Raw genomic sequence first — 48,536 nt, 5'->3', positions numbered from 1 at the left:
GCCAGCGCCAAATCCATCCTCGCAAAGCACCGCCGAGCCAAAAAAGCGCTCGCCATCGCAAAAGCGGGATGCAAATGAATGAGTCAGAACACTAGCATGATCCGGGACAGATGAATGTGACATCGTTCATACAAAGTTAACGGATGAGGAGCCGGCGCCAAGGGCCCGTGCGCTAAGCTCCTCCCCGAAACGCGACCGCGCTGCGTCCCCAACCCGCGCGACACGCAAACCCGCGCACGTTCGTTTTCACCACTGCGTGACCGCGCTCGTGCAGCAGCGCGCATTCAACTATAGGATTACCAATGTCAAACGATTTAGTCGTCCAGCTCGGCGCTCGGCTCGACCAGTTCGCCAGCGATATGAATCGTTGCCGCGGTCAAGGATGCGAAAGCGCGTCGCGTACTCGCCTAGGTCTTAATCCGGAAGCTTGGCTAAGCCAGCATTGATCACTGCGACTTCCGCACGCACTTCACGGGCCATGCGCCCTGTGACTGTGTGCGGGTTGTGATCGAGCCCGGAAACTAATCTCTGGCGATGTTCGCGAAGTTCACACAAGGCGTTGCGATCACAAAGCTTGACGTAGATATCGACCGTTCGCTCTATTGTGTTCACGCGCCAGTTCTCCGCTTAAGAGACAATCGAAGCAATCCAGGATTCTCTCGCCGCCCTCAACGCGCCTCGGCGTAAAAGGTTTCAAGCGAGGAAAAACTTTCTGGCGGGGCCGTCAACGTAGGTCGTTCGCTAATGTCGACAATCTGGTAGCTTCGCGATCGCGCGACGAAGTATGATTTCGACCGTGGCGGGGCGGCTTACCTCGAAGTCGGCGCCGCATGGCTGCGGGGCGGGAGTGATCTGAGGCTTGGCGAAGCGGGATGCTACCACTCGTTAAGCAGTCGTTCGATCTTGACGAGTAACGCCATTTCAGCCGCACCTGCGTCGAGCTTCTTTTTCGAGCGCCGAAGAAACACACTAAGCTCCTCAGCAAAATCAAACGATCTAGCGGGTGATTTTGTGGGAGCGAACCTCCAATAGGGCGTTTGAGTGGCTGCACCGAGGCGGTGCTGCAGCCGCGATCGATCAAACAGCAATTTTCCATCGTCGGACATTTTGAGGCTGGAAAACTCGACGAACCGGCAACAGGGCGCAGCCGGAACGCGTATTTCGAGCCCGACGGCGTATTTTTTTGGGCTACCCCTATATCGGTTTGTCGGGCCAGTATTTCGATTTGGCCGAAATCCGATGCCGCGCCTCCGCCTCGGTCGCGAAGTCCCCAATATGGGAATCTGGACCATTTCCGGTCTTTACCGAAACGAACCAGCGACCGCCTTTCGCCTGTCGTGGCTCAAATTGAGGAAATGTCTTGTTCATGCCTGCCATATGTGGCGCATACGTCGAGATACCAGACCTCGTATGGCGGCTTACATATTTGTCACGTGGAATCGTAATCGCCAGCGTCCAGTCATTCAACCATCATCAAGAAATCGCTCTCGCGAACGATCCTTATCGCGACGCCATCGGCAATCATCGCTTCCGCCTTGCGATGCTTCGAACTTTTTTCTTGTCCCTTAGCAAGCCGCAGATCCTGATCTCCGACAACCAGGATGGTAATGTTCTTGCTTACGGAATCTGCAACCTTGCACCCTGCGACAGCCGCCATCTGAGCGGCTTGAGCCGCGTTCGATAGATAACGCGCTAGTAAAAACGATGGTCTCACCGAATAGCGGTCCATCGGGATTGCCGTCTTGGGAATGTCTTTTCCAGTCGGTCTTGCGCTTAAATGGTCTCGGAGGCAAACCGGCGACACCCTCATATCCGATGTCATCAATCCACGCCTGGAGGCTGATCTTTGTATCGGTGATTGCGCGCGTAACGATTAAGCCGGAGGCTCTCGCGTCTTCTGCCGCGTCATGATGCTTGAACTCGATGCCGAATGACGTGGCGAGATTCTTTAGACCATAGCCGCCATTTGATCCGTACCCGTCCCAGGCGCGCCGAGCGACCTGAAGGCTACCGAGCCAGATGCAGGGGTGTCCTCTTGTGGCTGCGGCTCGTGCGAGCGCAGTCCGGTCAAATGGGCTATGATGCACGATTGCTGTGTCAGTGAGTGCGCCGCTTATTACAGGAAAAACCTTTGCCATAGCCGGCTTGCCCGCAACGTCTTGTACGTGGCGCTTCTGACGACGCAGGTCTACGTGCGCTTGCGCAAGCCGAAGGCGCTTGCGGTACCCGACGTCGCGGAGGGGGCCGGCGCCGCGGTCGCCCGGGCCGCGGAGTAAGCCCCAGTGCCAACGGGGCGCCCAAACGACGGAGCAGCCTCAACTCGTCTGCACACGCGAGCCTGATCAGCGGTCCAGCACCAGCAACGATCAGCGTTACAGGTTTCTGTCGCCATGTAATCACTCAGCAACTTGCTTCTCGGACTTGCGCCTCTGAAACCTCAGAGCTTCCAGGTGTTCGATAGCCGGTTTGGCACCCGAATCCCCTGTCAAGGAGCGCTGTTTGATAATCTCGACGAGCTTCTGATTACCCCGCCTGCGCTTGGTCCGTGCGAGGTATCTATCAGGGGGGCTAGGTCTGGGGTCGGCGCTACGCTTCGAAGCTGAAATGTTCATCGGTCCACCCAGGGTGGACCAGAGGTGTTGATCCGTCACCGTGACTTTATTATCGGCCTCACGCCGGCCGGCTGAAATTCGACACAGGGCCATCATTCACGACGGCAAGCGCTCACTTGACGAGTGGACAGAGCTCAGCCATCGCATGCTTCTTTAGCTCGGCAAGGTTGTCGGCGGCTTCCTTGGAAAAGCGCCAATGCGAATATCATCGTGTGGCCCTCGATATTCGAGAAGAACCGCCGCGCTATCCTCGCCGCATCCTTGATGGGGTCTGCCGGAAAAGTGCAAAACGCCAACGGCGTTCATTCATCTGGTGGTCGATCAGGTCGCCGATCCTACAGCGGAGATGAAGTGCATTTCCGGTCTCGATGCAGCGTTCCCCGCTGAAAACGGGGCGAGGGGACGAAGCCAAGTATGGTGGCAGCGGCTTTGACAGCCGTGAGGCCAAAGCATCGCGTCATCCAGCCGCGCGACACGTACAGACCGGATTTGCATATCGATACGTTGAAGGTGCGGATTTCCGGTGAGCTGCCGCTAAACTATTGTATATAAGAGATTTTATCCTTCCACACGAGCTCTGTCTCGACGGCTCGCCGCAATTGAGTTACAGCTTCCGGTAGCAAGGAAGCAATGACTAGAACCGAGTGATCCTTTCCCAATCACGTCGTTTGGACCCACATGGCCGTTCCACTTCGCAAGTTGAAAGATGGGGTCTTGTATCAGCGCAGGCTGCTGATTGAGAATGCGATTGATGATCTCGTGAAGGTGTCGCGTTCGGATCAAGTAGATCGCTGTAAGATCACCGACCCATCTGATCCCGGTTATATTCCGACGGAGTGCCTACTTCACTTGATCCGCGGGTGTCGCTCCGACGACTCCGACCATTTCTTCGCAATGATATTCCGCACACTAAGGCAACGGATCCTCGCTCGATTACCGAACCCGGCGATAAAGGGGGGCAGTGAGGGTAAGTCGTTGGTTTCGCAGCGGAACATGGCGATCAATGAGCATGTGGTCGATCGATTTCAGGGGATGCTTGTCCAGGATCGGGCCGGATATGATGAGCGGCTCGATTACTACGAAGTAAATTTTGATGCCGCTTTGGCTACCCTTCGTCTGGACGGTCGAAAAAAGGGCCTAAGAGAAGAAAAGCGCTCGGAATCCATTGGCTATGACGATGAAACCAGTGAACTCAATGCTGAGGTGGAGAAAGCCGCGGCAGCCCAGAATCCAGTATCCGAGTCAAAACTTGACGATCCTGTTTACCGGTCACTGCTTTACGCCGCGATTGAATCATTACCGGACAATCAGCGCCGCGTGATCGAACTATTGCTGCGCGGAATCCAGATAGATTCTCAGGAACCCAACGTTCCTACGATCGTCCGATTCCTCGGTTGCACGGAAAAGACTGCCCGGAACCGCCGCGACCGAGCGTATGCAGCGATTCGGAAGGCTCTCGAAACGGAGGAAGACGCATGAGCACAGCAGATACAGACTCCCTTCTTGAGCATGTGCTGTTGGCGTTTGCCGTCGAGCCTTCTTACGATAAAGCGACTCTTGAGCGCTATCTTTCGCGTTATCCGCAATACGCGACCGATTTGGTTGATCTCTTGAGCGAGCTTAGGCTCTCTTCCGAAGGGATCGTTCATACCACAGATGATGAATCTGCGGTACAAAAGGCATGGGATGCGTTTACTGCCACGCCGCCCCGCGCCGAACGTCCCCGCTTAGTCGAGAATCCCTTTACCCTGTTTCAGGGGCCTTCCTTTGTTGCCTTAGCGACCGAGCTTCGTATTCGCCGTTCTATCCTGATTGCACTAAGGGACCGGATCGTCATTGCGACATCAATTCCCAAACCCTTCCTAAGGCGGCTAGCCATAGCGACCCGTTCAACGACCGAAGTCCTTCTTGAATATCTCGATCAACCCACGACCGTGGCTCCCGGGGCGAGCTATAAGTCGGACGGGAAGCCCGAAGCTCCCGCCAAGATCGAATTCGAGCGACTCCTCATTAACTCAGGTGTCACCTCCGAGGAGAAAGACGATATTTTCATGTCGTCTACCTAGATGGACACGATCGAAATCACACGCCAGACAGCCGAACGGCTGCATCTTGCGGCCGCGCAAAAGGGAGCCAATCCCTGGCAGCCTTACGCCTTCGCCTGTGCCGAAGCTCTTCGCCGGTCGATTGCCGTCGAGAAGCTTCCGACGGGGGATGCGCGCTTGCGCGGCGCGCGTGCTTCATACGACCCAGGCGGACTGACCATTCTGCACGAAGATGCCGGCAATGATTTTATGAATGCGTTTCTTGTCGCGCATGAGATCGGGCACGTTGAATTCGGCGGGGCTGGAGAGAGCACGCTCTCTTATGAGGTGAGCCCGATGCGCCCGGCGGAGGCGGCGCCCATTGGTGTCGATCGGGTTATTGACTATGGCCGCCGCGAACGCCGCGAGGTCCAAATGGACCTGTTCGGGCGAGAGCTGCTCTTGCCCCGATCCGTTGTGCGCAAACTTCATCTCGACGAAAATTTGACGGCAACGGCCATTGCGCAGCGGCTCGGTGCGCCCTTCGATGTTGTGGCACAGCAGTTACTAGATGCTCTTCTACTTCCTCCCGTTCGCTTAGATACGGATGTCCATGCGGAAAAGTCGCTCAACCCCGAGCAACGTTTTGCGGCCGAACATTGGGGTTCACCTTACTTGCTTGAGGCCGGTCCTGGTACGGGAAAGACGCAAACCCTAGTAGGTCGGGTGGAATGGCTACTCAAGCACAAGAAGATTCCTGCAGACCAGATCCTTGTGCTGACCTTCTCCAACAAAGCGGCCGGTGAACTCTCAGATCGTTTGGCGGCCCGAATCCCTGCAGCCGCCGCCGCAATGTGGATCGGTACATTTCACTCATTCGGCCTAGACATTATCCGTCGTTTTCACGAGCGCCTTGAGCTTCCCACGAATCCTAGGCTGATGGATCGTACGGAAGCCATCGACGAGCTGGCCGATCAGTTTCCGCGCTTGGATCTGAAACACTATCGCGATGTATGGGACCCGTCGCTTGCGCTAAGCGACATCCTCGCTGCGATTTCGCGTGCGAAAGATGAGGTAACATCACCGGAGCGTTACGCCGAGCTTGCCGATGCCATGTGGGAAACTGCTGCACCGGGTGAGACGAGAGAGGCGGCTGAAAAATGTCAGGAGGTCGCCAAGGTTTATGCAGCATACGAAGCGTTGAAAATTGAGCGTCAGTGCCTTGATTTCGGCGATCTCGTCGCGCTGCCGGTAGGACTGATTGAAACGGATGAGGAGGTGCGTGCGCAACTCCGCGCTCGCCATCGCTATGTTCTGGTTGATGAATTCCAAGACGTGAATCGGGCCAGTGTGCGCCTTCTTAAAGCTCTGTGCGGGGACGGGACAAACCTCTGGGTCGTCGGCGATGCCAAGCAGTCCATTTATCGCTTCCGGGGCGCGTCGTCTGTCAATATTGCGCGGTTTGCCACTAAGGATTTCCCAGGTGGTCAAACCGGCCGCCTCAAAGTGAACTACCGGTCGACCGAAGAGATCGTGAGCGCGTTTGTCGCGTTTGCGGAGCATGGCATGAAGGCGGCGGCGGGCGCAGACGTGAAATTGAAGGCGGAGCGCGGTCCGTCCGGTGTGAAACCGAAGTACTCCGCCGTCGACATGGCTCCGGACGAAGTCGCGGCCATTGCCGAAGCCATCGAAACTCAGCGGGCTGCAGGGATTTCCTATCGAGACCAAGCCCTGCTCTGTACAGGTAATGAGCGCCTTGGACGAATGGCGGCCGAGCTGGAGAGCATGGGAATCCCGTTGCTGTTCCTTGGCAGTCTCTTTGAGCGAGACGAAATCCAACAGCTGCTCTCTCTACTCTCGTTGCTGATCGACCGACGCGCGATGGGCCTTGCGCGTGTGGGAACAATACCGGAGTTCCGGCTTTCGTTGGCGGCTACCGCAGCGGTTATCGCCCACTTAAGGGAATACGAGGGTGAGCCGCTCGCTTGGCTGAGGGAAGGTGCACCGTTGAGCAGCGTCTCCGCAGATGCGACCCCTGCGTTGACGCGGCTGCGAGATGTTCTGAACGGGTTCGTCCGTGCGTCGCCCCCTTGGCAGGTGGTATCGACGGTTCTCCTCGATCGCACGCGGTTTGCGGCTGCTATTGCGAATTCTGACGATGTCGCGGTCCGTGCGCGGGGTGTAGCGATCTGGCAATTCATGAATTTTGTCCGGGCACAGCCGGCGGCAGCCGGGCTTCCGATTTCGCGTCTTCTCGACAGAATACGCCGACTTGTTTTGCTCGCTGATGAGCGGGATCTCCGGGAGCTGCCGGCGGCTGCACAGAGCATCGATGCTCTCCGCGTCATGACGATTCACGGGAGCAAGGGCCTGGAGTTTCGCGCTGTCCACCTTCCGGGTATGAATGCTGATACAATTCCGCGTTCGCCCAACCAGATGCGCGGGTGCATACCTCCGGATGGCATGATTGAAGGTTTGTCGGGCACCGCCGTCGATATTCTGAGGAAGGGTCACGTCGAAGAACAAGAGTGCTTATTCTTTGTTGCGATGTCCCGGGCGAGAGACCGCCTTCTTCTGTATTCGCCGACCAAGGCTAAGAACGGGCGGCGGCGCGATCCTTCCGAGTTTCTGGCTCGGCTCGGGTCGACAATCGTCAGCGGGCACGTTCACCCGCGCCAGGCAGTTCCCCCAGATGTAGATGCCGCTCCCGTTCACCTCAGTTTCCCAGCGGGGATTGTACTCACGGATCACCAGCTCGCCTTGTTCCAGCGGTGTCCTCGCCGCTTCTTCTATACGCATATTCTTGAGATCGGTGGAAGGCGAACCGAAACCCCGTTCATGCAGATGCACAATGCCGTTCGGTCGCTCGTCGAATGGTTGACTGCGGATCCAACCCTCACGCCGTCCGCCGCTGAGCTTGATGCTCGCCTTACTGAGGCATGGGATTCGCGGCGGCTCACGGACCATGGCTATTCAGAAGATTATCGCCGATTTGCCAAGCAATTGATTGATTTCTTTGTATCTTCCCGCACTGGCTACGCCCGCGCCATACCCACCGAGATGCGCTTTCGCGTTGGCGCCAGTGAGGTCATTGTTCGTCCCGACGAGGTGCTTACGGCACCGAACGGCCGGAAGCATATTCGGGCGATCCGGACCGGCCATGCCGGCTCCAAGGATTTTGAGAACATTTCGGCGGGCGTCTTTACGCTCGCAGCGTACAAGGCCTTTCCGGGATGTACCGTTGAGTTCGTCCATCTCGGTGACGGCACGATTGGCGCCGTAACCATGACGGACCGGGTCTTAAACAATCGGTGTGCGACCGCCGAGGAGTTTATCGCTGAAATCCGCGCCGGGCTGCTTCCACGGAAGGAATCCGCGCGTATCTGTCCCCGTTGCCCGGCTTTTTTCATCTGTGGCCCCGTGCCCGACGGCGTGCTCGAAAAAAAATTTCTTTGTAGCTCCGACGGACTTACCGGTCGGCCTTCTTCGCATCGATTGACCCTTTGAAGGCAGGCGCAGGGCCATGCCTTACGGCGGATCTAGTGGCCGCCGGGCCTGTCAAGGCGTGCCTAGCCGGGATGACCTGCCAACCTATGAGGAAAGTAAGACATGAGTACTGCTACAGCAAAACGTGCCCCGATTGGCACTAAGGCCCGCACCGGAGAAGTATGCCCGGAGAGCGGTGTTTGGAAGGTCGACGGCTCGCCGAGCACGACCGCACCCATCGCGAAGGGCAACCGGATGCCCCCCTACGACGGCAAAGCCGTCACCTGGGTGCTCAACCAATACGCCTAAGCCTGAACGCCCGCTTCGGCGGGCGTTCACCCTTTCACTGCGAAGAACCGGTTCGCAGAAGACAAAAACGAAATGGGCATAACTGGGCTTCCCGCTAGGCCAGGAGCACATTGCTCTCTACTCTAGCGAGAATTAAGGGGAGGGCGTCTACCATGAAATTCATCCATTCATCCGATCTCCAAATCGGCAAGGTTTTTGGCTATTTCGAGCCGGAGGTTGCGAGCGCCCTGCAGGATGCACGTCAGGCCGTCGTTCGGACCCTTGGGGAGGCTGCGGTTAAATCCGGCGCGACGGCGGTCCTCATTTCCGGCGACATCTACGAAAAACAACAGATGTCTCAACAGACCTTGGCACGGGCCATTGAGAACATGCGCGCGTTCAAAAGCGTTCAATGGCATCTCATGCCGGGAAACCACGATCACTTCCGTGAAAACGGACTATGGGATCGGATTGTCCGCATGCAGCTCCCCTCGAATGTGACCGTGCATACGCAGACGGGTGCGGTGCAGATCGCGGACGAGGGTGGCGCTCCTATCTTTGTGTTGCCTGCGCCCCTTCGTTTCACGTCGAGCGCGGACGATCTCACGGCCTATATGGATAAGGAGGCAACGCCGGAAGGTGCGATCCGTATCGGCATGGCGCACGGCTCCATTCAAGGCTTTGGATCAGAGGGTGAAGCCAGCAACTACGTGGCGCCAAGCCGCGCGGACAGCGCGGGCCTCTGCTACCTTGCGATGGGTGACTGGCATCGGCAGATGCGGGTGAACGACCGTTGCTGGTATAGCGGCACGCCCGAGGCCGACCAGTTCAAGCTTCCGCCAAATCCCGTCTCCTCGCACTGCAACGGCGGTTCGGCGCTTCTTGTCGAGGTCAACAGCTCAAATGCATTGCCGGTGGTCTCGCCAATCCCGACAGGCCGTTACCAATGGCACAGGGTCGAGAAGGTCCTGACCGAAGATGCACAAGTGGATTTGCTCGAAAGCGAGCTTCGTGCGCTCGATTCAGACCTCAGCAAAATCGTCGTCGATCTCCGGGTTACGGGCGCGGTGTCTCTCGCCGGCCGTAAGAAATTTGAGGAACAAATCCTCCAGAGCGTCGGAGCTGCGCTTCGCGGCCTGCGCTTTGACGAGGCCGGCCTTGTCCTCAATCCGACCGACCAGGATCTCGATGAGATCGATCACGGCGGCTTTGTGCGCGTGGCAGCAGACCGCCTCAAGGCCATGGCTGCAATCTTATCCGATCAAGGCCAGGCGTCGCTTGCCGCCCTTGCTCTCAAGCGTCTTTACATCGAGCACCTTCGTCAGGGGACACGGCCATGAAGATCCGATCGATTGAGCTTACCAACTTCTGCAAATTTGTCGGAACCATCCGCGTCGACAACATTGGCGACAACGTGAATGTCTTGGTGGGGCGAAACGAGTTGGGCAAATCGACCCTGCTGAAAGCCATCAACGGCGCCATCTTCGAAAAGGCCAAGTCGACGGCTGCGCACGTCAAGGCGTTTCGCCACTTCGTCAACGGCACCGTGCCCGAAGTGAAGCTCGCCTTCGACATCGACGGCAAGGGCTGGACCATTCACAAGCGTTTCGCGGGACAAGCTGGTAAGTCAACCTTGACCTGCTCGGATGGCCGGCTGTTCGAGGACGACGCAGCGGAGGCGGAATTGCAGCGCCTTCTCGGCTTTGCCGGCAGTCGCAGCGGCGGCGAGCCTGGTATCTGGGGAACGCTTTGGGTGCAGCAGGGGCAATCCTTCGGTGATGCGGCGCTTGACGAGCATGGCCAGCGCACCATGCAAGGCTGCCTGGAAGCGCAGGTAGGCCTTGTGACAGGTGGAACGCGAGGCCAGAAAATTCCGAAAGCCATCAGAGACGCCCTTGAAAAGCTACGGAGTTCGAAAGGACCGCGCGGGAAGTTCAAGGACGCAATGGATCGGCTTGCCGAGAGCAAGCAGGAGACCGCCGACCTCGAAGCGAAGCGGCAGTCAGTGTTTCAGTTGATGGAAGATCTTGCGCGAAATAAGCGCGAGCTTAAACAGGAAACGGATAGCTGGGACGACGCGGCGTACCGCCTGGAAGTCGAGGCAGAACGGACCAAGCGCACGGTTGCCGCGACACACGCTGCCGAGCTTCGAAGTGCGATGGACGCGGCCAAGCTCGCGCGCGAACGCGCAACACAAGCCCGGAGATCGGTTGATGATCGCGCCAAAGCCGTTGCAGAACTGGAATCGCTCGAGTTGCAACTCAGCGATCTGAATACGGCAAGCGCCGGCGCTGTTGCTGCGAAGGCCGACGCCCAGGCTTCCGTCGATACCGGCGAAGCCAAGCTCTCTGATCTTCGCAGTGAAACAAGCCGGAACGCCGAACGAGCGCGGAATCTTGAGCGTATCCGTGCCATTGTGTCGCTGAATGCGGAACTCATCCAGCATCAGCTGACCCTCGATAAGGCCGCTTCGCTTGAGTGCGAGGCGGGAAAGCTTTCGGAATTGATCGGTGCTACTGCGACGACCGATGCCGCCGTAACGAGGATCGAGGAGGCCGTTACGGAGCTATCGGCCGCGGATGCAGCCGCGAACGCTGTTGCGACCACTGTTTCATTCTCCCTGGAGGAAAGCGCGCTGCCGAGTGTTGCCTTAGACGGCAAAGCGCTCGATGCATCCGCAACATCGATGCTAATCCTTGGCAAGACAGTAATCACCATTCAAGACGTGGGCGCGATCACGGTAGAGCCTCAAATCAAAGATCGTGCCGCCTTGGTCGCACGCCGGGACGCCGCCCAAGAGGAAGTGAAAGCCGCTTTGGAGACTGCAGGCGTCATGGATCTAGCCGCCGCGCGCACGGCGGCGGCCCAGCGCAAGGAATATCTGCGGCGTTCCGCAGACGTCGGCAAGGAGCTGGCAAATCTCGCTCCCGGAAATCGGACGAAGAAGTTGGCGGCCGGGCTGGAAGCTCTCAAGGGCCATTTGGGCGAGTTGCGCGGCCGGCTCAGAGTTGAGATGGAAAAATGCGGACTTGCGGAAATTCCCGGCGAAGATGATTTGACAAGCGACATTGCCAACAATCATGCAGAAGGCGCGCGGTTTGCTGCCGAAATCGAGACAGCTGAGGCTGAATTGGCAGGGCCTCAGGACGCTCTCGCCCAGGCGGACAAAAAACTCCTGAGCGCGCGCGAACGTCTTGCTGGGTTGAACGGCACGATCGAGACCAAGAAAGCGGACCTAGCAGCTGGACGTGCCGGCGCCAGCGACGAGCAGCTCACCGCAAACGCAGAGAGCCTTGAACGTGACGCCGTTGCGAGGGATGAACAGTTGGCAGAGAAGCTGCGCGGTCAGGGCGAAACAGTGGAGGCTATCGACGCCCGAATTAAGCGGCTCGAAGGCGCCGCCGCCAACCACCAGCGGTCGGTCGCAAATCTCGGGATTGAGGTGACACGCCTTACCGCGCTGATCGAGGCTAACGAAGGCGCTGGCGTCGAAGAAATGCTTCTTGCCGCCGAGGCTGAACGTGATCGCCTCACGAGCGCCGTAGCCGAATTTGAGAACGAGGCGGCTGTCCTAAAACTCCTTTCGCAGACATTAGAAGCAGCCGAAGGTGAGGCAAAGACCCGCTACCTCACGCCGGTTATCAGCCGTGTAGAGCCCTACCTGAAAATGCTCCTGCCAGGAGCCAATATTGTTCTCGACGAGGATTTGCGCATCGCCGCGATTCAACGTGCCGGACAACGCGAGGATTTCGATGTACTGAGCGGCGGCACGAAGGAGCAGCTCGCCGTCCTCACGCGGTTGGCGTTCGCCGAGCTGCTGCTCGGCCAGGGCCGGCCGGCCACGGTCATCCTCGACGACGCGCTCGCTTTTTCAGACGACGACCGCATTGAAAGCATGTTCGATGTCCTGATGCGCGCTGGCGACAAAGTGCAGATTATCGTTTTGACCTGCCGAAAGCGGCTTTTCACCCGGCTTGGTGCCGCCCCGTTGGAAATTCGGGAGGCGGCGTGAGGTTTGGGCTGTGCTCGGTGCCAACTGAATGGCGTCGGCTGTTTGCGGGAGGTATGCGGAAGTGGATAGTTAACAGCAAAATAACCTCGCGAGAGTTGTGGTGCTACGATCATACCAGTTGAAGGGGCGCCTAAAATACGCAACGATTCGCTCTAAAGCTGTCCATAACTTTTAGGGGTCCCGCTCGCCGTGCCCGCCCAAATAACTGTAGAAGACGAACTGGCCGCACGGCGGTTGGCGGGCCTGCTTGATTACGTCGAGGCGCTCGTCAAGCTGGATGAGCGCGTTGCAACGCGACTGTCGCAGCACAAACTCGCCGATGGATCCCATTTCGCTCTTCACCAGCATGAAATCGTAGGACTTCCTGCAATCCAGTGCGATACCAGTGACGCTGACGGCCCGATCTGGTTGCGGGTTCAACGCCTGCAGCGCACGACGCCGCCGGCGATTGACGGCGCCGGCAAGGAGTGGATCGAGGTTTCTAACGATCCGCTTCGCGTTCCGGTTATACACGACGCACTTCATATCCGTGTGCCCGAGGCGGAACAGCAGCGGCTAATAGCGACCTGCGAAGCACGCCCGGAAGATTGCGTCCCATCACTGAAAACGGAGAAATCAGATACCCCCAACCAAAAGTTCTACGATGTTATGTTGCGTCTGGGGGATCGGCCGGCGCTTCAAGGCGCGCTTGAACAATACTGTGCCGGCCCCTGGTCGCTTTGGTCCGAGGTAGAGAAGCCGCGAAGGCGATCCATCGCCGTTTATCAGCGGCTCTTCGAGATCGCACAGCGATTACTCCAGTCTGGCGGCAGTGAATCGATCGAGTTGGTGTGGGGAATCGGTCTAGCGCGATGGAAGCACCTTTCCGAGCTCGTCGACCTTCCAATGATTGAATGCGGAGTTGAAATTGAAATCGCCGAGACGGGCAACGCCGACATTACCGTTCGCCCGCGTAGCGGTGTGACGCGCGTTGAACTTCGGCCGTTTGAGAAGCTCGCCGGCGCGCGATTTGTGCTGGCGGAAGACGCGGCGCGGCGCTGCCTTCGCTCGCTGGAAGGGCCAGATAATGAAGGAATCTCCCCGTTCCGTGCGGAGACCTTTGAGCCCATCCTAAAAATCTGCGGTGGCCAGCTTGACCCCGAAGGCCGGTTTCTTCCCGACCACCGTTCGCTGCCGGCATCTGAGCCGGTTCCTGAGCCCGAGGGAGAATATCTGACGGTGAGCGACCGTTACGTGCTGTATGCGCGCCGACGGTCGAGCAATTCCGTACTGCGTGATATCGAGCGTCTCAAGAAAGAAGTGTCTTCGGAGGACAGCAAGCCGATTAAGATTGAAGGTGCGGCCCGAACGCTGGTCCTGGGTCCCACCGACGGTGTTGACGACATGTTCAAGCCGTTGGGAGACCGCTTGGGTGCAGCCGGCGAGGTCCAACTGGACGCAGAGGAGGGGGCGGTTGACCCGGATCATGGCGACCTGTTCTTTCCCAAGCCGTTCAACGACGAGCAGGTCGAGATCATTCGCCGCCTGGAGAAGTCGGATGGGATCGTGGTTCAGGGGCCGCCAGGCACCGGAAAAACGCACACCATCGCGAACATCATTAGCCACATGCTGGCGACGGGACGGCGCGTCCTTGTCGTTTCGCATGGAGAGACTGCGCTACGGGTCATTCAGGACCAACTGCCCGAGGGTGTACGCGATCTTGCAATCAGCGTGACAACATCCGAACGCGAGGGGATGAAGCAGGTCGAGAAGGCGATCGGCCTCATGCTCGGGGTAGTTAACACGATCGATACGAACCGCGCGCGGCAGGTGAACATTATTCGCGACCTTGAGGCCAACATTCTTGCGGACAGAAATCGCCTTGGCGAAATCGATGTGCGTCTTGCAAAAATTGCGACCCAACATCTCTTGCCGATACCTGGCTCTACCGAACTGCCGTTTGAGGCCGCCAAACGGGTGATTGAGGACAAGGCGCGTTATACATGGTTTTCGGATCGGCCGGTGCGATCGTTTTCGGAAACGGGCGTGACCCTGGCCGAGATCGACGCGCTTTTCACAGCGCGCAGAACGGTCAAAGGTGATCTCAAATACCTGGGAGAACAATTTCCTAGCCCCGCCAACTTGCCAGATCCCGAGACTGTGCGTGCCTGGCATCTCGATTTGATTGCGGCACAAGCCCTTACAGCCGAAAATGCGGCTTCCGAACCTTTAACCCGGCGCGCAATTGCAACGCTTGGCATCGACAAGGCTGCCGAGCTTGGCGAGCGGCTGCAGCGCCTAGCGTCGAGCATATCCTCTCTCCGGGACCAATCCTGGGCATGGACGTTGACCGAGGCCATCCTCGAGCAAACGGCAATGGCCGGTCGACTCGAACCTCTCGCGCATGCATTTTTGGCCGACGCGCGCGATTTAGTGGCGCAGCGCGCGCCATTTATTGCAAGGCCAGTCCATCTCCCGAAGGAATTGCCGCCTGCAAAACAGCTCTCTCAAATTCTGGCAACCCTCAGCATCGGAAAGAACCCGTTTGGACTGATGGCCTTCGGCACCAAGAGTCATCAACCCGTTTTTGAAGCGGTGAGAATTTCAGGCCTGCGGCCTACCACGCCGAACGATTGGCAACACGTTCAGCGATTCATTGAATTCTGCAGTGCGGTCACGAGCCTATCGGCGCGTTGGGAGACGCTCAAGGTGGAGCTATCAGGGCCAAACGATCTCTCGTTTGCGGTAGAATCGGTATTCCTGCTCGATACACTTTCCGACACGCTCCATGCCTGCCTGACCGGCGTGCCTGGCCAAATAGCCGAAGTATCGAGGCAATTGTCGGTGGCCCTCGGTAATCGCGATGAAGCGAGCGCGATTTTGCGGCATCCCACGGCGACTGCCGCCTTCTCTCAGGCATTAGCACATCACGTTTCGTCTGTAAGGCTGGCCGCCGTCGCAAAGAACGTTGCAGAAGCGGTGGCACAATTCGACGGCAGCAAAACCGATCTGGCAGGATTTGCGCGGCAACTCTTGACCGAACTGATCGGAAAGCCGAACGCGGATATCGAACGGCTGACGCGCGTGTGGCAGGGTATTCTTTCTAAACTAGGTCATGTTCGTGCATTAGGGCCTTTCTTCGATCGCATCACCAACACCTGTGGCGAACTCTCGAAGGCAGGAGTACCAGCATGGGCCGAGCGCCTACGAAGCGAACCTGCCAACGAAGCAACAGATCCAACAGCGCCAAACGACTGGCGGGAGGCGTGGGAATGGGCGGCGCGGTTGACCTACCTCGAAAATATTGGAGCCACCAGTCATCTCGCCCAGTTGCATCAGGAGCGGTTGGAGGTAGAGAAGGCTCTTCGCGACGGGTTCGCCACGCTCGTGAAGGAAAGAACCTTCTTCAATCTTGCCGCTACAATGAAGGGATCCGCCAAATCCGCCCTTCAAGGTTTTGCCAACATTATTCGGCGTTTGGGGGCCGGGACCGGGCAAAGGGCCGTACTGCATCGTCAGAACGCACGTCTAGCCATGCAGAATTGCTACGAGGCGGTACCGTGCTGGATTATGCCTACGTGGCGCGTCTCCGAACAGTTGCCTGCAACCCTCGCCAGTTTTGATCTCGTGATCCTTGATGAAGCGTCGCAGTCCGATGCGCGCGAATTACCAGCGCTCTTGCGCGGCAAAAAGGTGCTTGTTGTTGGTGACGACCGCCAGATCAGTCCGAGCTCTGCTTTCCTGTCGATCGCGAACATCGCGCGCCTACGACAGAATTTCCTTAGCGAGTTTCCTTTCCGTGCGGAAGTTGAACCGGGGTCTTCGATCTACGATCTCGCGCGCGTTATGTTCCCCGCCAAATTCGTCATGCTGAAGGAGCATTTTCGATGTGTCGAACCCATCATACGTTTTTCGATGCAATTCTATAATCAAGACCTGGTGCCGCTTCGCATTCCAAAGCCAAGTGAGCGGTTGGACCCGCCGCTGATCGATATTTACGTAGAGGATGGACAGCGCCGAGGAAAATCCAAGGTCAATCCGCGAGAAGCTGAAGTTATCGTTGAGGAGATTGCGGGGATCGTCGAGCAGGCGTCGGCTGTCGAAGGATCGGTGCGGTCAATCGGGGTCATTTCCCTTATCGGCGTCGATCAGGCTCTGCATATTCAGAAGCTTCTGATGGAGCGCATCGGCGAAGCGGCCATGATGCGCCATCGCGTTGTGTGCGGTGACAGTGCGTCCCTCCAGGGAGACGAGCGCGACATCGTCTTCATTTCAATGATTGCCGATCGTTCCCGCAAACAATCGCAGACATCCATTCAGTATCAACAGCGGTTCAATGTGGCATTGTCGCGGGCAAGGGATCGGATGGTGCTTGTGCGGTCCGTGAAAGAGGAAGAGCTAAATCCAAAAGACCTGAAATCGAAAGTGATCGGACACTTCCGCGAGCCGATGCTGAACGTCGTTAACCCTAGCTTGGACCTCATTGATCTCTGCCAGTCTGAATTCGAGCGGGCTGTGTTTATGGCACTTATCGAACGGGGATACCGCGTCATTCCGCAAGTGGGATCTGTGGGGTTTTCCATTGATATGGTGGTCGAGGGAGAAGGTGGAAGGCGTCTTGCTGTCGAATGCGACGGCGACAGGTATCACGGCCCGGAGCGTTGGGCGGACGACATGCGCCGGCAGCGCATCCTGGAGCGCGTAGGTTGGAGCTTTTGGCGCTGCTTCGGTTCCAACTACCAGATCGATCAACAAGGCGTTATGGACGATCTAATTCAGACGCTCGATCGTATGCATATTAAGCCGATCGGACTCGAACCGGTCAATCGAAGTTATTCCGAGCATCGTGTCATTTCGCCTGCTGCAGAAACGTCAGGCGATTTTGCGGCGACGCAGGTAGACAGGACAATCTCGGTAGCAGCCTTGCGAGCTGAACTCGATCCCACATCAAATGACGCTGATTCGGAATACCGATTAGCTCCTGGCGACCGCGTCGTCATCCGGTATCTCGACGTGGAACCGTCGCGGCCGGAATTTCTCACAATAAGCGACATCGCGGATGATCCGATCAATGGCTACCTGATGTTGTCCTCGCCGCTTGGACAGGCGCTGTCGCAAGGCTCGCCAGGAGATGAGTTAACCGTTCAGGCAGGCGAAAAAGAACGCGGTGTTCTGTTTGTTTCGTTGGAAACCGTGTCGGCTCAGGCAGCTTAGCGGACATTTCTCGCGTCGGTCTTGTCGTATTAAAACGAGGCCCAGCGAATTCCCGGTCGAGACCGCTAGATTCGTCGCGGAAAGTGCCGCGTCATGGAACGTGGCCACCCTGCGCAGCTAGGGCAAGCACGAAGGCTGCCCCACGAAGCTATACATTGCGTTGGCGCCGGATGGCCGCCAATTGCGGCTCGGCAGGACCGACGAACACAATATCAGACCATGACGGTGCGGCCCGCGTTCTGGGACACCTTGTGTCAGATTCCCATGCTGTCAGCAGAACGGAGCGCGCAGAGTATGGCCGGCCGACCACGCCAGTTGTGGCGCGGCAAGCGGGCCGTAGAGGATCGGATTTTGTTCCGCAGGATATCTATAACGCGGTAGTTCCGTATGATATGAAATGCAGGATATAAATAGGATATATCCGACAAATCGGATCATGAGCCACGGCCAAGCTATCCTCGACCCAACAAGACCGTGCCATCGAACTCCTCAAGGAGCGCGGCATCGGGCCCTTCCGAGGTTGCCACGGCAGGGATCACGGCCGCGACTATCGCCCGCATGAAGGAAAAAGGCCTCGTTGTCCAACTCGGGCGCGGTCTCTACCAACTGCCCGACGCGCCCATCGATACGCACCATTCCCTCGCCGAAGCCGCCAAGCGCGTGCCCAAAGGGGTCGTCGCGCTGACCTCGGCGCTCGCCTTCCATGACCTGACCGATAGCATTCCTTCGATGGTCTGGCTCGCCATCGGTCCCAAAGACCGCCAGCCCCTTCCAACCAATCCAGCCATGCAGTTCGTTCGTTTCAACCCGGAGCGGCTTCAGGAGGGCGTGGAGATCCATACGATCGAAGGTTGCCCGGTGAAGAATCTTCAGCCCGGCCAAGACCGTCGTCGATCTTTTTCGCTACCAGCGGAGCGCCGGGACACGCTATCGTCACAGCACCCGGCCTCAACCTCGCGCTCGAAGGCCTGCGCGAGGCCCTGCGAACCCGTAAGGCCAAGCCTTCGGAGATCGCAGGTTTCGCACGCAAGGCGGGGGTTTGGAAGGTCATGCAACCTTATATGGAAGCGATGACCGCCAATGGCTAACCCACCCAAGAATGTCGCTGCCTCGGTTCGCACGCGGCTGCTTACGCTCTCCAGAGAGCGCGACCAGCCCTTCGACCTTTTCCTCACCCACTACGTGCTGGAACGGCTCCTTTATCGCCTCGGCTCGACGGATTATCGCAACCGCTTCGCTCTCAAGGGCGCGACGCTGCTCGCAACCTGGGTCGACAACCAGTTCCGGCCGACGCGCGACCTCGACCTTCTCGGCTCGGGCAATCCCGACGCGCTCTTGGCGATCTTCAAGGAGATCGCCGCCGTCGATGGCGTCATCTTCGATCCGGCCAGCTTCACCGTCGACCGCATCCGCGACGAAAACGAATATGGCGGCGTCCGGATCAAGGGCGACGCCACGGTCGATAATGCCCGCGTTCGCGTCGTAATCGATATCGCATTCGGCGACGCCATCGAGCCCGGCGTGCAGGAAACTGATCTCCCGGTGCTGCTGGATTTTCCGGCGCCCAAGCTGCGCTCCTATCCGCGCGAGACCGTCATCGCCGAGAAATTTCCAGGCGACGGTCGCGCTCGGCTTCGCCAACACACGCCTGAAAGACTTGTACGACGTCTGGGTGCTGATCCGCTCCTATAAGTTCGAGGGCGACACGCTGGCCCGCGCCATCAAGGCGACATTCGCGCGCCGCAAGACCGAGATTCCGACCGCACCGCCGGACGCATTCACCCCGGCCTTCACCGAGGACGCCGGCAAGAAGGATCAGTGGGCGGCGTTCACCAGGCAGGTCGCGGTCGACCCGGGTCCCCTGACGGATGTGGCCAAGACGCTTGCGGAGTTCTTGATGCCGCGCGCACAGGAAGCCCGAGCCCTGAGGGACGGGGAGAAGGCGACCTAGAGCATGATCCGGAAAAGTGTGAAGCGGTTTTCCGAAAAGATCATGCTCAAACAATGAGCTAAAGCGCGATGGCGATTCAACCCAATCTGATCGCGCTTTAGCCGGGACGACCATGATGATCATGCCGATGATCATCGTGGTTAGAGAGCGCTGCAGCGCCTTGCCCCATCCCAAGGGGCGCGCCGGGACGAAATTTACGCGCTTTGCCAGCTGAACAGCCTGCCATTTAACGCGACCGGCGACGTTATAAGGAATGACGGCGTCTGGAAGGTTTATGAATCCACTTGGCAGATGGACGCACTTCTGTTCTGGGCTCGCGTCGAAGGACGCTGGCTGCGCGGCATGGAGTTTCATTTCCCGAGCCGCCAGAGAACCTGCCAGCGCTGAAACCACTTCAGAGCTGGCCGAAATCCAATCCGCGAGATTTGCGATAGCTACAAGGTCATCGGAATGCGTCGAACCTCTGTCGCATTGATTCTCGCCATTATGTCGAGCGTGGCGTTGGCCGATCAGTTTGTCGGACAGGCCAGCGTGATCGACGGCGACACGTTGGAAATGCATGGCGTGCGCATTCGGCTTTGGGGTATCGATGCACCGGAGAGCGGCCAGCTGTGCCGCGGCGAAGACAGCTTACAATATCGTTGCGGTGCGCAGGCCGCGAACGACCTTGACGCCTTCATTGCCCGCCGTCCCGTCAATTGTGTCCCAGTCAGCCTCGACCCATATGGCCGCACGGTCGCGACCTGCTCGGTTGGTGGTGCGGACCTCGGCGAATGGCTTGTGCACAACGGTCTTGCGTTGGATTGGCTCCGATACTCGAGGGGCAGATATCACGAAGCTCAGCGCGAGGCTGAGCGCACCGGCCAGGGACTCTGGAAGGGCAGCTACGTCGAGCCATGGCTCTATCGTGCATGCATCCGCGCAAGTGGAAAGCCGTCCGCCTGTTCGGACGATGCAAATGCTCATCCTTGATGGAATCTCAGAGGCTTCAAATCGGTCCCGCGTCGCCGACGTCACCGCTTGCTCAGCGCGGGAGCGATTTGAAGCCGGATTGAACGAAGCCGCGTGTTGTTGGCCCGGGCCTTATGGGCGTTGAAGACAGGTAGCGGGTGCGGAGGAAGGCATAGCGCACGGCGACGGCCTGCTCGGAACGTTTGGTCGGCGACGGTAGCGTCGATTACCGGATGGATCATTCTTGATGACCCCGGGATCGTCAATGACAAATGTACGACGGAGAGACCGTAGCGGAACATGCGGGCGCGCCTGAGTATTCCGACGGAGGAGGTCGGGATTACGATCTGTGTAACGGATGCTCAGACGTGCGGGGTTAAAGGTGGTCATGACGTGTCGCACCGCGGTGCTGAACGTCGCGGCATTGGCGAGCGCGGATAAGGGCCGATCTCGATCATGCGACCTCCGCAGATGGGACAAAGGTCGATGCGATGCCCAGTCAGCACGGCGCAGCGCTCGCGATAGTCGGCCGACTTGACCCTCGGCGGCGGTTCTGGCGCTTGGAGAGCGCCGCGGATCAGTGCGAGCTTGGCGGCTCGGCAGGTGTTCGCCAGGAAGCCGACGTGACGGATACGGCGGAAGCTTTTCGGCAGAATGTGGAGCAGGAAGCGACGGATAAACTCATCGACTTCGAGCGTCATGACTTTGGACTTGTTCTCGTCGCGATAGTCCTTCCAACGGAAGCGAACATGGCCATTCTCGCAGGCCAGCAGACGGCTGTTGGCGATCGCGACACGATGGGTGTAGCGCCCGAGATAGGCGAGAACCTGCTCAGGCCCGGCGAACGGCCGCTTGGCGTAGACGATCCATTCGGCCTTGCGCAGGAGGTTGAGATGGCGGGCGAATGCTGTTGGCTCCGCGAGATGCGCAAGACGACCGAAGAACTCGAGCTTTGCAGCGTCGAACGCCGCCTGCAGGTGCTCGAGGAACAGACGGCGATAGAGCCGCGAGAGAACGCGCACTGGAAGGAAGAAGCCAGGCCGGCAATGAACCCAGTGCCCGCCGGGGCCAAGGCCGCCGCCCGGTACGAGGCAATGGGCGTGTGGATGATGCGTCAGCGTCTGGCCCCAGGTGTGGAGGATGGCGATCATCCCGGTCTCGGCACCGAGATGCTGGGAATCGGCACCGATACGGCGGATCGTCTCGGCGGCTGCCTTGAGCAGAATGTCGTAAACGATCGCCTTGTTTTGGAGAGCAATGGCGGCGACGGGTGCAGGCACCGTGAACACGACATGGAAGTAGGCAACGGGCAGCAGGTCGGCCTGGCGATCAGAAAGCCACTGGGCACGCGCCAGACCCTGGCACTTCGGGCAGTGCCGATCGCGACAGCTGTTGAATGCGACGCGAACCAGGCCGCAGTCATCGCACTGCTCGACATGGCCGCCGAGCCTCGCGGTGCGGCACGCTTCGATGGCCGCCATGACGCGGCGCTGGTCAGGCAGAAGCCGATCACCCTGCGCGACGCGGAATGCCTCGCCATGGCGGCGGAAAATGTCCGCCACCTCCAGTACGGGACGCATGAGGCTGCGCTAATCGGGAGGGATGACCTCCAAGGCCAGCGCGTCGAACGGACTCGGCGTTCCAGCGATCAGGCCGGTCGCGACCTGGGCGTAACGAGCCGTCGTCTCAAGATGGGAGTGACCGAGCAGGACCTGGATGATCCTGATGTCGGTACCGCTTTCCAGAAGGTGGGTGGCAAAGCTATGCCGCAGCGAATGGACTGTCACATGCTTGCCGATCCGAGCTCGCCGCCGCGCTACGCGGCAGGCCGATTGAAGAGCGCCGCGGCTGACATGGCTCCCGGGCTCCTGACCGGGAAACAACCACAAGCTCGGCCGCGCTCGCTTCCAATAGGCCCGCAGGATCTGCAGAAGACGCGGCGACAGCATCGCATACCGATCTCGCCCGCCCTTAGCGCTCTCAATGTGGATCAGCATCCGTCCGCTGTCGATCGCGGCGACCTTCAGCCGCACCACTTCGCCGATGCGCAGGCCCGTCGCATAAGCCGTCGTCAACGCAACACGATTCCGCAGGCCTACAACCGCCTGCAGGAAACGTACGACCTCCTCAGAGTTCAGAACCGGCGGCAGTTTCTCAGGGGCCTTGCCGGTGACGATCCGCTCGAACGCCTCCTTCTGCCCGAGCGTAATGCCGTAGAGAAACCGCAGCGCGCATGCCACCTGATTAACATGTGCCCACGAGTACTTCTGCTCGATCAGATGCAACTGGTAGGCTCGTACTTCCTCCATACCGAGCAGATCCGGGGAGCGGCCAAAATGCCGGCTAAACTTCGCGACTGCATAGATGTACGATTGCTGAGTCGAGCGCGACAGATTGCGGATCGTCATATCCTCAATCATCCGCCGGCGAAGAGGGCTTATCGTAGCCATCGGAGGGCTCCTGTTCTGAGTGGGATGGGCGTGAACAACCACATCCTCTCAGCCAGGAGCCCTCCGGTCAGCTGCCCTCCCTTACCGGCCAAGCCGCGAATCCCGCGTAGCGGGTTCGTTGTGTGCTGGGCATGCTCAGCAGCTTGGAGGTGAAAGTCCTCTGCCCAACCTGATGGAGGTGAAGGGCTAGCAAAGTGCAAGGGCTGCCGCCGCGAGGCGGTGTCTGAAGGAAGCATCGAGCAAACGCGTGAGTCGATGGACAAAAACCGAATACAAGGCGCTAGCGTCGGACAAGCGGGCAACGTACCGCGAAGTCCATATCCATCAAAGATGCGAAGCGTAGATTCGGCGACAGTGCGCGGAAGGCGGCTGAGCTTACCCCAGGAGATCTGTCCCGTGTCGCTTCGGCGACTGAGAATGCCGCGAGGCATCCTGACCGCGGGGCAGAAGTCAGCAGAGGGCATAGTGGGTCATGTCGTCGGCGAGGCTAGTGAGGCACTCCATGCCGAAAGGCGGAGTCAACAGATAGGCCGAGCCGGGAACGGTGACTGAAGGCCCGAACGAGAGGAGAGGCAATTAGGACATGATTCTCGAGAGCGACACGCGGCTGAACATCCAGTTGAGACTGGACTTCTCATCGACGCCGACGGGTGAAGCCCGGCAGGCGGGACGGGAAGACATCGAATCGCTCCCGGTGGTGCATGAACCCGAACGCCCAGCCAACACGAGCCGAATCATGGAGGAAATATGTGAACGAGCAAACTTGAAGGAGGCATTGCGGCAGGTGAGAAGCAACAAAGGCAGCGCGGGCGTCGACCGGATGACGGTCGATCAGCTTGGCGACTACCTGAAGCAGCACTGGCCGTCCATTCGGGAGCAATTGCTGAACGGAACCTACGAACCAAAACCGGTGAGACGGGTGGAAATCCCGAAGCCGGATGGAGGAGGGGTGCGAAAGCTTGGCATCCCAACCGTGCTAGATCGCTTTATCCAACAAGCGGTGATGCAGGTTCTGCAAAGGCAATGGAATCCAACGTTCTCCCAATACAGCTATGGGTTCCGACCGCGTCGGTCGGCGCATCCCGCCGTGGCTCAAGCGCAGCAATATATTGCGCAAGGCCACGGATGGGTGATCGATCTCGATTTGGAAAAATTCTTCGATCGAGTCAATCATGACAAACTGATGGGCCAAATAGCCAAGCGCGTCGAGGACAAGCGGCTGTTAAAGCTCATTCGGGCATTTTTGAATGCCGGGGTGATGGAGAATGGACTGGTCAGTCCGAGCGTGGAAGGAACTCCGCAAGGAGGTCCTCTTTCGCCACTGCTAAGTAACCTCGTGCTCGACGAACTCGACCGCGAGTTGGAGCGCCGAGGACACCGCTTTGCTCGATATGCGGACGACTGTAACATCTACGTTCGCAGCGAACGCGCGGGTCAGCGGGTAATGGAGAGCATCTCGCGCTTCATCTCACAAAAGCTCAAACTCAAGGTAAATGAGGCGAAGAGTGCGGTGGCACGACCGCAGGAGCGGACGTTTCTCGGGTTCAGCTTCACCGCTGGTCCAGGCATCAAGCGCACGATCGCGCGGAAATCTCTGGAACGCTTCAAACAGCGAATCCGGGAGATCACGCGAAAGGCAAAGGGCGTCAGCATCAAGACGACAATGGAAGAACTGGCCACCTATATGCGGGGCTGGCGCGGCTATTTCGGCTTCTGCGAAACGCCCGAGGTGCTGATAGCCCTCACTCGCTGGGTCCGACTGCGACTGCGGGCCGCTCTGTGGCGCCAATGGAAAACTCCACGGCGCCGCCGCGCAGCACTCATCGCAAATGGGGTCTCAGAGTGGGCTGCAAGGAACACGGCCGGCAGCGGCCGCGGTCCTTGGTATCTCGCCCGCAGCAGAGCCCTCTCTACTGGGCTCTCAAATGCATACTTCAAATCGCTCGGCCTGACATCCTTGTTCCAATCGTGTTAGCGCAACTTCTCGAACCGCCGTGTACGGACCCGTTCGCACGGTGGTGTGGGAGGGGCGGAGCTGCGAGGCTCCCCCCTATCCCGATCAATCCCAGCAAGGCGCCAATCCACAATGTGCAATGGTTTATCACCGCATTTGGGTCGGTGGATCTGGCGCGGCTTGGGCGACTCGCGCTACGCATCATTCCCAATCACCTCACTGCACAATGGGAATCAAATGGTTGCAGCCACCCGTGAATTGCCGGCTTCTGGTTACGCGCTTGAAGTGGACGGCCGGCTCAAAGCTGAATTTGCAACCAGAGACGGCGCCAGGGCAGGTGGCGAAGAACTAAAGAAGCGTTTTCCCATGCTTCAGATCAGGATCTATGACGCGCAGACGAATGCGCGCGAGGAAATCTAGATCCGCTGATTCAAGTTTTGGCGGAGTTGGTCGGCCAGAGCGCGTGCGGCTTTCGCCGCACCGGGCTCTCGTAAACCGAGCCGCTTTGCGTCTCGGCCGCGCGGCGTCGATCCCTCGCGCAAAGGGAGCGGAGCTCCTCGCCGGGGGCACTCGGAAAAGGGGCTCGCCTGCGGCGATCGCTATCACTGCCCCGTTCCCGGGTGCCGCTATTGAACCGGTCTCGTCGCTGCACTCGGACCCGCGTGCCCCTTCGGGTCGCTATGCTCACGCTCTCCGGGTGCCATTTTCCGTTGAGGCGATGCGCCCCTGGCGCACGCCTGGTCGGGCCTGCGGCCCTAGGTAGTTCAACGCAATTCCCATGAATATCCGATGCAAGGCGGGCTGCGTCGCAGATTTCGCATTCTCTCAGGTAGAGGCGAGAGTCAGAGTGTCGCGCGGTTTTGCCGTGACGGGTTACAGGCTGCGAGAGAGGCTCGCGGCGCCCGTCGCGGAGATCCGCGATGTCCAGACATTATCCTCGGGCGCGCACCAGTGAGGACCGGACGAGCCTTTATGACGAAATCACCAACAAGATCATCGCCGAACTGGAGGCTGGCCGAGTGCCGTGGGTGCAGCCTTGGGGTACCGCGGCGGCGAAGGCGACTTTGGCTATGCCCAAAAACGCTGCGACCGGCCGTCAATACAGCGGCATCAACATTCTGATTCTCTGGGGAGCCGCCACTGAGCGCGCATTCACCGGTCAGAGCTGGCTTACATTCCGCCAGGCGCTGTCGCTCGGTGGTCACGTCCGCAAGGGCGAGCGCGGCACGACCGTCGTCTACGCCGACCGCTTTGTGCCGGTCGACGAAAGGCGCCGCGCGAGCGAGAACGGTGAGGAAGCGCAGGCCATTCCGTTCCTCAAGCGCTTCACGGTCTTCAACAGCGATCAATGCGACGGCCTGCCTGCAGAGATCGCAACAACGGCGCCGCCTCCGCCGCCAGGCCTGATCGAGCCGCACGTCGAATACCTGATCAAGGCGACCGGGATCGACTTCCGGATCGGCGGCAACCGTGCCTTTTATGCGCCGAAGGAAGATTATGTGCAGGTGCCGCCACCCCAAGCCTATTTCGAACCGATCAATTGGCATCGAACGGCCCTGCATGAATTGGCACATGCCTGCGGCCATCCCTCACGTCTCAACCGTGACCTGTCAGGCAGCTTTGGTACCAAGAAGTATGCCTTTGAGGAGTTGGTTGCGGAAATCTCGTCTGCGTTCAGTTGCGCGTCGCTCGGTATCGTGCCTACGGTGCGGCACGCCGATTATATTGGCTCGTGGCTGGACGTGCTGCGCGAGGATAATCGGGCCGTCATGCGCGCCGCGAGCGCGGCATCGAAAGCCGCTGATTTCCTGCTCGCCTTTCTGCCGCCCGCGATCGATTCCGTCGTTGAGAGCAACCAGGAGGCCGCATGATGCATCCGCACGCCGTTTTAGCCTTCAGCAGATGCTGCGCGTTAGAGAGTGAGAGGAGCGCCGGCTTGTCTGTGATGGGGTGGAGGTCGAGAGAGAGTCTCCCGGCCGCCCGTCGTGAAGAATCTGACATGGCAAGCGTTCAGAAAATCAAACCCAGTTCCTCCCGCGATATTCCCTTCAACAAGTTGGTGCTCAGCCAGTCCAACGTCCGCCGCGTGAAGGCCGGCGTCTCGATCGAGCAACTGGCAGAAAGCATCGCTCAGCGCACGCTGTTACAAAGCTTGAGCGTTCGTGCGGTCGTCGATGCCGACGGACAGGAGACCGGCATGTTCGAGGTACCCGCCGGCGGACGACGCTATCGCGCTCGAATTGCTGGTCAAGCAGAAGCGTATGGCGAAGACGCAACCTGTCCCTTGCATTATCAGGGATGGAGGAGCATCGCCGAGGACGATTCCCTCGCCGAGAATGACGAGCGGGTCGGTCTACATCCGCTCGATCAGTTCCGCGCGTTCAAGCTGCTGCATGACGGTGGCATGAGCGAAGAGGATATTGCCGCCCGGCACTTCGTCTCGCCGGCGATCGTCAAGCAGCGCCTGCGTCTGGCGTCAGTGTCGCCGAAGTTGCACGACATCTATGCCGACGATGGCATGACACTCGAACAGTTGATGGCGTTTGCAGTGACTGGCGATCATGCGCGGCAGGAGCAGATTTGGGATGGCGTAGGCTGCTCCGGCAATGACGAACCCTATCAGATTCGTCGGATGCTCACGGAGGATACAGTGCGTGCGTCCGACCGCCGCGCGCAGTTCATCGGGCTCGAAGCCTACGAGCGGGCCGGCGGTACCGTGATGCGTAATCTGTTCGCGCATGACGACGGCGGCTGGTTGCAGGACGTTCCACTGCTCGACCGTCTCGTCACCGAAAAGCTGAAGGCTGAGGCCGAGACGATCGCGGTTGAGGGCTGGAAGTGGATCGCAGTGGCGGTCGATTTTCCCTCCGGCCACACCAACGGCTTGCGCGAGATTGAGGGTGAACCGGCTGATCTGACGGAGGAGGAGCGGGCGACGCTTGACGCCCTCAACGCCGAGTACGCCAAGATCGAGGAGGATTACAAGGACGCCGACGAACTGCCGGACGAGATCGATCAGCGCCTCGGAGAAATCGAGGCGGCGCGGTCCGTCCTGGAATCTCGATCGCTTGTCTACGATCCGGCAGAGATCGCCCGCGCCGGCGTGTTCGTCAGCGTCGATGCCGAGGGTTTGCTGTCGATCGCCCGTGGCTTCGTGCGGCCAGGGGATGAGGCACCCAGCGCCGTCGATTCCGAAAGCGAAGTACAAGGCGACGTCCAGACCAACGACGACAGGCCAGCTGCCAATGGCGTGGTCCAACGCGGTGATCACGGTCGGCGGTGCGCCAGCGGTCGAGGAGGAGGACGACGACACGGTCAGGCCGCTGCCGGATCGGCTCATCACCGAGCTGACCGCGCATCGCACACTGGCGTTGCGCAATGCGCCGGCGAACGATCCGGCCGTCGCCTTCCAGGCGGTGCTGCACAATATCGTGCTGGCAACTTTCTACCGCTTCGCGTCTTCGGACGGCTGCCTGGAAATTGCGATCCGGACCCCGACCTTCCCCGCTCAAGCACCCGGCTCGAAGGAGAGTGCATCGGCGCAAGCTATCGACGCTCGCCATGACGGATGGAAAGGCCGCCTGCCCAAGGACGAAGCCGATTTGTGGAACGTGCTCACTGCGTTCGACGGAAAAGAGCAGGCCGCGTTGTTCGCGCATTGCGCGTCATCCGCGGTCAACGCGCTCTACGAGCCAGCCAACCGCTACAATGAGGGACGCATCTCCGCCCACGGCACACGCCGAAGGCTCGATCATGCCAACGTTCTTGCCCGTTCCGTCGGTCTCGACATGGCAGCAGTGGGCTGGAGGCCGACTGTCGACAACTATCTCGGCCGGGTCACCAAACCTCGCATTCTCGAGGCCGTGCGCGAGGTAAAGGGCGAACAATCGGTGCAACTCATCGATCACCTCAAAAAAGGCGACATGGCGCGGGAAGCCGAGAGACTGCTCGAGGGACCGGATGGCTGCCTGAACCACTTCGTCTCGATGAGGTGGGCGCGGTAGGAGAGCCAGCTGCAGATCCCGAGGCGCTATCGGAGTTCCTCGCGGCCCGCGAGGACGAAGTTGACACCGAGGCCGACGACGAACGGCCGCACATCATTGCGGCAGAATAATCTACCAGGTGCGGGCGCTCCGGCCAGCCCGCACCTTCTTATCTTAAGCCTTCCCAAGCCCGGCATTCCGGGCCGGGTTTTTTCTTTTTGAGGCCTCCAGGATCATCTCGATGCGGCTCGAAGAAATCTTGCCATCGTTTCTCAGCGTAGTTACGTAGGTGAATTGGACTCGGAATTCTCTGCGCCGTCATTGTCGTCCAATTCGACGAGATAGACCAGCAACATTCCATCAGACGGTTGAGCATCTTTGGAAGCCTCGCTGAATGTTGCGATCTCGTCCTCGTAGCCCATGCGCGCTCTCAACTCGGCCTTGCCATCCCACAACGGTGAGCCATTGGAATGTGCTGACACAAAATCTTCGCGTAGCCACGGCGCGTTGCAAATCTCGCTCGCTTCACGGAGGCTCTTTGCTTCGAACGTGAGCGTTGGCTTGCCGTCGATTTCGATCGTAAAGACCGAAGGAAAAAGCGTGGGCGTCATGTTCGCTTTGCCTTTTCGGCGGCTTCACGCGCCAATCGCAATGCCCTCAAGCGTTCGCGATTTTCGTGAAACGCCTTTTGTGCCTTTTCATGCTCGCTCACGGCTTTCTCGGTCTTGACCGGCCCGAATACTTTCAGCGCCTCTCGTTCGGCTGGCGTGGTTACTCGTCGCCTGATCGTCTCGTGGTTCATCTCGTCACTTCGCCTGTGATTCTCGATAGGCAGAAAGATAGCGCGCCGCCTCGTGTGACAAAAGGGCCTGTTTCCCTTCACTTCCGTGGTGCGGAGCCACTTGGCCTGCGTTTTTTGGCGGTCAGTCAGCGTAGCCGCCACCGTAAGAGGGAGAGGCTGGCCGGGATGGGTTTGAGCCGGCGCGGTCGAGAGAGCGCCCTGCGGCTCGATCCTTCCCCGCTCTCCGAGGCTTCCTCCATGACGATCATTCCCGCATCCGTGGCCGCTGTTGCGGCCGCGCCGCTTCGCGTTACGCCCACTTCGCTGAACAAGGCCGGCACGATCGCTAGAGCCGCGCAACATCTTCTTCTGCATCTAGAGCGCGGTCAACGCGTCGATGCACCGATGTTGCGCGAGGCGATGGAAAGCGCCTTTGGTGCCTCCGACGCCGATGGTGGATGGGACTGGAAGACGGCTTACGACGCCTGTGAGGCGGCCACCGTCCTGTTCCTTCGCAAGTTCGGTCCGGCCATGCGCGCGCGTGCCGATTCGTCTGCAGCGATGCTGCCGATGCTGGCAAAGATCGCCGGCCTTCTTCCCACCCACACCCGCCGTTCTGAAGACAGTGAGGCGCTTCAACAGTTTAGCACGCCCCTTGCGCTTGGCTTCGCGGCGAGCACCGCAGCGGCGATCACGCCGGCGGATGTTGTGCTGGAGCCTTCGGCTGGCACGGGCTTGCTGGCGATCCTGGCCGAACTGTCGCGCGCGTCGCTTGTTCTCAACGAATTCGCCGAAACCCGCGCTGGACTCCTTTCACTTCTCTTTCCCGGCATCGCCGTCACGCGCTTCGACGCCACCCATATCAACGATCATCTCGACACCGGTATCACGCCAAGCGTCGTCCTGATGAACTCGCCATTCTCGGCCGCCGCCAACGTGGATCGCCGCATGGCCGACGCTGCCTTGCGACATATCGCGTCGGCCCTGGCGCGGCTCCCCGAAGGCGGCCGGCTGGTCGCGATCACCGGGACGAGCTCTTCGCCGGACAAGCCGGTCTGGCGCGATGCCTTCATCCGGTTGCAGGAACGCGGGCGCGTCGTCTTCAGCGCCGCCGTTGCCGGCGAGGTCTACGCCAAGCACGCTACCACCATCGAGACGCGGTTGACTGTGATCGACCGATTGTCCGCGGACGATGCGACAATATTTCCGTCCTCTCTCGGCGTGGCGCCGGACGTTGCCACGCTGCTCCGCTGGGTCAGGGAGTACGTTCCAGCGCGGCTGCCGATATCTGCGGCTGTTGCCGCTCCGTCGATCACGCGTCCGTCCGTTTCGGGACCAGTCCGCGCCCACGCTATGCGCCCGTCCGGCATCGCGGCTCCTACAGCGGATCCTGCAGCGGCTGAACTCGCCTATGAGACCGTTGCCTGGACACCGGCTGAGGGCGGCCGGATCACCGAGGCGCTTTACGAGGAATATGCACTTCAATCGATCCGCATTCCCGGTTCTCAACCACATCCCACCAAGCTGGTCCAATCCGCCGCCATGGCGTCGGTGGCACCACCGACCCCTTCCTATCGGCCGCACCTCCCGTCTGAGATCATCATCAACGGTCTGCTGTCCAATGCGCAGCTTGAGTCCGTCATTTATGCCGGCGAGGCGCATTCCCAGCTGCTTGCGGGATCATGGACCGTTGACGAGACTTATGACCTCGTCTGCGCGGCGCGCGATGATGCCGACAATGCCGTGCGATTCCGGCGTGGCTGGTTTTTGGGAGACGGCACCGGCGCGGGGAAGGGCCGGCAGGTCGCCGGCATCCTGCTCGACAACTGGCTGAAAGGCCGCCGCCGCGCGGTGTGGATCAGCAAGTCCGACAAGCTGGTCGAGGACGCCCAGCGCGACTGGTCGGCGCTCGGCATGAAACGGCTGTTGGTCACGCCGCTGTCGCGCTTTCGCCAGGGCACACCGATTCGTCTGGAACAGGGCATCCTTTTCACAACCTACGCTACGCTGCGCTCCGACGCGCGCGACGAGAAGGTTTCGCGGGTCAAACAGATTGTGGAATGGTTGGGTGCCGATTTTGACGGTGTCGTCATTTTCGATGAGAGCCACGCGATGCAGAATGCCGCAAGCGGCAAGGGCGAACGCGGCGATCAGGCCGCGTCGCAGCAGGGTCGCGCGGGGCTTCGCCTTCAGCATGCCATGCCGAACGCGCGCATTGTCTATGTCTCGGCGACCGGCGCCACTACGGTTCATAATCTCGCCTACGCCCAGCGGCTCGGGCTGTGGGGAGGGGAGGACTTTCCGTTCGCGACGCGCAGCGAGTTCGTCGAAGCAATCGAGGCGGGCGGCGTCGCGGCCATGGAGGTGCTGGCCCGCGATCTCAAGGCGCTTGGTCTCTACACGGCGAGGTCGCTGTCCTACGAAGGAATTGAGTATGAACTGATCGAGCGTCAGCTCACGGATGAGCAAATCCGCATCTATGACAGCTATGCCGGCGCCTTCGCGATCATTCATAACAATCTCGCCGCGGCCATACGGGCGGCGAACATCACCGGCGCGACCGGCACGCTGAACGCGCAGGCCAAGTCCGTGGCCAGATCAGCGTTCGAATCGGCGAAACAGCGCTTCTTCAATCATCTGATCACGGCGATGAAGACGCCGTCATTGATCGCGTCAGTCGAGTGCGATCTGAGCGACGGCCATGCCGCTGTGATCCAGATCGTCTCGACCGGCGAGGCGTTGATGGAACGCCGGCTTGCCGAAATCCCGACCGAGGAATGGGACGACCTCCAGATCGACATCACACCGCGCGAATATGTGCTGGATTATCTGGTACACAGCTTCCCGACCCAACTCTATGAGCCGTTTACCGACAGGGAAGGTAACCTGTCGTCGCGCCCGGCCTTCCGAGATGGCCAGCCGGTGCAATGCCGGGACGCCGTCGCGCGTCGTGACCTCTTGATCGAGAAGTTGGCGTCTTTGACGCCGGTTCAAGGAGCGCTCGATCAGATCGTGCAGCGTTTCGGCACCGACATCGTGGCGGAAGTCACAGGGCGCTCGCGGCGTATCATAAGCAAGCGAGGGAATGATGGCGTCGACCGCCTCGTCGTCGAGAACCGCGCCGGCTCCGCCAACCTCGGCGAGACCCAGGCATTCATGGATGACGTCAAACGCGTCCTCGTCTTCTCCGACGCCGGCGGTACCGGGCGCTCCTATCACGCGGAGCTGTCGGCGAGGAATCGGCGTTTGCGGACGCATTATCTCCTGGAGGCCGGATGGAAAGCCGATGCCGCGATTCAGGGATTGGGCCGCACCAACCGCACCAACCAGGCACAAGCTCCGTTGTTTCGACCCATCGCCACCAATGTGAAGGCTGAGAAGCGCTTCCTTTCGACCATTGCACGGCGCCTCGACACGTTGGGTGCCATTACAAAGGGACAACGCCAGACCGGCGGGCAGGGCCTTTTCCGCCCCGAGGACAATCTCGAAAGTCACTACGCGCGCGATGCGCTGCGCCAACTCTACGTTCTGCTGGTCACGGGCAAGGTCAGGGATTGTTCGCTTCAGGTGTTTGAGGAAGCGACTGGACTGAAGCTCACCGACCCAAATGGCATTAAGCACGAGCTGCCGCCGATCACAACGTTTCTCAATCGACTGTTGGCCCTGACCATCGATCTGCAGAACATCCTCTTCACCGCGTTTGAGCAATTGCTGACCGCGCGGATCGAGGGCGCAATCGCGTCCGGCACCTATGATGTTGGACTGGAGACGTTGACGGCCGAGAGCTTCGTCGTCGCCGACCGACAGACGATCTACACCCATCCCGGCACCTCCGCCGAGACCCGGCTGCTGACGATTACCCAGCGCGAGCGCAATTGTCCGGTCACATCGGATGAAGCGCTGTCGCGTTTCTCCGGTCCCCGCGCGGTTCTTCTGGTCAACAGCCAGTCGGGCCGCGCCGCCGTACAGGTTCCGGCCCGCAGCGTGATGCTCGACGATGGCGAGGTCGAACGCCGGGTTCGTCTCATCCGACCGATGGAGCATCCGACCGTCCCGCTAGCCATGATGCCGCAGAAACATTGGCAGGAAGTCGATCGCCACACCTTCGCCCGCGCCTGGGCGGCCGAAGTCGCCGGGGTTCCGGAGTTCACCGATAGCGAAATCCACATCGTTGCAGGCCTTCTATTGCCGATTTGGAAGCGCCTGCCGAACGAGTCGACGAGGGTGTATCGGCTGCAGACCGATAGCGGCGAGCAGATTATCGGTCGCAAGGTCTCACCCGCGTGGGTCGCCAGTGCGCTGGAAGTCGGAACGTCGAGTCTTTCTCCCGCCGCCGCCTTCACCGCGCTTATCGATGGCAAGACCATCCTCGATCTCGCCGACGGTCTTCAGCTCAGGCGTGTCCGCGTAATGAGCACGAACCGGATCGAATTGACCGGTTTCTCGGGACCCATGCGGGATCGGCTGCGCGCCTACGGCCTGTTCGGCGAGATCATTTCGTGGAAGCTGCGTTTCTTCGTCCCGGTCGATAGGACCGGTCCTGCGATCCTCGCCAGGGTTCTGGAGTGCTGTCCCATTGCCCGCATCTCCGATCGCGCGGCGGCGTGACATGCCGCGCAATGCGGCAGAGCTGGCACATCGCCTCGCGCGCGAGGCCGAGGCGGTGTGCCGTCACTATCTCTCCAAGGGACGTCGCGTCGGCAATTACTGGCAGGTCGGTGACGTCAGGAATACGTCGGGCCGCTCGATGTTCGTCCGCCTGAAAGGCGGTGACACCGGTGGCCGCCCGGCGGGCAAATGGACCGACGCGGCAACCGGTGAGCACGGCGACCTGCTCGACGTCATCAGAGAAAGTTGCGGTCTGGTTGATTTCCACGACGTTATCGAGGAGGCACGACGCTTCCTTAGCCTGCCAAGATCCGAACCGGAATCGAACAATCGGCCTCATTCGCCTTCAGCGTCGATCGGTTCACCGGAGTCGGCGCGGCGTCTGTTTGCCATGTCGCAGCCGATTGCCGGAACGGTCGTGGAAACCTATCTGCGAAGACGCGGGATCACCTATCTGCATGGCATCGGTAGCCTCCGATACCATCCACGCTGTTACTATCGTCCCGACGCCGACACGCCAACCGAGACCTGGCCCGCGATGATCGCCGCCGTGACCGATCTACAAGGCCACATCACCGGCGCGCATCGCACCTGGCTCGATCCGTCAGGGCGCGACAAGGCACCGGTCGATACCCCACGCCGCGCGATGGGTCATCTTCTCGGTCACGCGGTCCGCTTCGGTCCGGCTGGCGATGTCATGGCAGCTGGCGAGGGTATCGAGACCATGCTGTCGCTCCGCTGCGTCATGCCCACCATGGCGATGGTCGCAGCACTTTCGGCCGCGCATCTCGGAGCCATCCTGTTTCCGGCAACGCTGCGCCGACTCTATATCGTCCGTGACGACGATCCGGCCGGCGATGGCGCGGTGGCGGCACTGTTCGACAGGGCGCAGTCGGTCGGGATCGAATCCATGGTGCTGTCGCCGCAGTGTGGAGATTTCAACGGGGATCTGCGGCACTCTAACATCAACGCGCTGCGTGCGGCTTTGCACGTCCAGCTCGTGTCTGAAGACGTGGCTCGATTCCTGAGGACGAGAGCTTGGACCCGGAATAGGGGATGAGGCTCTTATTCCGCTCCGCCGACGCGCGATCGATCCCGAGGCTTCTTCTATTGTCAGAGAGGACCGCGCTCATGGCCTTCTTGAGAGGGCGACCGTGCGGCGAGCGGACCGGCCACGCAATGGCGGGAGCCGACTATTTTCCGTCGCGCCCTAAAGAGGGCGCTTTACATCGCGAAACAAAATAGTCGGCTCCCGCCATCCTCCGCTGGCGCTCCGGCCGCGGTCGCTGCGCTCGGCGGTGCAGGTCCGGCCCGCCTGCCGCCTTTCGTCGCCATGAAGGCCGCGATGAGCGCGGCCGATCCGACCAAGGAAAGCCGCCATGACGATCGAGCGCACCGAAACCGACTACGAGCAGCCATGCGCCACATCCCCGACCGATCACGTCCTCACTGGACTCCAGCTTCACGGCTATCGCCCCTTCCAGGACGAACCCGACCCGAGACCGCTGCCCGAAGGATGTCACGTCGCGGCCGCCGTCGCCGACATCTTCGACGCCCTCATCGCGAGCTTGAGCGAAACCCGCCTCGAACCCGACCTCGAAGACCTCTTGTGGTCGGCCGTCAACCTTTTCCACCGCGCCAACGAACGGATCGAACGCGAACTCGACGACAACGAACAGGCGCAGAGGCGCAGCCAACGCGACCAGGATGGCTCCGAAATCCGCTCGGTTGAACTCGAGCGTCTTACCGCCGAGGGTATGACGCTGATCGAGCGGCGCGACAGCATGGAATACTTCCGCGACCAGGCCGCAGACCATTTCGTACGCCACACCGGATCGCACTGGCATCCGCGCAGCGGCTCGATCGTGAACCACCGCGCCATGACTTCGGCTGTCATCGACAGCCGGGACTTCCTTGCCGCCAAACGCAAGGCCGAGACCGAGGTGCTATTGCCCGCCGGGCCGAAGGTCGCATTCACCGGCGGCCTCGACTGCAACGATCATCGCCTGATCTGGGACAAGCTCGACCAGGTCCATGCCAAACATCCGGACATGGTTCTCTTGCACGGCGGTTCGCCGAAGGGCGCCGAACGCATTGCCGCCCGCTGGGCCGACCACCGAAAGGTTCCGCAAATCGCCTTCAAACCCGATTGGACCAAACATGCCAAGGCAGCACCGTTCAAGCGCAACGATCAGATGCTCGACGTCCTGCCGATCGGTGTCATCGTTTTCCCCGGTACCGGCATTCAGGACAACCTCGCCGACAAGGCACGAAAGCTCGGGATCCCTGTCTGGAAATTCGGCAACGGCGGCGCGTAAGCGCCACCTTATTCCTGTCTGAGTTGCTATCCATCGAACCCGCAGAGCGACAATGCCGCTCTGCTGGTTACAGCGAACTGGGCCATGCGCTCGGCCGGCCTATTGCGGCCGGAAATCTGGCTCGCCAGCCCGGCCGCTAGGGATTCCAAACGAGCACAGTATCGGCTATTCCTAGGACCGCGCCGTGGTGGTGGTGGAAGGCGCGACCCTTGCAACCTTTGTCACGGGACCATCACCATGCTTATCATCGGCATTCTCCTTAATGTCGTCGGGCTCGGTATTTTCTGCTGGGCTCTGTTCGCGCTTGCAATCCATGCATTGCCGTTCTTCGTCGGCATGACGGTGGGGATCTATTCATCTCAAGCCGGAGCAGGTCCCTTAGCGGCCATCGTCGTCGGCTTCGTTACGGCCGGGTTCACGCTCGTGGTCGGGCAGTTCGCCCTTTCCGTCGCACGCTCACCGATTGTCCGCGTTGTCATCGGGTTACTATTCGCGGTCCCTGCGGCACGCGCCGGTTATGGCGAGACGCTTGCCCTTGCACAGCTCGGTATTTCCTCGGAAGGCTGGCGGGAATCATTCGCTTTGTTTGGCGCCATCGCTGTTGGGAGCATTGCCTGGGCTGGTGTATCGACGCAGATCGATCCCGCCCTCAGACCGGGTGCTGCAGTCAGCCCTATGCAGGCGCCGCGTGGAGCGGCGACTATGGGCGGGTGACAGCGCGCGTTTGTCGTCTATCTCCGTTGGCGTGGATCGGAGCGTTGAAGCTCGGATCGTCCAGCTTGACCGAGAGATAATCGCGGCTCTTGTTGGAGACTTCGATTGAGCCGGTGATCTCGTCGGCAGCCCACGATCCGCTGTGTCGCTTAGTGTGCGTTGTCTTCTGTCTGCGCGGCGACAGGCGGCCACCTTTCTGCACGCCAGGTTTTCTTTTCCTTCGCTGGGAATGCGGAGCTTCTTGTGTGAGCCGATCGCCGCCTGGCACTTCTCCTGAATGCTGTTCAGCGCACGCGAGCACCTAGCCTCTCATTGGCTTGATCTGGCCGAAGGCCGGCTGCGCCTCGATCGCCTCAACCGCAATGGCGGCGGTGAGACTTTCTTCCCCTGGGCTTCGCCCATTCCTCGCGAGGCAAGAAAGTCTCACCGCCGCCATCCTCCGCTGCGCTGCGGCCCAACGGGTGCGGCGTCGATCGCCTTCGGCCTTCAGATCGCCATCGAGGCCGCGGTGGTCGCGGAGCTCGAAAACAGCAAGGAGAAGTGACATGGCTAACATCGGCTCATTCAAGAAATCCGGCCAGGAATTCCAGGGCGAAATCGTCACCCTGAGCCTCCAGACCAAGGGCGTCCGCATTGTCCCCGAGACAGACCGCACCAACGACAATGCTCCGAGCCACCGGGTCTACGTAGGTCGCGCCGAGATCGGGGCCGCCTGGTCGAAGCGCTCCAGCGAGGGCCGCGATTACCTCTCGGTCAAGCTGGACGATCCGAGCTTCAACGCTCCGATCTACGCCAACCTCTTCGACGACGAAGACGCCGAGACCTTCACCCTCATCTGGTCCCGCAGTCGCAAGTCCAACGGCGACTGAGGCATAGGTCAGCATGCGAACGCCCCGCTCATCTGAGCGGGGCGCTTCATTGTCGCACTGTCCGACTGCGCCCGCTCGCCATCTGCGCGGCGTGCCAAGGCTTCGCCTTCCTGAGGGGCTGTATGAGTCGCGCTATCGCGAAGGTAGCGTGGCTGTTTCCTAGGTACGGCCTATGTCGCCGCCGATCCGGCAAGCGGGACCGGCGGCGATGACGCGCATCCGGGTGCGGCGGGTCGCCGGGCCGCCAGACCGGCTCGCGGAAGATCAAAATCCGACTTTTATCTATGACGGTCTTGAAAGGGGCGCGCTCATTTTCGCTTGGATGTTTTGACCCGTGCGCCGCGCGCTTCGTCATCGGGTATTACTAGGTCGACGTGACTCACACATACTATGAGGTTTATCTCCTATAATATGTATTTGCGCATGCCCTGGCGGTGCCAGAATTGATCTGGGCTAAAATTAGGCGACTGGCCTCGGGAGATTAGAATAGCTCCCGGCTATAGAGTGTCATGAAGAAGCCACCCCTCAATCCCGACGTCGCTGATCAGGCTCCGACCAATTCAGTGCTCACAGTCTATGATGAAGAGAACATCATTACCTATCTGCGGCTGCTTGATGCCGACGCCGAAGGAGCGGATTGGCGCGAGGCAGCGCAGCTTGTGCTCCATATTGACCCGGAACTTGAACCTGTTCGGGCAAGAACTGCATTCGAAAGCCATCTGATCCGCGCGAAATGGAAGACTGAACAGGGATATCGCCATTTGCTGCGGGGTGGTGCGTCCAATTCAGAATAGTCAATTGCGCTTTTGCAGGGCCGTTGGAAAAAACTCCTCCAGCATTGAAGGATCGTCCCAATGCATCACGCGATGCATGATCGGGGACTTCCACAACCTCTGCTGATCAGGATTATCGCCCCGCAATTTCTTGCAACGCAAAGTGGGGACGCGAACGTCTAAGTTTGATTGGAGTTCGACGAACAGCTACGAGCGCGCGCAAGGCGCAGAGATCACCGGATTTGCCTGGGAATGCCTGCGTCGCAATCAGATTATCAACGCGACTGTCGCAGCATCGCCCCGGCCTCCACTGTGAGCGCCGAATTCCGCCAAAAATGGCTGCTGTGTTTTCGCAGCTAACCCTGACCAATCTTTCTCGAAACAGACAGTGTTTTGGGCGCCGGAGGTCTTGCCGACGATGATCCCAATTCGTCCGGCGGTGCCGTTCAGCGCGGACACTCACGTCCTGTCTTAAGCTGCGCGAATTGACCGCGGGAGAGCTGCGGCAAGCGCCCGACGGCTGGTACGCCGTGCTGAATCCGCGCGGCGTCGAACACCGCTTGTGGCTGAAGGAAACACCAGTCGTCGCCGAAACCTATGCAGTCGAGCTTCAGCTCGACCGCGACTTCGAATTTCGTGCGCACGCAGCGCGCCGGCTGTGGCGAACCTTGAATGACCGTCCGCCCGGACCGCCATTGCATATGTTTTCCGCCCAGCGCCGCCGCCTGGCGCTCGCACTTCGCGCACTCGATGCGCGGATGGACGGCAATACGTACCGCGAAATCGCGGAAATCCTGTTTAGCGCGGGGCAGATTCCTGAACGCGCTTGGAAAACCCACGATCTGCGTGATCGAACGATCAGACTCGTTCAGACCGGCTTTGCCTTGATGCGCGGTGGCTATCGCGCGTTGCTGCGACCATCACCCCGCAAGAAGTAGAGAAGTCGACGGGGTATCGAAAACCAATCCCCCTTTCTTCGCCATCCCCCTTTGCGGCATTTCTCCGCGATCGTAACCGCGAAGGCGCCGGCATCCGCTCGGGCGCTCCAGACGATCACGGAGCTTTTCCAATGTCCGATCCGAACGCCGACTTGCCGCCGCGTTACCTGCGCACGCCCGAAGCTGCCCGGTTCCTCAGTCTCTCGGGCCGGACGCTAGAAAAACACCGTACCTACGGCACGGGACCGACCTATCGGAAGATCGGTGGGCGCGTGGTGTACGCGCTCGATGATCTCAAAACCTGGGCTGACCGCGGCACCAAGACATCAACCACCGATCCGGGCAACGGCACCGTCCTGCCGGCCAAACGGCAGGCTGCGCCCATTCCATACGCTGGCAAGCCGCGACGCTGACGGCAGTGGAGCACCACATGTCATCACCGCGAAGACATCGATCAGAGCGTGCGCAGCTCGATCTCTTTCGCGCCTTGCCCGGCGATCTGGCGCCGCGGGACGCGCAGGATCTAATGGCCTATCCGTTCTTCTCGCTGGCGAAATCCAGGCGCATCGCCCCGATCGATTTCCGCGCCGGGACTATCACCATTCGGGTTGAAGCCCTGACGGAACATGGCATGGCGACGATCTGGGACGCGGACGTTCTGATCTGGGCTGCCTCGCAAATCGTTGAGGCTCGCGACGCCGGTCTGAAGACATCCCGTCTGATGGCGGCAACGCCGTACGAAATCCTGTCCTTTGCCGGTCGAGGCACCAGCGTGAGAGACTACGATCGCCTCAAGGCCGCGCTCGACCGGCTGCAATCGACCACCGTTATGACCTCGATCCGCCAGCCGACGGAGCGGCGGCGGCATCGTTTCTCCTGGATCAATGAATGGAAAGAGACGGCCGATATGCACGGCCGCGCAAGAGGACTCGAACTGATCCTACCGGATTGGTTCTATACTGGCGTCCTGAACGAATCGCTCGTACTGACCATCGATCGCGCCTATTTCGATCTGACCGGCGGACTGGAGCGTTGGCTCTACCGCCTCGTACGCAAGCACGGCGGTCGCCAGGAGGGTGGCTGGAGCTTTGATCTTGCGCATCTCCACGCCAAATCCGGCAGCCTCTCTCCGCTCAAGCATTTCACCTACGATCTGCGCGAGATTGTTCGCCGGCAGACACTGCCTGGCTACCGATTGGTCATTACGCATGACCCGCGCCGAGCAGAACGACTGAACTTCACGCCCGTTCTTAGCGACGCCTTTGTGGGGCGGTTGCGCAAGCGCGGACCCATTCCTCCGTCAGGGGGTAGCCTGTGAATCATCTCGTGCTATCGGGGACCGCAACTGTCGTGCCATCAGGGACCCGATCCTCGTGCTATCGGGGACCGGAATCGGAGCTAACGCCTTGGCACTCAATCCCAACTTCGCCCCGTAACTTTCCTAACCTGGAATCCTTCGGATTCCTTCTAACGGAAAACGCCTCCTGGGGGACTGTCGGTGCGCGAGGTTTCGCGAACTCGTGCAACGTTTCGCGGAACGGCTCCAGGATTCGCGAACTGGATTCACAAACCAGGAGCCGGATCATGAGTAGGTCCGGCAACCTGCGTGAGCTTCCGCGGCTTCGGTTTCCATCGTCGGTGACGACGTCCTGGCTTGGCGCGGCGATGGACACGAAGCAGCGCGGATGCGTGATCAGGACTGAGAGCAATCCCGAACTGAGCCATCGCTTCAGCAATCACCACGGGGCGATGCTGATGAGCCCGATCGGCAGCGATCCATCTCCCGAGCGCCTCCGCTTGAGCGCCAGTCAATTGCGATTGCCGTCGAGGACGCTCCAGCGCAGCTTCCAGTCCGTGCTCCGCGCCTTTGAGCAGCCAGCGATAGAGCGTTCGGGCAGTGACGCCGACGCTCTCGGCGGCGGCCTCGACCATCGCGCCATCATGGACGGCCGCGAACGCGAACAAGCGCTGGCGCCGCAGCTTGTAGCGTTCACGGAGCGCACGCTCACGCAGATCGATTCCAGCCTCAGGAAGAGTCTCGATCCAGTTGCACCAGCTCCGGCGTCCTTTCGGCGAAGAAGCAATGGCCGGCGCGAGAATGACGCGCAGCAGATCGCTCATCTCGGCGGACAAGTCCGGCACGCGAGCGAGCAGGCGATCAAGCCGTGGCGCATGCAGAATGGCGATGGCCGCCGACAGGCGCTTCGCGAGATCTTCAAGCAGCCAGGCGAGGATCAAGAGGCCGCCATAGTTCGAGCTCCACACAATATTATTGTGTTCGCCGAGATCGAGATCCTTGGCAATGCGAACGAACAGGCGCTCGCGATACTTCCGAGGGATGTCGATCCAGACCATGCTGAGCAGCACGTCGATCAGCGCCATTGTGGTCGGCCAGTCGAGGGTGCTGCCGCCCGGCAACCTTGTTCGGTTCAATTCCTTGCCCGCAACAAGGATCGCCTGAAGGCACAGTGCCGATGGAGGGGCGAGAACTCCTATGGTGCCGGCGAGCTTCAGGCCGCATTTTCGGCAGATGGTCAAGTCGACGGGTTGACGCGTGTTCAGACCGGGAACTCGCAGCACGCAGCGACAAGACGGGCAATGTCCTGTCAGGACAATACGATGCTCCGGGCAGACGCCAGCCCATCCGTTCATCCAGAGCAGTCGCAAATAGCCGGACCGGTCGTCGGCCAGGCACCGCGGACAGATACCAATACGCCGGTCACGGCGGCTCCGATGCGAGCCGAAGTGATATTTGCTGCCTATCCGTTGCGCGGCCTCATCATCGCGGGCAATCCCCCAATCTCTGAACGTCATTGCTGCAAGGTCGCGTGTGCTGACACCTGTCTTCTCGGCGATCAGCGCCAGCACTTCGGTCGATGGGCGGCGCCACCAGTCGGGATCGGCAGTCGCATCAACGCCAAATGCAATGCGGCCCAGCGCCAGGGGCGACAACCTCAAAGCAGCGCTGAGCCTCGTAATCCAGGATGCCAGCGCTTCTCCGCTCTGCGGAACGACACGCAGAGGCAGGAGACCGGTCATTGCCGGAGCTGGCGGCAATGCCGTGACTGCAAACAGATCAGATTGCAACACGTCGACGCTCGGAGGGTCTGATGAAGCCTGCACGCTCGATCATGCGCGGGGAGATCGTTTCCGCACCCGTCTCGATCGCCTTAACGGCGGCGCGGGCGACAATCGCAATGATCTCGCCAAGCACGCCTTCGGCGGCGGACAGGATGCGCGCTGTCATCGCTGGATCGGTCAGATTCGACGGCCTGCGCAGCGGCAGCACCGCCTCCAGGGTGCTCAGTAACCGGCGATATTCGTCGTCATCGGTCCAAACGGGCAGGGGGAAGGGCTCAAATCGGTTGACGAGCTGTTCGTCACTGCGGATCGCCCGCAGCGCTTCGGTCGTTCCGACGCCGACCAGTGGGATCTGTAATTCGTTGCCGAGCCAGCGCAGTACGTTGAGCAGTCGCCGCTGCTGCATCGCCGTGCCCGAGAGCAGATTGTGGAGCTCATCTATCACTAATAGCCGTACGTTGGTCGCGCGCATGAGGCGCACCGCCGTGTCCTGCTTGGTGGCGATCCGATCTCGTGGGTTGAACGGCATTCCCAGCGCCTCGAGGATCGCGCCGAAGAAGCGGCCCTCATCTGGCCCCGAAGGCATTTGTACCTTCAAGACTGGAATGAGTGCCGCGCCGTCAGAAGGTTCGCTCGCGGCATTCGCCAGATGCGTTCGCCGGAACTTCTCCACGATCATCGTCTTGCCGTTGTTTGTCGGGCCGACCAACAACAGGTTTGGCATCCGCAGACGCTTCGGGAAGCTCAGCAGGTCTTCCAGCGCCGCCAGGACGGCTTCCGCCCGTGCGTAACCGATCCATCGATCCGTGCGGATGCGGCGTATCCGCGACCCTGCATCTTCGGCCGCAAATGGACGCGTCGTCGGGCGGAGATGTGCGTAATCCTTGCTCATTCCCACTCCTCGACAGGGAACATCCGCTCGTGCGGCTGCAACTCCTTGCCGATCTGCTCGAGGGTATCGCCCGCATCGAGCTCGACCGGGAGCAGATCGGTACGCTCGCTCGCGGGCACAATACGTCTGCGCCGTTCGTGCTGCCGGCGTGCCGTCTTGCTGGCCAGCACGGCATCATCGGCAATCTTGCGCATGGTCTCTATCGTGCGGAAGATCGCAGCCTCATCGACCAGCGAGCGGCCGTCCTCGCGCAGCCGCGTCAGCGCCAAGCGATGCTCCCACAAGCTGATCGGCGGGCGCCGCAGATCGCGGTAGCTCAAGTCGTAGTAGGAGCCGTCAGGCCCGAGCAGATAGATCCGGCTGAGGTCGCGCGGATCGTAGCGGATGATCATCGGCTCCAGGTGTCCGATCCAGGTGGTCAGTACGTCAGCCCAATAAGCGATCGAGTGCAGCGCGACGCCGTCGCGCCGGACCATGCGGCGAGCAATCGGCAGGAAGTCGATCAGGAAGCGGCGAGGATCGGTGACCGCTGTCGGCTCGCCACGGCTGAGCGTCGTGCTGTCGCCAACCGTGCCGCGTTTCCAGGCAGCCAGTGGCGTCGTGCCGATGCCGCGGTGCAGATCGCAGTGATAGATGCCCGCAACCGCATGGCCAAGCCAGCGCTCAACTTCATCGAGCGTCATCGCAGCCATCTTGTCGGGGTTCAGCTCGCCTTTGGTCCGGACATCGGAGAAGGTGGTGCCCGGCAACAGATGAACCTTACCCATCATGGTGCCGATCAGCCGCTCGATGTGCCCGCCATAATGCGGCGTTCGCACCGGCCTGTAATCAATGGCGATGCCGTATTGCTCGCAACCGCGCTTCAAGGCTTCGGAGCGGAACTCTTTGGCGTTGTCCAGGTGCAACCGCTCGGGGATACCGCGCACCGGCCAGACTGCATCGATCCCGCGCTCGGCCAACCAGCTCTCCTTGGACAGTGCCGCATGGCTCAAGCAGAGCGCGACCGATGTCGCAGACGGCGGCTCCAGCGACAGGTGGAATCCGGCAACACAGCGTGTGCGGACATCGATTGCGAGCGTCAGCCACGGTCGTTGAATCGGCTTTCGGGTGACGGAATCGACGACGATCACGTCGACCAGCGTGTGATCGATTTGGATCAGCGACAGTGGCCAGTGGGCCTCAAGCGAACCGACCGCGGGAAGGAAGCGATCGCGGGCTGCCTTTCTGCCCTGGCGCTTTGCGACGACTTCGCGTGCCGGGCGCGATTGCAGCCGTGCGGTAATCGCCTTGCGGCTGGGAGCGACCAAACCCGCCACCATGCAGCGGCGTCGGACCTCATCGACCAGATCGCTGATCCGCGGTTGCTGACGCGTCAAATAGACATCCTCGATGACGTTATTGATCAGCGCGTCAACCTCCTGATCCAGCAAGGACGTGCCTCGCGCCGGTCCCCGGCGGCGCGGCAGCAGACTCGTCAGGCGAGCATCGGCGAGGTAGCGCCGCAGCAGCGCATAGACATGCGTCGGTCCGCAGGCGAGCTCGGCCGCGGCAGCCGCCACGTCCTGTCGCGTGCGCCTCGAGTTCTCGGCGAGCCGGCGGATGATGGGCAGATAGCGGCGCGCTTCGTCCCATGCGACGACATCCACCATCGAGATCTCTGGCGCGCTCATGGCGCCGTTACTCGCGTGTCGGTGGTAATCGGCAGCGTCAGATCGACGACGAGAGCGCCGCGCGCGATCAGTCGCCACACGACCGCGAGGCCGGCCTCGCGCGGTGCCGGCAGCAGATCGACCAAGTGGCCAAAGGTGTTTGCATGGGCGCGGGCATACGCGACAGCTCGCGCGGCTAGCATCGCGTCAATCGGCGTATTTCTCAGCGGCAGCAGTCGCTTCGCGGCTTCAAGGCGCGGACCGCGGATGCCGCACTCCGTCGAGATCCTGAACCGCGCGCCGTTGTTGCTCGCCCAATCCCGCGCGGCCGCAAAGGCCGGTCGGAGCCGGCTCCATCCGGCTCGCAGATCGGCGCGGTACTTGATCTCGACAACATCGGTTCGGCCATCGCTCCAATCGACGCGGAAGTCCGGCGTATACCGGCGCGGCCGACCGTCATCCCTGAAGCGGATTGTCACCGGCTGCGCCGTGACGACGGCACCAGCATCCATGAAGCTCGCGAGCGTCACAAAGTCACGCTCAAGCGCGCTCTCATGCTCCGTCAACCCGGTCCCCAGCGACTGGAATCCAGTCACATGCGACCGCCGGCTCAGCGGAATGCGCCGCAAATCGCCCTCCATCTGGAAAACGACTCAGTACGCAATCCTCGCACATTTTGGGATCAGTTCACAAACATGGAACGAACTCTATGCACGCAAGTCCTTGCGCGGACTCAGGTCCGCTCTCCCGCCGATTCACGAAACCTCGCCCACCGACAGGGACTGTGGATAATAGCGTGCGGTCTGCAAAGTCACATACAGCCGCTTGGCGCTTGCTTGGCCAAAGCATCCACCGACAAGTGGTCGTGACGGATACGCCAACGGCAAGATGGCTACGCGACCCAGACGCGATCGCCCAAGTGTACGTCGGAATCTGCCCTGCCGCAATAACTCCCCACAAGCTTCGGAGGACAACGTGACTGACCTCACGACGGTCGAGCTGTTGTGGCTCGAAAAGCGTATCGAGAATCGAATTCGGTTCGGCCGAGCGGTAGCGGAACAAACCATTGATCGCCGCCGGCGCATCCTGTCATTCGCGCCCGGCACCGTCTTTGCGTTCGTTCGATGGGCGTCCAACGATTTTGGCACGGTCATCTCGCGTGTCGACATTATGCGCGCTGCCACGCCCGGGCAGCGCTATTCGACGGTGCCTTGGGTCAAGCCAGGTGGTGACATTTTATTACGGCTTACCGGCTGGCCGAAAGTCGAACGTGTGCTGCAGTTAATCGATGCAGTGGAAGCGCTCGACATCCATCCGGCCGACGTCGCGCTGGACTATTGGCATCACGTCCACAACCGCTTGTCCGTGAATGAGACGCCGCGGCCGTACACTCGCGGACGCCACCAAGCTTGGCTGCGTCGGCGGAGGATCGCACCGTGAGAAGTCGGTCAGTGACAATTCTAGTGACGTTCGCAGCTGTTGCCCTTGTCACGTCGACAATGGGAGAGGCAACGCCAGCGTACATTTGGAACGCCTCGAAGAGCGTTCCGATCGGTCTCTACCAGTTGCAGCCGACCGGTAGGCTTGCGGTGACTGAGCTCGTCGCTGCCCGACCGCCTGAACCACTTGCGACTTTTCTCGATCTGAACGGCTATCTGCCGATCGGCGTTCCCATGCTCAAGCGCGTGCTGGCGCTTCCTGGACAAACGGTCTGCAGAAAAGGGCTCACCATCTCCGTCGACGCGATCGAGATGGGAGAGGCAAAAGCGCGCGATGGTCGCGGGAGGCCGCTCCCGATCTGGCAGGGATGCCGCGTCGTCGGCACGGACGAACTTTTTCTCATGAACTTGGAATCGGAAGACTCTCTGGACGGCCGCTACTTTGGCCTTGTGCCTCACTCGTCCGTCATCGGCAAGGCGTTGCCTATGTGGACTAGGGAGGAGTGATTGTGATCGCCAATATCGAAAAGCCTGTCATTCCTTTGTTCGATCGATCGCAGTACCATTCCTTCGTCCCGACCACCTTCGTGCCAGCCGTCGCGCACAGGGGCGGTCCAGCGCGGCCGCAAGGCCGGCGCAAGCGCGCGTTACCCTGGACGGTCGCGAGCGCGATGGCAGGTTTCCGGCTTCTTGGGATAGCCACGTGTATTTCCGCTCTTGTGACGACTGTATTGCCATACGAAGCCCTGGCGGATGTTAAGTTGATCGCTCCGGTAGCACATTCGATGAGCGCATCTCGTGTCGAGCCCTTTGCAGACTTCATTGCCGAGGCATCCCGCAGATTTGCGATCCCGGAGCACTGGATTCGCGCAGTTATGCAGCTCGATGGCGGCACAAATGAGCGAGCAATCTCGCCAAAGGAAGCGCTCGGGTTGATGCAAGTCATGCCCAAGACCTGGGTTGAGCTGAGCGTTCGTTACGGACTGGGCATCGATCCATTTGATCCGCGCGACAACATCATGGCAGGCGCAGGATATCTTCGCGAGATGCATGACCGCTTCGGATCGCCCGGCTTCCTTGCAGCCTACAACGCGGGTCCCGACCGCTATGAACAACACCTGACCACGGGTCGACCGCTTCCAGCAGAAACGCAGGCGTACGTAGTTGCGCTCGCGCCAATGCTTGACGCCGAGCCACGTGACGCCGATGCCTCCGTCGCGAACCCTATCATGACTTGGCGACAAGCTCCGCTGTTCATCGGGCGTCGCGACACCTTATCGACCCATCAGCATCGTCGTTCTCCTCGAAACTGTCGTCGGATGTGCTGTCCGGGGCAAGTCCGCATGTGCTGACGCCGCATGCCGATGGCATGTTCGTGCATCGAGCGAACCGGGTGCGATCCCATGATTGAAATCGCATTTCGTTGTAGGGCGTCGGAGATTTTGACAGGTCGAAAGCTGATTGACAGGCCACAGAGAGAAGGCGACCGGGGATGGCAGGATAAAAGCCGCAAGGTGTGGCCGGTCGGTTGTTGGCGAAACTGTATCAATTTCAATTGCACAGTGAACAT

Annotated in this window: 36 protein-coding genes and 2 pseudogenes; 28 read left to right on the top strand and 10 right to left on the bottom strand. The window is 60.3% G+C overall.

What is annotated here, in order from left to right:
* Positions 1-1,459: 1,459 nt before the first annotated feature.
* Positions 1,460-1,729, bottom strand: coding sequence for a hypothetical protein (locus tag ABIB78_RS31160; RefSeq protein WP_429031571.1), 270 nt, complete (start codon positions 1,727-1,729; stop codon positions 1,460-1,462).
* A gap of 1,561 nt (positions 1,730-3,290) precedes the next feature.
* Here ABIB78_RS31160 and ABIB78_RS31155 point away from each other — a divergent pair.
* The 10 genes and pseudogenes from ABIB78_RS31155 to ABIB78_RS31110 all read left to right on the top strand — a co-directional run bounded on the left by ABIB78_RS31155 (position 3,291) and on the right by ABIB78_RS31110 (position 20,538).
* A complete protein-coding gene (locus ABIB78_RS31155; RefSeq protein WP_429031568.1) occupies positions 3,291-4,091 on the top strand; it encodes an RNA polymerase sigma factor in 801 nt (266 codons plus the stop codon).
* Positions 4,088-4,678, top strand: coding sequence for a hypothetical protein (locus ABIB78_RS31150; protein ID WP_429031566.1), 591 nt, complete (start codon positions 4,088-4,090; stop codon positions 4,676-4,678). The genes ABIB78_RS31155 and ABIB78_RS31150 overlap by 4 nt, the downstream gene beginning before the upstream one ends.
* Positions 4,679-8,143, top strand: a complete 3,465-nt coding sequence (locus ABIB78_RS31145) for a UvrD-helicase domain-containing protein (protein WP_429031564.1) — start codon at positions 4,679-4,681, stop codon at positions 8,141-8,143.
* A 440-nt stretch (positions 8,144-8,583) separates the two neighbouring features.
* Positions 8,584-9,750: a metallophosphoesterase family protein gene (locus ABIB78_RS31140; protein ID WP_429031562.1), complete on the top strand. Its 1,167-nt coding sequence runs from the start codon at positions 8,584-8,586 to the stop codon at positions 9,748-9,750.
* Positions 9,747-12,422 carry an AAA family ATPase gene (locus ABIB78_RS31135; protein WP_429031561.1) on the top strand — a complete coding sequence of 892 codons (2,676 nt, stop codon included), beginning with the start codon at positions 9,747-9,749 and terminating at the stop codon, positions 12,420-12,422. Before ABIB78_RS31140 ends, ABIB78_RS31135 begins: the two co-directional genes overlap by 4 nt.
* Positions 12,423-12,611: 189 nt before the next feature.
* Positions 12,612-17,615: an AAA domain-containing protein gene (locus ABIB78_RS31130; RefSeq protein ID WP_429031559.1), complete on the top strand. Its 5,004-nt coding sequence runs from the start codon at positions 12,612-12,614 to the stop codon at positions 17,613-17,615.
* A gap of 479 nt (positions 17,616-18,094) precedes the next feature.
* Positions 18,095-18,703: pseudogene (locus ABIB78_RS31125) on the top strand (type IV toxin-antitoxin system AbiEi family antitoxin domain-containing protein).
* Positions 18,696-19,307: a nucleotidyl transferase AbiEii/AbiGii toxin family protein gene (locus ABIB78_RS31120; RefSeq protein WP_429031557.1), complete on the top strand. Its 612-nt coding sequence runs from the start codon at positions 18,696-18,698 to the stop codon at positions 19,305-19,307. Before ABIB78_RS31125 ends, ABIB78_RS31120 begins: the two are co-directional and overlap by 8 nt.
* Complete coding sequence (locus tag ABIB78_RS31115; protein ID WP_429031555.1) at positions 19,288-19,566, top strand: nucleotidyl transferase AbiEii/AbiGii toxin family protein; 279 nt, start codon at positions 19,288-19,290, stop codon at positions 19,564-19,566. Before ABIB78_RS31120 ends, ABIB78_RS31115 begins: the two co-directional genes overlap by 20 nt.
* 450 nt (positions 19,567-20,016) lie before the next feature.
* The gene (locus tag ABIB78_RS31110) at positions 20,017-20,538 is read left to right on the top strand and encodes a thermonuclease family protein (RefSeq protein ID WP_429031553.1); all 522 of its coding nucleotides are present in this window, start codon (positions 20,017-20,019) and stop codon (positions 20,536-20,538) included.
* 365 nt (positions 20,539-20,903) lie between these two features.
* On the opposite strand, the gene ABIB78_RS31105 is transcribed toward ABIB78_RS31110, so the two are convergent.
* Together ABIB78_RS31105 and ABIB78_RS31100 are read right to left on the bottom strand one after the other, a co-directional pair.
* Positions 20,904-22,097, bottom strand: a complete 1,194-nt coding sequence (locus ABIB78_RS31105; RefSeq protein WP_429031551.1) for an IS91 family transposase — start codon at positions 22,095-22,097, stop codon at positions 20,904-20,906.
* 9 nt (positions 22,098-22,106) lie between these two features.
* The gene (locus ABIB78_RS31100) at positions 22,107-22,967 is read right to left on the bottom strand and encodes a tyrosine-type recombinase/integrase (RefSeq protein WP_429031550.1); all 861 of its coding nucleotides are present in this window, start codon (positions 22,965-22,967) and stop codon (positions 22,107-22,109) included.
* 583 nt (positions 22,968-23,550) lie between these two features.
* On the opposite strand from ABIB78_RS31100, the gene ltrA reads away from it, so the two are divergent.
* From ltrA to ABIB78_RS31080, 4 genes and pseudogenes are all read left to right on the top strand, one after another.
* Positions 23,551-24,942 carry a group II intron reverse transcriptase/maturase gene (gene ltrA, locus ABIB78_RS31095; RefSeq protein WP_429031548.1) on the top strand — a complete coding sequence of 464 codons (1,392 nt, stop codon included), beginning with the start codon at positions 23,551-23,553 and terminating at the stop codon, positions 24,940-24,942.
* A gap of 216 nt (positions 24,943-25,158) precedes the next feature.
* Positions 25,159-25,341 carry a hypothetical protein gene (locus ABIB78_RS31090; protein WP_028153819.1) on the top strand — a complete coding sequence of 61 codons (183 nt, stop codon included), beginning with the start codon at positions 25,159-25,161 and terminating at the stop codon, positions 25,339-25,341.
* A gap of 500 nt (positions 25,342-25,841) precedes the next feature.
* Positions 25,842-26,792 (top strand): ArdC family protein, encoded by a 951-nt coding sequence (locus ABIB78_RS31085; RefSeq protein ID WP_429031545.1) that lies wholly within the window; start codon positions 25,842-25,844, stop codon positions 26,790-26,792.
* Between the two features lie 128 nt (positions 26,793-26,920).
* A pseudogene (locus tag ABIB78_RS31080) lies at positions 26,921-29,035 on the top strand (ParB/RepB/Spo0J family partition protein).
* Between the two features lie 150 nt (positions 29,036-29,185).
* On the opposite strand, the gene ABIB78_RS31075 reads toward ABIB78_RS31080, so the two are convergent.
* Together ABIB78_RS31075 and ABIB78_RS31070 are read right to left on the bottom strand one after the other, a co-directional pair.
* Entirely contained in the window at positions 29,186-29,515 is a 330-nt protein-coding gene (locus ABIB78_RS31075) for a hypothetical protein (protein WP_429031543.1), read from the bottom strand.
* Positions 29,512-29,706: a hypothetical protein gene (locus ABIB78_RS31070; RefSeq protein ID WP_429031541.1), complete on the bottom strand. Its 195-nt coding sequence runs from the start codon at positions 29,704-29,706 to the stop codon at positions 29,512-29,514. The genes ABIB78_RS31075 and ABIB78_RS31070 overlap by 4 nt, the downstream gene beginning before the upstream one ends.
* 237 nt (positions 29,707-29,943) lie before the next feature.
* Between ABIB78_RS31070 and ABIB78_RS31065 the strand changes: the two genes are divergently transcribed.
* From ABIB78_RS31065 to ABIB78_RS31050, 4 genes are all read left to right on the top strand, one after another.
* Entirely contained in the window at positions 29,944-34,293 is a 4,350-nt protein-coding gene (locus tag ABIB78_RS31065; RefSeq protein WP_429031539.1) for a strawberry notch-like NTP hydrolase domain-containing protein, read from the top strand.
* A 1-nt stretch (position 34,294) separates the two neighbouring features.
* Positions 34,295-35,353: a DUF7146 domain-containing protein gene (locus ABIB78_RS31060; protein ID WP_429031537.1), complete on the top strand. Its 1,059-nt coding sequence runs from the start codon at positions 34,295-34,297 to the stop codon at positions 35,351-35,353.
* Positions 35,354-35,672: 319 nt separating this feature from the next.
* On the top strand, positions 35,673-36,611 hold the full coding sequence (locus ABIB78_RS31055) for a DUF2493 domain-containing protein (protein WP_429031536.1): 939 nt from the start codon (positions 35,673-35,675) through the stop codon (positions 36,609-36,611).
* Positions 36,612-36,848: 237 nt separating this feature from the next.
* Entirely contained in the window at positions 36,849-37,325 is a 477-nt protein-coding gene (locus ABIB78_RS31050; protein WP_429031534.1) for a hypothetical protein, read from the top strand.
* Here ABIB78_RS31050 and ABIB78_RS31045 read toward each other — a convergent pair.
* Positions 37,312-37,527, bottom strand: a complete 216-nt coding sequence (locus ABIB78_RS31045) for a DUF736 family protein (RefSeq protein ID WP_429031532.1) — start codon at positions 37,525-37,527, stop codon at positions 37,312-37,314. The genes ABIB78_RS31050 and ABIB78_RS31045 overlap by 14 nt on opposite strands.
* A 75-nt stretch (positions 37,528-37,602) precedes the next feature.
* Here ABIB78_RS31045 and ABIB78_RS31040 point away from each other — a divergent pair, with 75 nt between their 5' ends.
* From ABIB78_RS31040 to ABIB78_RS31010, 7 genes are all read left to right on the top strand, one after another.
* Positions 37,603-37,869, top strand: coding sequence for a hypothetical protein (locus tag ABIB78_RS31040; RefSeq protein ID WP_429031530.1), 267 nt, complete (start codon positions 37,603-37,605; stop codon positions 37,867-37,869).
* A gap of 1 nt (position 37,870) precedes the next feature.
* Positions 37,871-38,194 (top strand): DUF736 domain-containing protein, encoded by a 324-nt coding sequence (locus ABIB78_RS31035; RefSeq protein WP_429031527.1) that lies wholly within the window; start codon positions 37,871-37,873, stop codon positions 38,192-38,194.
* 509 nt (positions 38,195-38,703) lie between these two features.
* Positions 38,704-38,988, top strand: a complete 285-nt coding sequence (locus tag ABIB78_RS31030; protein WP_429031524.1) for a DUF2285 domain-containing protein — start codon at positions 38,704-38,706, stop codon at positions 38,986-38,988.
* Positions 38,989-39,130: 142 nt separating this feature from the next.
* Positions 39,131-39,283: a transcriptional regulator domain-containing protein gene (locus ABIB78_RS31025; protein ID WP_429031584.1), complete on the top strand. Its 153-nt coding sequence runs from the start codon at positions 39,131-39,133 to the stop codon at positions 39,281-39,283.
* A gap of 169 nt (positions 39,284-39,452) precedes the next feature.
* The gene (locus ABIB78_RS31020) at positions 39,453-39,905 is read left to right on the top strand and encodes a DUF2285 domain-containing protein (protein ID WP_429031522.1); all 453 of its coding nucleotides are present in this window, start codon (positions 39,453-39,455) and stop codon (positions 39,903-39,905) included.
* A 131-nt stretch (positions 39,906-40,036) separates the two neighbouring features.
* Positions 40,037-40,318 (top strand): helix-turn-helix transcriptional regulator, encoded by a 282-nt coding sequence (locus tag ABIB78_RS31015; protein ID WP_429031520.1) that lies wholly within the window; start codon positions 40,037-40,039, stop codon positions 40,316-40,318.
* Between the two features lie 17 nt (positions 40,319-40,335).
* Entirely contained in the window at positions 40,336-41,223 is an 888-nt protein-coding gene (locus ABIB78_RS31010; protein WP_429031517.1) for a replication initiator protein A, read from the top strand.
* Between the two features lie 245 nt (positions 41,224-41,468).
* On the opposite strand, the gene ABIB78_RS31005 is transcribed toward ABIB78_RS31010, so the two are convergent.
* The 4 genes from ABIB78_RS31005 to ABIB78_RS30990 are packed head-to-tail and all read right to left on the bottom strand — an operon-like array spanning position 41,469 to position 46,156.
* A complete protein-coding gene (locus tag ABIB78_RS31005) occupies positions 41,469-42,995 on the bottom strand; it encodes a TniQ family protein (protein WP_429031516.1) in 1,527 nt (508 codons plus the stop codon).
* Positions 42,982-43,878 carry a TniB family NTP-binding protein gene (locus ABIB78_RS31000; protein ID WP_429031513.1) on the bottom strand — a complete coding sequence of 299 codons (897 nt, stop codon included), beginning with the start codon at positions 43,876-43,878 and terminating at the stop codon, positions 42,982-42,984. Before ABIB78_RS31000 ends, ABIB78_RS31005 begins: the two co-directional genes overlap by 14 nt.
* Entirely contained in the window at positions 43,875-45,548 is a 1,674-nt protein-coding gene (locus tag ABIB78_RS30995) for a transposase (protein ID WP_429031510.1), read from the bottom strand. Before ABIB78_RS30995 ends, ABIB78_RS31000 begins: the two co-directional genes overlap by 4 nt.
* Positions 45,545-46,156: a TnsA endonuclease N-terminal domain-containing protein gene (locus ABIB78_RS30990; protein ID WP_429031507.1), complete on the bottom strand. Its 612-nt coding sequence runs from the start codon at positions 46,154-46,156 to the stop codon at positions 45,545-45,547. The genes ABIB78_RS30995 and ABIB78_RS30990 overlap by 4 nt, the downstream gene beginning before the upstream one ends.
* A gap of 346 nt (positions 46,157-46,502) precedes the next feature.
* On the opposite strand from ABIB78_RS30990, the gene ABIB78_RS30985 reads away from it, so the two are divergent.
* Genes ABIB78_RS30985 through ABIB78_RS30975 form a run of 3 tightly spaced genes read left to right on the top strand, consistent with a single transcriptional unit; the run spans position 46,503 to position 48,318 of the window.
* Positions 46,503-46,967, top strand: a complete 465-nt coding sequence (locus ABIB78_RS30985; protein ID WP_429031505.1) for a DUF2840 domain-containing protein — start codon at positions 46,503-46,505, stop codon at positions 46,965-46,967.
* Between the two features lie 17 nt (positions 46,968-46,984).
* Positions 46,985-47,473 (top strand): S26 family signal peptidase, encoded by a 489-nt coding sequence (locus ABIB78_RS30980; protein ID WP_429031582.1) that lies wholly within the window; start codon positions 46,985-46,987, stop codon positions 47,471-47,473.
* 2 nt (positions 47,474-47,475) lie between these two features.
* Positions 47,476-48,318, top strand: coding sequence for a lytic transglycosylase domain-containing protein (locus tag ABIB78_RS30975; RefSeq protein WP_429031502.1), 843 nt, complete (start codon positions 47,476-47,478; stop codon positions 48,316-48,318).
* Positions 48,319-48,536 lie beyond the last annotated feature (218 nt).

Origin of the sequence: Bradyrhizobium sp. I1.14.4, assembly GCF_050435825.1 — a bacterium.
Lineage (GTDB): Bacteria > Pseudomonadota > Alphaproteobacteria > Rhizobiales > Xanthobacteraceae > Bradyrhizobium.
The sequence above is the reverse complement of the archived record's forward strand: the minus strand, read 5'-3'. Positions and strand labels throughout refer to the sequence as shown.

Coding starts and splice junctions, on each gene's coding strand:
- ABIB78_RS31035 (WP_429031527.1), top strand. CDS start 37,871: ATGGCTAACATCGGCTCATTCAAGAAATCCGGCCAGGAATTCCAGGGC.
- ABIB78_RS31110 (WP_429031553.1), top strand. CDS start 20,017: ATGCGTCGAACCTCTGTCGCATTGATTCTCGCCATTATGTCGAGCGTG.
- ABIB78_RS31135 (WP_429031561.1), top strand. CDS start 9,747: ATGAAGATCCGATCGATTGAGCTTACCAACTTCTGCAAATTTGTCGGA.
- ABIB78_RS31105 (WP_429031551.1), bottom strand. CDS start 22,097: ATGCGTCCCGTACTGGAGGTGGCGGACATTTTCCGCCGCCATGGCGAG.
- ABIB78_RS31055 (WP_429031536.1), top strand. CDS start 35,673: ATGACGATCGAGCGCACCGAAACCGACTACGAGCAGCCATGCGCCACA.
- ABIB78_RS31160 (WP_429031571.1), bottom strand. CDS start 1,729: ATGGACCGCTATTCGGTGAGACCATCGTTTTTACTAGCGCGTTATCTA.
- ABIB78_RS30995 (WP_429031510.1), bottom strand. CDS start 45,548: ATGAGCGCGCCAGAGATCTCGATGGTGGATGTCGTCGCATGGGACGAA.
- ABIB78_RS31090 (WP_028153819.1), top strand. CDS start 25,159: ATGGTTGCAGCCACCCGTGAATTGCCGGCTTCTGGTTACGCGCTTGAA.
- ABIB78_RS31075 (WP_429031543.1), bottom strand. CDS start 29,515: ATGACGCCCACGCTTTTTCCTTCGGTCTTTACGATCGAAATCGACGGC.
- ABIB78_RS31065 (WP_429031539.1), top strand. CDS start 29,944: ATGACGATCATTCCCGCATCCGTGGCCGCTGTTGCGGCCGCGCCGCTT.
- ABIB78_RS31155 (WP_429031568.1), top strand. CDS start 3,291: ATGGCCGTTCCACTTCGCAAGTTGAAAGATGGGGTCTTGTATCAGCGC.
- ABIB78_RS31145 (WP_429031564.1), top strand. CDS start 4,679: ATGGACACGATCGAAATCACACGCCAGACAGCCGAACGGCTGCATCTT.
- ABIB78_RS31040 (WP_429031530.1), top strand. CDS start 37,603: ATGCTGTTCAGCGCACGCGAGCACCTAGCCTCTCATTGGCTTGATCTG.
- ltrA (WP_429031548.1), top strand. CDS start 23,551: ATGATTCTCGAGAGCGACACGCGGCTGAACATCCAGTTGAGACTGGAC.
- ABIB78_RS31000 (WP_429031513.1), bottom strand. CDS start 43,878: ATGAGCAAGGATTACGCACATCTCCGCCCGACGACGCGTCCATTTGCG.
- ABIB78_RS31140 (WP_429031562.1), top strand. CDS start 8,584: ATGAAATTCATCCATTCATCCGATCTCCAAATCGGCAAGGTTTTTGGC.
- ABIB78_RS31010 (WP_429031517.1), top strand. CDS start 40,336: ATGTCATCACCGCGAAGACATCGATCAGAGCGTGCGCAGCTCGATCTC.
- ABIB78_RS31050 (WP_429031534.1), top strand. CDS start 36,849: ATGCTTATCATCGGCATTCTCCTTAATGTCGTCGGGCTCGGTATTTTC.
- ABIB78_RS31070 (WP_429031541.1), bottom strand. CDS start 29,706: ATGAACCACGAGACGATCAGGCGACGAGTAACCACGCCAGCCGAACGA.
- ABIB78_RS31150 (WP_429031566.1), top strand. CDS start 4,088: ATGAGCACAGCAGATACAGACTCCCTTCTTGAGCATGTGCTGTTGGCG.
- ABIB78_RS31030 (WP_429031524.1), top strand. CDS start 38,704: ATGAAGAAGCCACCCCTCAATCCCGACGTCGCTGATCAGGCTCCGACC.
- ABIB78_RS31060 (WP_429031537.1), top strand. CDS start 34,295: ATGCCGCGCAATGCGGCAGAGCTGGCACATCGCCTCGCGCGCGAGGCC.
- ABIB78_RS31085 (WP_429031545.1), top strand. CDS start 25,842: ATGTCCAGACATTATCCTCGGGCGCGCACCAGTGAGGACCGGACGAGC.
- ABIB78_RS31015 (WP_429031520.1), top strand. CDS start 40,037: ATGTCCGATCCGAACGCCGACTTGCCGCCGCGTTACCTGCGCACGCCC.
- ABIB78_RS31120 (WP_429031557.1), top strand. CDS start 18,696: ATGGCTAACCCACCCAAGAATGTCGCTGCCTCGGTTCGCACGCGGCTG.
- ABIB78_RS31100 (WP_429031550.1), bottom strand. CDS start 22,967: ATGGCTACGATAAGCCCTCTTCGCCGGCGGATGATTGAGGATATGACG.